At 63.5% G+C, this 55383-nt stretch carries 59 protein-coding genes (1 of these 59 only partly in view); 30 read left to right on the top strand and 29 right to left on the bottom strand.

The window, feature by feature from the left end; translation table 11 throughout:
* Positions 1-601, top strand: the 3' portion of a protein-coding gene (locus ACL9RJ_RS27440; protein ID WP_017124467.1) for an amino acid aminotransferase. The gene continues 596 nt to the left of window position 1, outside the view; 601 of the gene's 1197 nt are visible here — the last part of the coding sequence; the start codon falls outside the window, past its left edge; it ends in the stop codon at positions 599-601.
* 167 nt (positions 602-768) lie between these two features.
* Here ACL9RJ_RS27440 and ACL9RJ_RS27435 read toward each other — a convergent pair whose 3' ends face one another.
* Together ACL9RJ_RS27435 and ACL9RJ_RS27430 are read right to left on the bottom strand one after the other, a co-directional pair.
* A complete protein-coding gene (locus ACL9RJ_RS27435; protein ID WP_017124468.1) occupies positions 769-1536 on the bottom strand; it encodes an anti-sigma factor family protein in 768 nt (255 codons plus the stop codon).
* Positions 1529-2041: a sigma-70 family RNA polymerase sigma factor gene (locus ACL9RJ_RS27430; RefSeq protein ID WP_017124469.1), complete on the bottom strand. Its 513-nt coding sequence runs from the start codon at positions 2039-2041 to the stop codon at positions 1529-1531. Before ACL9RJ_RS27430 ends, ACL9RJ_RS27435 begins: the two co-directional genes overlap by 8 nt.
* A gap of 148 nt (positions 2042-2189) precedes the next feature.
* Between ACL9RJ_RS27430 and ACL9RJ_RS27425 the strand changes: the two genes are divergently transcribed.
* From ACL9RJ_RS27425 to ACL9RJ_RS27405, 5 genes are all read left to right on the top strand, one after another.
* Positions 2190-3161 (top strand): metallophosphoesterase family protein, encoded by a 972-nt coding sequence (locus ACL9RJ_RS27425; RefSeq protein WP_017124470.1) that lies wholly within the window; start codon positions 2190-2192, stop codon positions 3159-3161.
* Between the two features lie 13 nt (positions 3162-3174).
* Positions 3175-3489, top strand: a complete 315-nt coding sequence (locus tag ACL9RJ_RS27420; RefSeq protein WP_042934633.1) for a cupredoxin domain-containing protein — start codon at positions 3175-3177, stop codon at positions 3487-3489.
* Between the two features lie 170 nt (positions 3490-3659).
* Entirely contained in the window at positions 3660-3791 is a 132-nt protein-coding gene (locus ACL9RJ_RS27415; protein ID WP_017124472.1) for a hypothetical protein, read from the top strand.
* Positions 3792-3876: 85 nt separating this feature from the next.
* Entirely contained in the window at positions 3877-4059 is a 183-nt protein-coding gene (locus ACL9RJ_RS27410; RefSeq protein ID WP_017124473.1) for a hypothetical protein, read from the top strand.
* A 103-nt stretch (positions 4060-4162) separates the two neighbouring features.
* Positions 4163-5368, top strand: a complete 1206-nt coding sequence (locus ACL9RJ_RS27405; RefSeq protein ID WP_177119694.1) for an MFS transporter — start codon at positions 4163-4165, stop codon at positions 5366-5368.
* A 130-nt stretch (positions 5369-5498) separates the two neighbouring features.
* Here ACL9RJ_RS27405 and arfB read toward each other — a convergent pair whose 3' ends face one another.
* The 7 genes from arfB to ACL9RJ_RS27370 all read right to left on the bottom strand — a co-directional run bounded on the left by arfB (position 5499) and on the right by ACL9RJ_RS27370 (position 12837).
* A complete protein-coding gene (gene arfB, locus ACL9RJ_RS27400; RefSeq protein WP_017124475.1) occupies positions 5499-5912 on the bottom strand; it encodes an alternative ribosome rescue aminoacyl-tRNA hydrolase ArfB in 414 nt (137 codons plus the stop codon).
* 86 nt (positions 5913-5998) lie between these two features.
* Positions 5999-7420: an amino acid permease gene (locus ACL9RJ_RS27395; RefSeq protein ID WP_017124476.1), complete on the bottom strand. Its 1422-nt coding sequence runs from the start codon at positions 7418-7420 to the stop codon at positions 5999-6001.
* A 690-nt stretch (positions 7421-8110) separates the two neighbouring features.
* Positions 8111-9319 (bottom strand): 23S rRNA pseudouridine(2605) synthase RluB, encoded by a 1209-nt coding sequence (rluB, locus tag ACL9RJ_RS27390; protein WP_103032648.1) that lies wholly within the window; start codon positions 9317-9319, stop codon positions 8111-8113.
* Between the two features lie 155 nt (positions 9320-9474).
* Positions 9475-10497, bottom strand: a complete 1023-nt coding sequence (gene scpB, locus ACL9RJ_RS27385; RefSeq protein WP_017124478.1) for an SMC-Scp complex subunit ScpB — start codon at positions 10495-10497, stop codon at positions 9475-9477.
* 11 nt (positions 10498-10508) lie between these two features.
* A complete protein-coding gene (locus ACL9RJ_RS27380; RefSeq protein ID WP_177060501.1) occupies positions 10509-11207 on the bottom strand; it encodes a segregation and condensation protein A in 699 nt (232 codons plus the stop codon).
* 120 nt (positions 11208-11327) lie between these two features.
* Positions 11328-11957, bottom strand: coding sequence for an L-threonylcarbamoyladenylate synthase (locus ACL9RJ_RS27375; RefSeq protein ID WP_017124480.1), 630 nt, complete (start codon positions 11955-11957; stop codon positions 11328-11330).
* A 13-nt stretch (positions 11958-11970) separates the two neighbouring features.
* Complete coding sequence (locus ACL9RJ_RS27370; protein WP_017124481.1) at positions 11971-12837, bottom strand: PHP domain-containing protein; 867 nt, start codon at positions 12835-12837, stop codon at positions 11971-11973.
* An 84-nt stretch (positions 12838-12921) separates the two neighbouring features.
* Here ACL9RJ_RS27370 and ACL9RJ_RS27365 point away from each other — a divergent pair, with 84 nt between their 5' ends.
* From ACL9RJ_RS27365 to ACL9RJ_RS27340, 6 genes are all read left to right on the top strand, one after another.
* Positions 12922-13518 (top strand): septation protein A, encoded by a 597-nt coding sequence (locus ACL9RJ_RS27365; protein ID WP_177088537.1) that lies wholly within the window; start codon positions 12922-12924, stop codon positions 13516-13518.
* 1 nt (position 13519) lies between these two features.
* Positions 13520-13819, top strand: a complete 300-nt coding sequence (locus ACL9RJ_RS27360) for a YciI family protein (RefSeq protein ID WP_017124483.1) — start codon at positions 13520-13522, stop codon at positions 13817-13819.
* 110 nt (positions 13820-13929) lie between these two features.
* A complete protein-coding gene (locus tag ACL9RJ_RS27355; protein WP_017124484.1) occupies positions 13930-14337 on the top strand; it encodes a translation initiation factor 2 in 408 nt (135 codons plus the stop codon).
* Positions 14338-14371: 34 nt separating this feature from the next.
* Complete coding sequence (locus ACL9RJ_RS27350) at positions 14372-15049, top strand: response regulator transcription factor (RefSeq protein WP_017124485.1); 678 nt, start codon at positions 14372-14374, stop codon at positions 15047-15049.
* Positions 15050-15304: 255 nt separating this feature from the next.
* Positions 15305-15733: a Spy/CpxP family protein refolding chaperone gene (locus ACL9RJ_RS27345; RefSeq protein WP_103032647.1), complete on the top strand. Its 429-nt coding sequence runs from the start codon at positions 15305-15307 to the stop codon at positions 15731-15733.
* Positions 15734-15803: 70 nt separating this feature from the next.
* The gene (locus ACL9RJ_RS27340; protein ID WP_212809975.1) at positions 15804-17138 is read left to right on the top strand and encodes a sensor histidine kinase; all 1335 of its coding nucleotides are present in this window, start codon (positions 15804-15806) and stop codon (positions 17136-17138) included.
* Positions 17139-17202: 64 nt separating this feature from the next.
* Here the strand turns inward: ACL9RJ_RS27340 and ACL9RJ_RS27335 are convergent, their stop codons facing one another.
* Positions 17203-17763, bottom strand: coding sequence for an NAD(P)H nitroreductase (locus ACL9RJ_RS27335; RefSeq protein WP_212809976.1), 561 nt, complete (start codon positions 17761-17763; stop codon positions 17203-17205).
* Positions 17764-17881: 118 nt separating this feature from the next.
* Between ACL9RJ_RS27335 and ACL9RJ_RS27330 the strand changes: the two genes are divergently transcribed.
* Positions 17882-19336 carry a TrkH family potassium uptake protein gene (locus ACL9RJ_RS27330; protein WP_177088544.1) on the top strand — a complete coding sequence of 485 codons (1455 nt, stop codon included), beginning with the start codon at positions 17882-17884 and terminating at the stop codon, positions 19334-19336.
* On the opposite strand, the gene ACL9RJ_RS27325 is transcribed toward ACL9RJ_RS27330, so the two are convergent.
* A complete protein-coding gene (locus ACL9RJ_RS27325; RefSeq protein ID WP_083875275.1) occupies positions 19293-20354 on the bottom strand; it encodes an AraC family transcriptional regulator in 1062 nt (353 codons plus the stop codon). The two genes, ACL9RJ_RS27330 and ACL9RJ_RS27325, sit on opposite strands and share 44 nt — an antisense overlap.
* A gap of 159 nt (positions 20355-20513) precedes the next feature.
* Between ACL9RJ_RS27325 and ACL9RJ_RS27320 the strand changes: the two genes are divergently transcribed.
* Positions 20514-20825, top strand: a complete 312-nt coding sequence (locus ACL9RJ_RS27320) for a DUF962 domain-containing protein (protein WP_017124489.1) — start codon at positions 20514-20516, stop codon at positions 20823-20825.
* 110 nt (positions 20826-20935) lie between these two features.
* Positions 20936-21523 (top strand): HD domain-containing protein, encoded by a 588-nt coding sequence (locus ACL9RJ_RS27315; protein WP_017124490.1) that lies wholly within the window; start codon positions 20936-20938, stop codon positions 21521-21523.
* Between the two features lie 7 nt (positions 21524-21530).
* Here ACL9RJ_RS27315 and ACL9RJ_RS27310 read toward each other — a convergent pair whose 3' ends face one another.
* The gene (locus tag ACL9RJ_RS27310; RefSeq protein WP_017124491.1) at positions 21531-22352 is read right to left on the bottom strand and encodes a UDP-2,3-diacylglucosamine diphosphatase; all 822 of its coding nucleotides are present in this window, start codon (positions 22350-22352) and stop codon (positions 21531-21533) included.
* Between the two features lie 146 nt (positions 22353-22498).
* Here ACL9RJ_RS27310 and ACL9RJ_RS27305 point away from each other — a divergent pair, with 146 nt between their 5' ends.
* The 3 genes from ACL9RJ_RS27305 (at position 22499) to ACL9RJ_RS27295 (ending at position 24666) form a co-directional block, all read left to right on the top strand.
* A complete protein-coding gene (locus ACL9RJ_RS27305) occupies positions 22499-23257 on the top strand; it encodes a helix-turn-helix transcriptional regulator (protein WP_017124492.1) in 759 nt (252 codons plus the stop codon).
* Positions 23258-23335: 78 nt separating this feature from the next.
* Positions 23336-24226, top strand: coding sequence for a DMT family transporter (locus ACL9RJ_RS27300; protein ID WP_017124493.1), 891 nt, complete (start codon positions 23336-23338; stop codon positions 24224-24226).
* Between the two features lie 146 nt (positions 24227-24372).
* Positions 24373-24666, top strand: a complete 294-nt coding sequence (locus ACL9RJ_RS27295) for a hypothetical protein (protein ID WP_017124494.1) — start codon at positions 24373-24375, stop codon at positions 24664-24666.
* 68 nt (positions 24667-24734) lie between these two features.
* Here the strand turns inward: ACL9RJ_RS27295 and ACL9RJ_RS27290 are convergent, their stop codons facing one another.
* Positions 24735-25019: a SelT/SelW/SelH family protein gene (locus ACL9RJ_RS27290; protein ID WP_017124495.1), complete on the bottom strand. Its 285-nt coding sequence runs from the start codon at positions 25017-25019 to the stop codon at positions 24735-24737.
* Between the two features lie 72 nt (positions 25020-25091).
* Between ACL9RJ_RS27290 and ACL9RJ_RS27285 the strand changes: the two genes are divergently transcribed.
* The gene (locus ACL9RJ_RS27285) at positions 25092-27281 is read left to right on the top strand and encodes a patatin-like phospholipase family protein (RefSeq protein WP_177109448.1); all 2190 of its coding nucleotides are present in this window, start codon (positions 25092-25094) and stop codon (positions 27279-27281) included.
* Between the two features lie 66 nt (positions 27282-27347).
* On the opposite strand, the gene ACL9RJ_RS27280 is transcribed toward ACL9RJ_RS27285, so the two are convergent.
* From ACL9RJ_RS27280 to recQ, 3 genes are all read right to left on the bottom strand, one after another.
* Positions 27348-29552 carry a FimV/HubP family polar landmark protein gene (locus tag ACL9RJ_RS27280; protein ID WP_212809977.1) on the bottom strand — a complete coding sequence of 735 codons (2205 nt, stop codon included), beginning with the start codon at positions 29550-29552 and terminating at the stop codon, positions 27348-27350.
* A 130-nt stretch (positions 29553-29682) separates the two neighbouring features.
* The gene (locus ACL9RJ_RS27275) at positions 29683-30117 is read right to left on the bottom strand and encodes a MarR family transcriptional regulator (RefSeq protein ID WP_017124498.1); all 435 of its coding nucleotides are present in this window, start codon (positions 30115-30117) and stop codon (positions 29683-29685) included.
* A 152-nt stretch (positions 30118-30269) separates the two neighbouring features.
* Complete coding sequence (gene recQ, locus ACL9RJ_RS27270; protein WP_017124499.1) at positions 30270-32399, bottom strand: DNA helicase RecQ; 2130 nt, start codon at positions 32397-32399, stop codon at positions 30270-30272.
* Between the two features lie 284 nt (positions 32400-32683).
* Here recQ and ACL9RJ_RS27265 point away from each other — a divergent pair, with 284 nt between their 5' ends.
* Together ACL9RJ_RS27265 and ACL9RJ_RS27260 are read left to right on the top strand one after the other, a co-directional pair.
* The gene (locus tag ACL9RJ_RS27265; RefSeq protein WP_017124500.1) at positions 32684-33271 is read left to right on the top strand and encodes a YecA family protein; all 588 of its coding nucleotides are present in this window, start codon (positions 32684-32686) and stop codon (positions 33269-33271) included.
* Between the two features lie 10 nt (positions 33272-33281).
* A complete protein-coding gene (locus tag ACL9RJ_RS27260) occupies positions 33282-33683 on the top strand; it encodes a YbaN family protein (RefSeq protein WP_212809978.1) in 402 nt (133 codons plus the stop codon).
* Here ACL9RJ_RS27260 and ACL9RJ_RS27255 read toward each other — a convergent pair.
* Together ACL9RJ_RS27255 and ACL9RJ_RS27250 are read right to left on the bottom strand one after the other, a co-directional pair.
* Positions 33680-34279, bottom strand: coding sequence for a tRNA-uridine aminocarboxypropyltransferase (locus tag ACL9RJ_RS27255; protein ID WP_212809979.1), 600 nt, complete (start codon positions 34277-34279; stop codon positions 33680-33682). The two genes, ACL9RJ_RS27260 and ACL9RJ_RS27255, sit on opposite strands and share 4 nt — an antisense overlap.
* 14 nt (positions 34280-34293) lie before the next feature.
* Positions 34294-35187: a LysR family transcriptional regulator gene (locus ACL9RJ_RS27250; protein ID WP_017124503.1), complete on the bottom strand. Its 894-nt coding sequence runs from the start codon at positions 35185-35187 to the stop codon at positions 34294-34296.
* Between the two features lie 201 nt (positions 35188-35388).
* Between ACL9RJ_RS27250 and speB the strand changes: the two genes are divergently transcribed.
* The 5 genes from speB (at position 35389) to ACL9RJ_RS27225 (ending at position 40367) form a co-directional block, all read left to right on the top strand.
* On the top strand, positions 35389-36339 hold the full coding sequence (gene speB / locus ACL9RJ_RS27245; protein ID WP_103032476.1) for an agmatinase: 951 nt from the start codon (positions 35389-35391) through the stop codon (positions 36337-36339).
* Between the two features lie 9 nt (positions 36340-36348).
* Positions 36349-36759, top strand: coding sequence for a nuclear transport factor 2 family protein (locus ACL9RJ_RS27240; RefSeq protein ID WP_017124504.1), 411 nt, complete (start codon positions 36349-36351; stop codon positions 36757-36759).
* Between the two features lie 54 nt (positions 36760-36813).
* Complete coding sequence (locus ACL9RJ_RS27235) at positions 36814-38325, top strand: purine-cytosine permease family protein (protein ID WP_422765854.1); 1512 nt, start codon at positions 36814-36816, stop codon at positions 38323-38325.
* Positions 38326-38476: 151 nt separating this feature from the next.
* The gene (locus ACL9RJ_RS27230) at positions 38477-39856 is read left to right on the top strand and encodes a sodium:solute symporter (RefSeq protein ID WP_017124506.1); all 1380 of its coding nucleotides are present in this window, start codon (positions 38477-38479) and stop codon (positions 39854-39856) included.
* 268 nt (positions 39857-40124) lie between these two features.
* Positions 40125-40367 carry an acyl carrier protein gene (locus ACL9RJ_RS27225; protein WP_017124507.1) on the top strand — a complete coding sequence of 81 codons (243 nt, stop codon included), beginning with the start codon at positions 40125-40127 and terminating at the stop codon, positions 40365-40367.
* Between the two features lie 89 nt (positions 40368-40456).
* Here the strand turns inward: ACL9RJ_RS27225 and ACL9RJ_RS27220 are convergent, their stop codons facing one another.
* Complete coding sequence (locus ACL9RJ_RS27220; protein WP_017124508.1) at positions 40457-40582, bottom strand: PA1414 family protein; 126 nt, start codon at positions 40580-40582, stop codon at positions 40457-40459.
* Between the two features lie 125 nt (positions 40583-40707).
* Positions 40708-41610: a putrescine utilization regulator PtrR gene (gene ptrR / locus ACL9RJ_RS27215; RefSeq protein ID WP_042934666.1), complete on the bottom strand. Its 903-nt coding sequence runs from the start codon at positions 41608-41610 to the stop codon at positions 40708-40710.
* A 105-nt stretch (positions 41611-41715) separates the two neighbouring features.
* Here ptrR and ACL9RJ_RS27210 point away from each other — a divergent pair, with 105 nt between their 5' ends.
* Positions 41716-42897 (top strand): MFS transporter, encoded by a 1182-nt coding sequence (locus ACL9RJ_RS27210; RefSeq protein ID WP_017124510.1) that lies wholly within the window; start codon positions 41716-41718, stop codon positions 42895-42897.
* Here ACL9RJ_RS27210 and ACL9RJ_RS27205 read toward each other — a convergent pair.
* The 3 genes from ACL9RJ_RS27205 to ACL9RJ_RS27195 form a co-directional block, all read right to left on the bottom strand.
* Positions 42845-43774: a DMT family transporter gene (locus ACL9RJ_RS27205; protein WP_017124511.1), complete on the bottom strand. Its 930-nt coding sequence runs from the start codon at positions 43772-43774 to the stop codon at positions 42845-42847. The genes ACL9RJ_RS27210 and ACL9RJ_RS27205 overlap by 53 nt on opposite strands.
* A 193-nt stretch (positions 43775-43967) precedes the next feature.
* Positions 43968-44372 (bottom strand): DUF2177 family protein, encoded by a 405-nt coding sequence (locus ACL9RJ_RS27200; protein ID WP_377652638.1) that lies wholly within the window; start codon positions 44370-44372, stop codon positions 43968-43970.
* Positions 44373-44395: 23 nt separating this feature from the next.
* Positions 44396-45232: a CvfB family protein gene (locus ACL9RJ_RS27195; protein ID WP_017124513.1), complete on the bottom strand. Its 837-nt coding sequence runs from the start codon at positions 45230-45232 to the stop codon at positions 44396-44398.
* Between the two features lie 348 nt (positions 45233-45580).
* Between ACL9RJ_RS27195 and ACL9RJ_RS27190 the strand changes: the two genes are divergently transcribed.
* Together ACL9RJ_RS27190 and ACL9RJ_RS27185 are read left to right on the top strand one after the other, a co-directional pair.
* On the top strand, positions 45581-45769 hold the full coding sequence (locus ACL9RJ_RS27190; protein ID WP_176987101.1) for a hypothetical protein: 189 nt from the start codon (positions 45581-45583) through the stop codon (positions 45767-45769).
* 166 nt (positions 45770-45935) lie between these two features.
* Positions 45936-46796 (top strand): DUF6279 family lipoprotein, encoded by an 861-nt coding sequence (locus ACL9RJ_RS27185; RefSeq protein ID WP_422765853.1) that lies wholly within the window; start codon positions 45936-45938, stop codon positions 46794-46796.
* 45 nt (positions 46797-46841) lie between these two features.
* Here ACL9RJ_RS27185 and ACL9RJ_RS27180 read toward each other — a convergent pair whose 3' ends face one another.
* The 5 genes from ACL9RJ_RS27180 to ACL9RJ_RS27160 form a co-directional block, all read right to left on the bottom strand.
* Positions 46842-47234 (bottom strand): transcriptional regulator, encoded by a 393-nt coding sequence (locus ACL9RJ_RS27180; RefSeq protein ID WP_422765852.1) that lies wholly within the window; start codon positions 47232-47234, stop codon positions 46842-46844.
* A gap of 178 nt (positions 47235-47412) precedes the next feature.
* A complete protein-coding gene (locus tag ACL9RJ_RS27175) occupies positions 47413-48768 on the bottom strand; it encodes a hypothetical protein (RefSeq protein ID WP_422765851.1) in 1356 nt (451 codons plus the stop codon).
* The gene (locus ACL9RJ_RS27170; RefSeq protein WP_017124518.1) at positions 48765-50009 is read right to left on the bottom strand and encodes a DUF6384 family protein; all 1245 of its coding nucleotides are present in this window, start codon (positions 50007-50009) and stop codon (positions 48765-48767) included. Before ACL9RJ_RS27170 ends, ACL9RJ_RS27175 begins: the two co-directional genes overlap by 4 nt.
* Before the next feature lies 1 nt (position 50010).
* Positions 50011-51138 (bottom strand): hypothetical protein, encoded by a 1128-nt coding sequence (locus ACL9RJ_RS27165; protein WP_017124519.1) that lies wholly within the window; start codon positions 51136-51138, stop codon positions 50011-50013.
* Positions 51139-51357: 219 nt separating this feature from the next.
* Positions 51358-52704, bottom strand: a complete 1347-nt coding sequence (locus ACL9RJ_RS27160; protein WP_042934668.1) for a DEAD/DEAH box helicase — start codon at positions 52702-52704, stop codon at positions 51358-51360.
* 194 nt (positions 52705-52898) lie between these two features.
* Between ACL9RJ_RS27160 and ACL9RJ_RS27155 the strand changes: the two genes are divergently transcribed.
* Positions 52899-54197: a mechanosensitive ion channel family protein gene (locus ACL9RJ_RS27155; RefSeq protein ID WP_103033110.1), complete on the top strand. Its 1299-nt coding sequence runs from the start codon at positions 52899-52901 to the stop codon at positions 54195-54197.
* A gap of 168 nt (positions 54198-54365) precedes the next feature.
* Here ACL9RJ_RS27155 and ACL9RJ_RS27150 read toward each other — a convergent pair whose 3' ends face one another.
* Positions 54366-55235 (bottom strand): carboxylate/amino acid/amine transporter, encoded by an 870-nt coding sequence (locus ACL9RJ_RS27150; RefSeq protein ID WP_042934669.1) that lies wholly within the window; start codon positions 55233-55235, stop codon positions 54366-54368.
* Between the last annotated feature and the right edge of the window lie 148 nt (positions 55236-55383).

The following is a 55383-nucleotide window of genomic DNA, read 5'->3' as shown; positions in this document are numbered from 1 at the left end:
TATCGTCCGCCGCCGCGAACTGCTGCCGCTGATCGACTTCGCCTACCAGGGCTTTGGCGATGGCGTGGAGCAGGATGCCTGGGCCGTGCGCCTGTTCGCCCGGGAACTGCCCGAAGTGCTGATCACCAGTTCCTGCTCGAAGAACTTCGGCCTGTACCGCGAGCGCACCGGCGCCCTGATCGTCTGCACCGCCGACGCCGACAAGCTGCTGGATGTCCGTAGCCAACTGGCCGCCGTGGCGCGCAACCTGTGGTCCAACCCGCCGGATCACGGCGCGGCGGTGGTCATGACCATCCTTGCCGATCCCCAGCTGAGAAGCCTGTGGGCCGACGAAGTGGAAGCCATGCGCCTGCGGATCGCGCAGTTGCGCAGCGGCCTGGTCGAAGCCCTCCAGCCCCATGGCCTGGCGGAACGCTTCGCGCATATCGGCGTGCAGCGCGGAATGTTCTCCTACACCGGTCTGTCGCCTGCCCAGGTCAAGCGCCTGCGCGACGAGTACAGCATCTACATGGTCAGCTCCGGACGCGCCAACGTCGCCGGTATCGACGCGACGCGTCTGGATGCATTGGCACAGGCGATTGCGGCGGTGTGCAAGGACTGACACAACGACAGGCTCTGGCCGGACCCGGTCCTGCGGGAGCCGGCTTGCTGGCGATGAACGATAACGCGATCTGTCTGAAGGACCGCAGTGTCTGCATCGCCAGCAAGCCGGCTCCTACCGGTTCAATCGTGCCCTCGCGATCAGACCAGGCTTGATGCCCAACGGAGTCACGACCCCTTTTCGATCAGCTTCCCGAAGGCCTCCAGCTCGCCCTTCTCCAGATCCGAGACGAGGATGAAGCGCAGATGATCGCGTCGCCACGCCACCACGTTGTATCCCCGCAAAGACAGGCTCTCCAGCGCCCGATCAGACTCGGTTGTCGGCAGGACAAACAGGTTGATGGTGTGCCTGGCATGCCGATACGCCAGCGCAGCGGCGGTCTGGTGTTGCAGGTAATCCAGTCGCCCGCCCAGCAGCGGATACCCCTGGGCCGCATAGTCGAAGACCGGTGGCGCGAAATCGAGCTTGCCAGTGAACCAGGGTTTCACCGTATGCCGGTCGGAAGACACCACATCGTTCAAATGCTCGGCCATCAGCGAACGCACATGACTGGACACCGCTTCATCCAGCCAGGGTTGCTCGGCGGACGGCGTCACCACGTAGAGCATGACCGCGAGACTCAACGCCAGGGTCGAAAACGCCGGCGCCCACCAGCGCCCCGATAACGCCCGCAGTCCCTGCATGAAACCCGCTGCCGCCGAAGGGCGCGTCGGGGCAGCGCCCAGCAGGCTCAGGTTCAAGGCCTCGGGAGCACGGTAATAAGGCGCCCGCTTCCTGACATCGTCGATCAATTGACGAGCCTGCTCATGCCGTCGCGCGCACTGCTCGCAGCCCGCCAGATGCCCGTCCACCCGCGTCGTGGTCGCCGCATCCAGTTCATGGTCGAGGTAGCCATGGATCAACACCTCACAGGTCTTGCAGTCGAGGTCATTCATAAGGGTGCAACTTCAGCAGTTCGCGCTTGAGCATCGCGCGGGCCCGGGCCAGCCGTGACATGACGGTGCCCAAGGGGATATCGACGATTCTCGCTATGTCCTTGTAGGGCATGTCTTCCAACTCCTTGAGGACGATCACTTCGCGAAACACCGGTGCCAGCGCCAGCAGCGCCTGGCGGACCTGCTCGGTCGCCTGGGCCTGGACGATCCTGGATTCGGGGCCGTGCACATCGGCCAGCGCCGGATCGTCCTGCAGCCACTCCTCGTCGATGGCTACCCAGCGCGCGCCCATCGAAGTCCTCAGCCAGTTGTAGCTTTCATTACGCACGATGGTCAGGAACCAGGCCCTGGCATTGCCGTCGACAAAGCGGTGCTGGAACTTGAAGGCTCTGAAGGCACTTTCCTGGACCACATCCTGCGCAGCGCTGTCACTGTCGGTGAGCCAGCGCGCGAGGTTATAGGCCGCATCCAGATGCGGTGCGAACAGCGCCTCGAATCGCGTCATAGTGGCTCCGATACCTTTGTTCCTGTAACGGTGAAAGGTTGTGTTTTATTCCCGAAAGAATTTTCTTTTTTTCTGGAATAAAGCCCCGCGCCGCCCGGTTTTACAGATGTGAGCTCAATCACTGTAGACCGCCAGCGAGGGCGTTCCCATGGACCTGCACCCGATACCCCACGACAAACGTACCGACGGCCCGCTCGACCCCGCCCGCCGGAGCCTGCTCAAATGCTCGGCCTGGGCCGGCGCCGGCGTTCTCTGGGCGCTGAGCGGCGGGATTCCGCGCGCCTTTGCCCTGGACCAGAACGGCCAACCCACGGACCCAGCCGCGCTGGCCGTGAGTTTTCACTTCGTGCAAATCAGCGATTCGCATATCGGTTTCAACAAGGAAGCCAATCCCGAGCCGGTGAAAACCCTGCAGGTGGCCATAGACAAGGTCATCGCATTGCCCAGGCGGCCATCACTGATCCTCCACACCGGGGATATCACCCACCTCAGCAAGCCCGAGGAGTTCGACACCGCCGCGCAACTGCTCAAGGCGCTGCCCGCGACCGTGCACTATGTACCGGGCGAACACGATACCCTCGACGAGGGTGGCGGCCAGCTCTACCTGCAGCGCTACGGCAAGGGCACCAGGGGCAATGGCTGGTACAGCTTCGATGACCATGGCGTGCACTTCATCGCGCTGGTCAACGTGTTCAACTTCCAGGCCGGCCACGAGGCCAACCTCGGCGCCGACCAGCTCGCCTGGCTGGCCGATGACCTGCGCGCGGTGGCGACCAGCACGCCGATCGTGGTGTTCACCCATATTCCGTTGTGGACCATCTACCAGCCCTGGGGCTGGGGGACCGAGGACGGCGACCAGGCCATTGCCCTGCTGCGCAAATATGGCTCGGTGACCGTGCTCAACGGCCATATCCACCAGGTGATCCAGAAGGTCGAAGGCAATATCACCTTTCACACCGCGCGCGGTACCGCCTACCCGCAACCGGCGCCGGGAGCCGCGCCGTCACCGGGACCGATGACAGTCGCCGCCGACCAGTTGCGCAATTATCTTGGGATCACCGATATCCGCGCGACACAAGGCGCCCACCCGTTGGCGCTGATTGACTCGACACTGATCTGAGGAGAAAAGGCGAATGAAAAGACTTTTGCAGGGGCTGGTCCTGGCGTGCCTGGCGCTCTCGATCCCGGTGTGGGCACAGGAAGTGAAAATCGATATCAAGGAATTCATGTTCGGGCCCAAGGACCTGACCGTCGCGCCCGGCACCAGGGTGACCTGGGTCAACGACGACCAGGTCCCCCATACGGTGGCCGAAACCCACAAGCTGTTCCGCTCGGGCGCTCTGGACACCAACGACAGTTTTTCCTATGAGTTCAAGACGGCGGGCACCTATGAGTACTTCTGTGCCCTGCATCCGCAGATGATTGGCAGGATAATCGTCAGCCCCTGAGGGGGGGAGCCGACGTACTGGCCTGCGCCGTTCGGGGGCTGACGAATGGGCGTCAAACGGGGGCGAAAAAAATCTTTCTGTCATTTGTACTGCTGTATCCTGCCCAGGCTTTTTAAAAGCGCGGATCTACCCAGCGATTTAAAAAACAGACCTTGCGAGGAGCGACGACGATGCACGAGATACCCAACTTCCCCTTCCCAAGCCTGCACGAGACTGAGCAGAAAACCCCGCAACAAGCCAGTGCCCAACAGCCTGAAAAGACCGAGGCCGCAGAAAGCCTCAAGGCCGACAGCAAAGACTGAAACGCCTGGAACGCTGGCCGTGTGAAAAACCGCCCTCGGTGTTTTTCACACAGCCAGACACAGCCATCGCTCCCCGGACCACGACGTGACCGACACTTTCGACGAAACCCAAGCCAGCGTACTGATCGGCACCGCCGAAAAAATGATCGAGCTGTGGAACAACCTCAGCCCGGAAAAACAGGCCGTCCTGCTCGCCCGTTTCGGCAACCAGGAGAATGCCCTGGCCGCCCTGGTCACCACCCGGCTGTTGGCACCCGCCCAATCCTGAGCGCTCACCGCCCGGTATTTTTTTCGATTAGACGCCCTGCAAGCCGCCTCCCGCCGCTATCATAAGCAACCTATCTTTCTTCTTCGCTGTCAGGGTGCCCGTTTTGCCTTCGCCAGAAACCCAGCGTCCCCTCGCGGTCACGCTGCAAGTTGTCTCCATCGTCCTGTTTACCTTTATCGGCTACCTGAACATCGGCATCCCGCTGGCCGTGCTGCCGGGCTATGTCCACAGCGAACTGGGCTTCGGCGCGGTCATCGCCGGGCTGGTGATCAGCGTGCAGTACCTCGCCACCCTGCTCAGTCGCCCTTATGCCAGTCGGGTCATCGATAACCTGGGCAGCAAGCCCGCGGTGATGTACGGCCTGGCCGGTTGCGGCCTGAGCGGAATCTTCATGCTGCTGCCGAGCTTTCTCCACGACTGGCCGACCCTGAGCCTGATCAGCCTGCTTATCGGCCGGCTGATCCTGGGCAGCGCCGAAAGCCTGGTGGGCTCCGGCGCGATTGGTTGGGGCATCGGCCGGGTCGGGGCGCAGAACACCGCCAAGGTGATCTCCTGGAACGGTATCGCCAGCTATGGCGCCCTGGCCGTCGGCGCGCCACTGGGGGTACTGATGGTCAACCAGCTGGGATTGTGGAGCATGGGGGTCAGCATCCTGCTGCTGGCCAGCCTCGGATTGCTGCTGGCATGGCCAAAACAGGCCGCGCCGATCGTTGCCGGCGAACGCCTGCCGTTCCTGCATGTGCTTGGCCGCGTCCTGCCCCACGGCACCGGGCTGGCGCTGGGCTCCATCGGCTTCGGCACCATCGCAACCTTTATCACCCTGTATTACGCCACCCAGCACTGGAGCAACGCCGTCCTCTGCCTGAGCCTGTTCGGCGCCAGCTTTATCGGCGCGCGGCTGCTGTTCGGCAACCTGATCAACCGTCTCGGCGGCTTTCGGGTGGCGATTGCCTGCCTGTCGGTGGAAACCCTCGGCCTGTTGCTGCTATGGCTGGCTCCGGATGCCCATTGGGCCCTGGCCGGTGCGGCGCTGAGCGGCTTCGGCTTCTCGCTGGTCTTCCCGGCGCTGGGGGTCGAGGCGGTCAACCTGGTGCCGGCTTCCAGCCGGGGCGCGGCGGTGGGGGCCTATTCGCTGTTTATCGACCTGTCCCTGGGCATCACCGGGCCGCTGGTGGGCGCGATCGCGTCCGGCTTCGGCTTCGCCTCGATCTTCCTGTTCGCCGCGCTGGCCGCGCTTTGCGGGTTGCTGCTGAGCGTTTATCTCTACCACCAGACACCCAAACAGCGCGCGTTGCGGGACAAGACCTGAATCTGGCCGCCGCTCTCAAGAGCCCCCTGAACCCTGTGGGAGCCGGCTTGCCGGCGATGGCGGTCGGATGATCACTACCTGCCTCAGGGGCCTCTTCGCTGGCAAGCCAGCTCCCACAGGCTGGCCGAATCTAGAAATCGACCTTGCCGCGCCCGGCCTTGATCGCGCCGCGCTGGTTCTTGGTCTCCAGCCGGCGCTTCTTCGAACCCAGTGTCGGCTTGGTCGGACGACGCTTCTTCTCGACCCTGGTCGCCGCCAGGATCAACTCCACCAGGCGCTCCAGGGCGTCCGCGCGGTTCTGCTCCTGGGTCCGGTACTGCTGGGCCTTGATCACGATCACCCCGTCACCGGTGATGCGACTGTCACGCAAGGCCAGCAGGCGCTCCTTGTAGAACGGCGGCAGGGACGAGGCCGGAATATCGAAGCGCAGGTGCACTGCGCTGGACACCTTGTTGACGTTCTGCCCGCCGGCGCCCTGGGCACGGATGGCCGTCAGCTCGATCTCGGCATCCGGCAGGTGCACGTTGTTGGAAATCACCAGCATGGGAAAATGCGTCCGACGTCAGGGCGTTCAGGATACCGAAATAACAAACCCGGCACAGGGCCGGGTTCGCTGGATACGACAATGACCTACTTCAGCGACGGTTCTGCCGCCAGCAAGGCCTGCCGGGCGCTACGCTTGTTCTTGATGCCGTAGCAGACCCACATGAACGCCACCCACACCGGAATCGCGTACACCGAGATCTGGATACCCGGGATCATCAGCATGATGCCGAGGATGAACACCACGAACGCCAGGCAGACATAGTTGCCGTAGGGATACCAGAGCGCCTTGAACAACGGCGTCTGCCGCGTGCGGTTCATGTGCTGGCGGAACTTGAAGTGCGAGTAGCTGATCATCGCCCAGTTGATCACCAGGGTCGCGACCACCAGCGACATCAGCAACTCCAGGGCATGCTGCGGGATCAGGTAGTTCATCACCACAGCCACGAAGGTCACCAGCGCCGAAGCGAGGATCGAACGCACCGGCACGCCGCGCTTGTCGATCCGTGCCAGCATCTTCGGCGCATCGCCCTGCTCGGCCATGCCCAGCAGCATGCGGCTGTTGCAGTAGGTGCCGCTGTTGTACACCGAGAGCGCCGCGGTCAGGACCACGAAGTTGAGGATATGCGCGGCGGTGTTGCTGCCCAGCATCGAGAACACCTGGACGAACGGGCTGCCGCTGTAGGCATCGCCGGAAGCGTTCAGGGTGGTCAGCAGGCTGTCCCACGGCGTCAGCGACAACAGCACGACCAGTGCGCCGATATAGAAAATCAGGATCCGGTAGATCACCTGGTTGATGGCCTTGGGAATCACGGTTTTCGGCTTGTCGGCCTCTGCCGCGGTAAAGCCGAGCATCTCCAGGCCGCCAAAGGAAAACATGATGATCGCCATGGCCATGACCAGGCCACTGACGCCATTGGGGAAGAACCCGCCGTGCTCCCACAGGTTGCTCACCGAGGCTTGCGGGCCGCCGTGGCCACTGACCAGCAGATAGCTGCCGAGGGCGATCATGCCGACGATGGCCACCACCTTGATGATTGCGAACCAGAACTCCGCTTCACCGAAGACCTTGACGTTGGCCAGGTTGATCAGGTTGATCAACACGAAGAAAGCCGCCGCCGAGACCCAGGTCGGGACGTCCGGCCACCAGTAGTGGATGTACTTGCCGACCGCGGTCAGCTCCGACATGCCCACCAGGATGTACAGGATCCAGCAGTTCCAGCCCGACAGGAAGCCGGCGAAGCCGCCCCAGTACTTGTGGGCGAAGTGGCTGAAGGAACCGGCCACCGGCTCCTCGACGATCATCTCGCCCAGTTGGCGCATGATCATGAAGGCAATGAAGCCACAGATGGCGTAGCCGAGGATCATCGACGGGCCGGCGGATTTCAGCACCCCGGCGGAACCGAGGAACAGGCCCGTGCCGATGGCACCGCCGAGGGCGATCAATTGGATATGGCGATTTTTCAGGCCGCGTTTCAGCTCGCCCGAAGGGGGGATGGATCCACTCATTACAAAGGGTCTCACGCAAGGTTTGATGAGGTTCGTGGGGCGTCGAGGTATCAGCGATAGGTGATAGACGAAACCGGAGAGACACACACCAGGCCACGGCATGGACGCCAGGCATTCGGAGGGCAGCAGTTGCGGGAAATAGTACGGGTCATGCGTCACCTGTTTGTTTTTATCTGTGACGAAATCGAACCCATCACGCTTGTGGCGCGATGGAGTGAACAAGGCGGATAGCCTTGAGTGTATTGGCCTTCGGGGCATCGCAAGGCAGCCACCGGACAGCACAAAATGCGTGGATACGCAGTTGGGTCACAGTTAAAACGCCGCGCATTGTACACCGCCAGGCCAGCACCGGCAGGCATGGGCGCATCACACCGCGACCGGTGTCGGGGAACAAGGGGGCAGACCGGAGGAAAAAGCCCGGTCGCCCGGACGCTCGGCAACTATTCCTTACGGGGCGCCGGAACGGCTGATTCCAGGGGGTTCGACTGACAAATGCGTCAGTATTGCCTGACACGCCGTAACGAAATTTTTCCACCCAGGCCCGCCAGGAAAGTTGCCGGCAAATTGACGAATGGTGGCTCCCGCCGTCGCTGATTCCTCGTTTGCCCCCTCCAGAGGCGCAAGCGTCCAGGCAAAAAAAAACGCCAATCCGATGATTGGCGTTTTTTATTCCAGCGAGGCGCCGGGCGCTTATTCAGGCTTGCGCCGCCCGAACCCTGGACGCTGACCGGAACCGGCCGGGGCGCCACGGCGCTTGCCCGACGGGGCGTCCTTGTCCACCAGGCTGATGCCAGGACGCTTGGACTTCGGTGCCGGCTTGGCCGGACGCTTGCTGTCCACCGGACGATCCGCCACCGGTGTCCCGCGCGACTCGCCACGGCCTGCCGAACGCGGAGCACGGGGTGCACGCTCACCATCCTGGCGAGGGGCCGGCTTGCGGGCCGGACGTTCGCCTTCGATCTGCGGCTCGCGCGAAGTGCGCTCGGCGCCAGCCGCCGCACCGTTGGCCGGACGCAAGGTGCGCACACGCTCGGTCTTGCCCATCGGACGCGAGGATTTGCGCTGCATCCGCTCCAGCTTGTCCTTGCTCTTGGCGTTCAGTTGCGGCATCGCCACCGGTGTCAGGCCGACCTCGGCACTGAGGATATCGACCTCGTACTGGGTCATTTCACGCCAGCGGCCCATCGGCAGGTCGGAATTCAGGAACACCGGGCCGAAACGCACACGCTTGAGGCGGCTGACCACCAGGCCCTGGGATTCCCACAGACGACGGACTTCGCGGTTGCGACCTTCCATCACCACGCAGTGGTACCAGTGGTTGAAGCCTTCGCCACCCGGCGCCTGCTGGATGTCGGTGAACTTCGCCGGGCCATCCTCGAGGACCACACCGGCCTTGAGCCGCTCGATCATCTCGTCATCGACTTCGCCACGCACACGCACCGCGTATTCACGGTCCATCTCGTAGGACGGGTGCATCAGGCGGTTGGCCAGTTCACCGTCGGTGGTGAACATCAGCAGGCCGGTGGTATTGATGTCCAGGCGACCGATATTGATCCAGCGGCCTTCTTTCGGACGCGGCAGCTTGTCGAACACGGTCGGGCGCCCTTCCGGGTCGTCACGGGTGCAGATTTCGCCGTCGGGCTTGTTGTACATGATCACGCGGCGAACCGATTCGGCCGCTTCTTCGCGCTTGATGACCTTGCCATCAATGGTGATGGCGTCGTGCAGGTCGACACGCTGGCCAAGGGTGGCATCTTTGCCATTGACCTTGATCCGGCCTTTGCTGATCCAGCCTTCCACGTCGCGGCGCGAGCCGACGCCGATACGGGCGAGGACCTTCTGCAGTTTTTCGCCTGCTGGGCCGATTTCCTGGCTGTCTTTCTGATCGTTGTCACTCATCTGGGCACCTCCCGGTGTGTCGATTCAGGCCTGGCCTGAAGAGATAAAAAACCTGTTCTGGACGATGGGATCGTCGAAGGGTCGCGAATCATACGCGGATCCGCGGCTTCGCGCATCACAGAGTAGCAGTTTGTCGGCGCACCCCGTCGCGGCAATCAGTCTTCCCACTGGCGCCGTTCGTTCTCGATGGCTTCGGCCAGGGCCTGGGCTTCCGCCTCCTCGTCACTCAACCCGGGCCGGGCGGCGGCGTCCAGTGCGGCGACGGCGGCCAGCAGGCGCTCGCGGGCTTCGGCGGCACCGACCAGATCCTCCTCCGGCTCATCGGGCAGTTCGTCGGAATCCTGCTCGGGCTGCGGTTCATCGAGCGTCTCGACGGCCTGCGCTTCCTCGCCCTCGCCAGGCAGCTCCAGGCCGGGTTCTTCCTGGAACTCCCCGCTCGGCAGCGGGCTATCGCCATCCCTGAGCAAGTCGTCGAAGTCGGTCTTGATGCCTTCCTCCATCGAGTCCAGTTCCAGCAGCAGGGTATGGAAGCTGGTTTCTTCCTTCGGCTCCTCCACCGCCTCCGGATCGGCGCTGGCGTCGGCCAGGGCCTGCAGGCTTTCGGGCACCGGCGCATCCTCGAAGTCGAGCACCGGGTCCGGCTCCAGTTCGCGCAGTTCCGCCAGTGGCGGCAGGTCGTCGAGATTCTTCAGGTTGAAGTGGTCGAGAAAGGCCTTGGTGGTCGCGAACATCGCCGGTTTGCCCGGCACCTCGCGATAACCGACCACCCGGATCCATTCGCGCTCCAGCAGGGTCTTGACGATCTGGCTGTTGACCGCCACCCCGCGCACGTCCTCGATCTCGCCCCGGGTAATCGGCTGGCGATAGGCGATCAGCGCCAGGGTTTCCAGCATCGCCCGGGAATAACGCTGCGGGCGTTCTTCCCACAGCCGGCCGACCCAGGGCGAGAACTTCTCGCGAATCTGCAGGCGATAGCCGGAAGCCACCTCCTTGAGTTCGAAGGCGCGGCCATCGCAGGACTTGGCGAGCAGCGTCAGGGCTTTCTTGAAGACCGGCGGCTCGGGACGCTCGGCTTCCTCGAACAGCTCGTACAGACGCTCCAGGGATTGCGGCTTTCCCGAGGCCAGCAGAAAGGCTTCGAGCAGCGGAGCCAGCTCGCGGGGTTCAGTCAGGTTCATTGATTCGCTCGTTATTCGGCTCGGGCCCGCACATGGATCGCCCCGAAGGGCTCATTCTGCACCAGTTCGACCAGGGATTCCTTGACCAGCTCGAGGATCGCCATGAAGGTCACCACCACGCCGAGCTTGCCTTCCTCGGCGGTGAACAGCTCGACAAACGGCACAAAACCGCCGCCCTTGAGCCGGTCGAGCACATCGCTCATGCGCTCGCGGGTCGACAGTTGCTCACGGCTGACCTGATGGCTTTCGAACATGTCGCCACGACGCAGCACCTCGGCCATGGACAGCAGGACCTCTTCCAGACTGACGTCCGGCAGCAATTTGCGCGCCCGCGCTTCCGGGGCGTCCAGCTTGGGCACGACGACGTCGCGGCCCACCCGGCTCAATTCATCGATGCCTTCGGCCGCCGCCTTGAACCGCTCATATTCCTGCAGGCGACGGATCAGTTCGGCACGCGGGTCGTCCTCTTCCTCCTCGACCTCGGCCGAACGCGGCAGCAGCATGCGCGACTTGATCTCGGCGAGCATGGCCGCCATCACCAGGTATTCGGCCGCCAGTTCCAGGCGCACCGACTGCATCAGCTCGACATAGCCCATGTACTGGCGGGTGATTTCCGCCACCGGGATGTCGAGGATATTGATGTTCTGCTTGCGGATCAGGTACAGCAGCAAGTCCAGCGGGCCTTCGAAGGCCTCGAGGAAGACCTCCAGGGCATCCGGCGGAATATACAGGTCCAGCGGCATTTCCATGACCGCCTGGCCATAGACCATGGCAAAGGGCAGTTCCTGCTGCGCTCCGGCCTGGCTGTCGACCGTTTCAACAGCGGACATTCAGGCCTCGACCATGAAGGGAGCCGGATCGCCGCAACCGACCCGCACCACTTCCGGCTCGCCATCGGCCAGATTGATCACGGTGGACGCCTTGATCCCGCCGAAGCCGCCATCGATGATCAGGTCGACCTGATGTTCGAGCAACTGGCGGATCTCGTAGGGATCGATCATCGGATCGCTGTCGCCGGGCATGATCAGACTCACGCTCATCAGCGGCTCGCCCAGTTCGGCCAACAGCGCCAGGGCAATCGGATGACTGGGGATACGCAGGCCGATGGTGCGTTTTTTCGCGTGCAGCAGCAGCCGCGGCACTTCCCGGGTCGCATTCAGGATAAAGGTGTAGGGCCCTGGCGTATGAGCCTTGAGCAGGCGGAACAGGCCGGTGTCGACCTTGGCGAACAGGCCCAGTTGCGACAGGTCGGCACAGATCAGCGCAAAGTTGTGCTTGTCATCCAGTTGCCGCAACCGCCGCACACGCTCGACCGCATTCTTGTCGCCGATCTGGCAGCCGATGGCATAGGACGAATCGGTCGGATAGATCACGACCCCACCCTTGCGAATGATTTCCACCGCCTGCTTGATCAGGCGCGCCTGCGGGTTTTCCGGATGAATCTGGAAAAATTGACTCACATTTTCTACCTGTTCAGACGCATGCGGTTGTTGGCTGGTCATATTTGAACCGACACCAGAGCGGCGGCAGATCTTCGGGAAGCGGGCGGTACTCACCGATCTCGGACCAGCCTCCAGGGCCATGAAAATCGCTGCCGGCACTGACCAGCAGCCCGAACTCACGGGCCAGGATCGCCAGGCTGCCGACCTGCTCGGCCGGCTGGTGCCCGTTGACCACTTCAAGTGCCTGGCCTCCCGCTTGAATATAGTCGGCAATCAGCTTGCGGCGCTTGCTGCGGGTGAAATCGTAGTGCCAGGGGTGCGCCAGGCTGACCCAGGCGCCGGCCGCGCGCAAGGTGCCGACGGTGTCCTCCAGGGTCGGCCAGTGCAGCTTGACATCCCCCAGCTTGCCGGCCCCCAGCCACTTGCGAAAAGCCTCGGCCCGGTCCTTGACGAAGCCCTCGCGGACCAGGAAGTCGGCGAAATGCGGGCGCGCCGGCGCATTGCCGCTGTCGCCCAGCTCCTGCTGGATCGCCCGCGCGCCGTCCAGCGCACCGGGCATGCCCTTGAGGGCGAGCTTGCGGCTGATTTCCTCGGAGCGCAGCCAGCGTCCCTCGTGCAGCCTGGCGATGGCCTCGACCAGCGCCGGCGCATTGACATCAAAGCCGTACCCCAGCACGTGGATGGTCGCGCCGCCCCAGGTGCAGGACAACTCGACGCCATTGACCAGCCGCATGCCCAGCGCATCCGCCGCGGCCCGGGCCTCGGCAAGGCCCTCCAGGGTGTCATGGTCGGTCAGGGCCAGGACTCGCACGCCTTTCTCGTGCGCACGGGCAACCAGGACCGCGGGCGCGAGGGCGCCGTCGGAAGCCGTGCTATGGCAGTGCAGGTCGATTTCCACGGGAACTGAATAACCTCTAGGTGGCGCTTTCGCTGGCAAGTATGTTTGTTATTATGCCGCTACATCCTGCTTCTGGCTGCCACTGTGAAACAATTCATCGATTTCATCCCGCTGTTCCTGTTTTTCATCGTCTATAAAATCGAACCCCGCATCATCGACATCGCCGGCAACAATGTGACGGTCGGTGGCATCTACAGCGCCACGGCGGTGCTGATCATCAGTTCCCTGGTGGTCTACGGCGCCCTGTTCGTCAAGCAACGCAAGCTGGAGAAAAGCCAGTGGCTGACGCTGGTCGCCTGCCTGGTGTTCGGCAGCCTGACCCTGGCCTTCCACAGTGAAACCTTCCTCAAGTGGAAGGCACCGGTGGTCAACTGGCTGTTCGCCCTGGCCTTTGCCGGCAGCCATTTCATCGGCGACCGCCTGCTGATCAAGCGCATCATGGGGCATGCCCTGAACCTGCCGGACCCGGTCTGGACGCGCCTGAACGTCGCCTGGATCGTGTTCTTCCTGTTCTGTGGCGCGGCCAACCTGTTCGTCGCGTTCACCTTCCAGCAGTACTGGGTGGACTTCAAGGTATTCGGCAGCCTGGGCATGACCCTGCTGTTCCTGATCGGCCAGGGTATCTACCTGTCCCGCCATCTGCACGACGCCGATCCCACCACGCCAAAAACCGAGGACTGACATGCTCTACGCAATCATTGCCACCGACGTCGAGAACTCCCTGGAAAAACGCCTGGCGGCACGTCCGGCGCATATCGAGCGGCTGCAACAGCTCAATGCCGAGGGCCGGGTGATCCTCGCCGGACCGCATCCGGCCATCGACAGCAACGACCCTGGCGCCGCCGGCTTCACCGGCAGCCTGATCGTCGCCGAGTTCGAGTCCCTGGCAGCCGCACAGGCCTGGGCCGAGGCCGATCCGTTCGTCGCCGCCGGCGTCTACGGCCACGTCCTGGTCAAGCCATTCCGCCAATCAATGCCCTGAGCCGGCGCCGGCGCGATGCCCCGCCAGGGATCATCGCGCAGGCAATCGCTCATTATTCTCGTTCGACAGCCGACAACGTTCTGAATACCGATTGGAATCAGGAGTTTCCGATGCGTAAAGGTCCGTTGTGTCTGCTGTGCGTCATGTTATCGATCGGGGCAATCGCCCAGGCTGAAGAAAGCGGCACGGGCAATTCCACGCCCCTGTCCCTGAGCGCCGGAAGCCAGATCACCGATTTGCAGCAACGCCTGAAAGAAAGCGAGCGACAGCGCGAAGAACTGAGCAAGCAGCTGGCCAGCGCCGACGCCGAGCGTGAAAGCGCCCAGCTCAGCCGGTTGCGTCAGGAGAACCAACGCCTCAAGCTGCAACTCAAAGAGGCACAGGCCAACCCTGTTCCCCGCCTGCTGACCGACCAGCAGCAATGGTTTGTCACCGGAGGGGGAGTTGCACTCCTGGCCCTGCTCTGCGGTATCTTCGCCAGTGGCGGGCGCAGACAGCGCCGGCAATGGTTGAATTGAGAGCGCCATCGGGCGATCTGTTATCGAGAACTTCATGAGCGACCTGTTACTGATAGACGATGACCAGGAGCTGTGCGAGCTCCTGACCAGTTGGCTGAGCCAGGAAGGCTTTCAGGTACGTGCCTGCCACGATGGCCTCAGCGCCCGCAAGGCCCTGGCCGACAGCGCCCCGGCGGCGGTGGTGCTGGACGTGATGCTGCCCGACGGCAGCGGCCTCGAGCTGCTCAAGCAGTTGCGCAGCGATCACCCGGAACTGCCGGTGGTGATGCTCTCGGCCCGCGGCGAACCCCTGGACCGTATCCTCGGCCTCGAACTGGGCGCCGACGACTACCTGGCCAAGCCCTGCGACCCTCGGGAACTGACCGCCCGCCTGCGCGCGGTGCTGCGCCGCAGCCACCCGACCGCGACGTCGAGCCAGCTGGAACTGGGCGACCTGTGTTTCAGTCCGGTGCGGGGCGTGGTCACCATCGATCAGCAGGACTTCACCCTCACCGTCTCCGAAAGCCGCCTGCTCGAAGCCCTCCTGCAGCAACCCGGCGAACCGCTGGACAAGCAGGAACTGGCGCAGATCGCCCTGGGTCGCAAGCTGACCCTCTACGATCGCAGCCTGGACATGCACGTCAGCAACCTGCGCAAGAAGATCGGCCCGCATCCCGACGGGCGCCCGCGGATCGTCGCGTTGCGCAGCCGCGGTTATTACTACGCACCGTGAGCCAGCGATGATCCTTGATCGCTTCCACGCTCCAGCGTGGGAATGCCTCGCGAGACGCTCTGCGCCCGCTCCATATGACGCGGAGCGTCAAGGGCTGCATGCCCACGCGGAGCGTGGGAACGATCAAAACGGCTTTGTAAGTTCTGCCCAAGCCCCTCTTTACCCAAGCTTTACCCTCCGCTGACCGCCGCTGACCTTGATCTCCTTAATCTGTACTCACCCGGACTGACCGGAACCGAGACAAGGAGAAACACCATGCGCAAGACCCTTATCGCCCTGATGTTCGCTGCAGCCCTGCCAACCGTCGCCATGGCCATGCCTGGCAGCGGTGGCCCGATGGACGGCCCACACCATGGCGGCGGCAATCACTGGCGGGCGCCCTACAGCCAACTGGACCTGACCCCTGACCAGCGCCACGCCATCGGCAAGCTGATGGGTGAACAGATGCGCGATCGCAAGATGCTCGCCGAGAAGTACCTGGCCAAGCTCTCGCCGGCCGACCAGACGGCGTTCAAGAACGAACGGGACGCCGCTCGCCAGAAAACCCAGGGCGAAATCCGCGCGCTGCTCAAGCCTGACCAGCAGAAGACCTTCGACGAGATCCAGAAGAAACACGCCGAACGTCGTGCCGAATGGGCCGAATTCAAGGCCTGGAAAGCACAGCAGCCACAAAAAGCGCAATAATCCGCTTCTACCCCGAGCCCGACGGCCAATGCCGCCGGGCTTTCCCTGTTTGATTGGTTGAGGAATTGCCGTGCGATCACTGTTCTGGCGCATCCTGGCCAGCTTCTGGCTGGCCATTGCCCTTGTCGCGGGATTGTCGATTCTGCTCGGACACATGCTCAACCAGGACGCCTGGATCCTCAGCCGGCATCCGGGCCTGGCGACCCTGGCCGAAGACTGGACCCAGACCTATGAAAACCAGGGCGAAGACGCCGCCCAGGACATCCTGGAACAGCGCAAGAAGCAGTATCACATCGATGTCCAGGTCCTCAACGAAAGCGGCGACCCGGTGGTACGGGGCACCTTCCCTCGTCGCGCCGCGGCCTTCGAGGCCCGCCAGAACAACGATGATCGCCGGTTGCCGTGGCGGCGCCTGACGGTCGAATACACCAGCCCGAAAAGCGGCGATACCTACCTGCTGATCTACCGTATTCCCCACCCGGAGCTGGATGCCTGGCACCGTGAAAGCCTGCTCTGGCCCCTCAGTGCCCTGGGCATCGCCCTGGTGGTGCTAACGCTGTTCAGCCTGCTGGTGACCCTGTCGATCACCCGGCCGCTGAGTCGCCTGCGCGGTGCCGTGCATGACCTCGGCCAGGCCACCTATCAACAGAACAGCCTGGCGAAACTGGCTGCGCGGCGCGATGAGTTCGGCGTGCTGGCCAAGGATTTCAACCTGATGGGCGCCCGCCTGCAAAGCCTGATCGGCAGCCAGCGGCAATTGTTGCGTGATGTCTCCCACGAGCTGCGCTCGCCACTAGCGCGCCTGCGGATCGCCCTGGCCCTGGCCGAACGTTCGAACCCCGAGGAACGTGAACGACTCTGGCCGCGACTGACCCGCGAATGCGATCGCCTGGAAGCGCTGATCAGCGAAATTCTCGCCCTGGCCCGGGTCGATGCCGACCAGGCCAGCGCCGAAGAGGTCGATCTCAATCAGTTGCTGACGGTCCTGCAAAGAGAGGCCGTGCTCGGCTCAACGGAGCAACCGGTGCAACTGGAGGCCGAACAGGCGCTGAGCCTGAGGGGCTGGCCGACCATGATCGAACGGGCACTGGATAACCTGCTGCGCAATGCCCAGCGCTTCAACCCCGAAGGCCAGGCCATCGAAGTCTCGGCGCGGCGCCAGGGCGAACGGATCGAAATCAGCGTCCGCGACCATGGCCCCGGCGTCGAAGCCGAACACCTGGCACAGTTGGGCGAACCGTTCTTCCGCGCTCCCGGCCAGACCGCGGCGGGCCATGGCCTGGGCCTGGCGATTGCGCGCCGGGCAGCGGAACGGCATGGCGGCAGCCTGATGCTGGCGAATCATCCGCAAGGCGGCTTTATCGCCACCCTGGACTTGCCGCTGGAGCCGGGAACAACCAGTTGAACCTTGTCCCTGCGCAAGCGGAATCGAGCGGGAGCCGGCCGGCTCCCACACAAGCCCCGGGATTTCAGGCCGACCAGGCGCTGACAAACTCCGTCAGGTCGACCTTGGGCGCCGGGCGCAATTCGTTCTGCGGCGTGCCCAGGTAGAGAAACGCGATCACTTCCTCGTCGTCGCTCAGGCCCAGGCCCTTGGCCACATGGCGCGAGTAGGACAGTTCGCCGGTGCGCCAGACCGCACCGATGCCCTGGGCGTGCGCCGCCAGCAGGATCGCGTGGGCCGCACAGCCGGCGGCCAGCAGTTGCTCGGACTTCGGCACCTTGAAATGCTCCTGCAAACGCGCGACCACGACCACCACCAGCGGTGCCCGCAACGGCATGCCATGGGCCTTGTCGAGTGCCGCCTGGGTCACTTCGCCACCTTGCTGCTGCACCGCCTCGGCAAGCAATTGCCCCAACTGTTCGCGAGCCGCGCCTTCTACCGTCAGGAACCGCCAGGGCCGCATCTGCCCATGGTCCGGCGCGCGCATGGCGGCCGCGAACAGGACTTCGCGCTGGGCCGCCGTCGGTGCCGGATCCAGCAGGCGCGGTGCGGAAACACGGTTGAGCAAATTGTCGAGAGCCTCCATCGGCCACCTCCTCGGGAAAATGTGCGGCTATTCTAGCCACATCCGTAGCGGCCCTGGCGGTTTACATGGACAGGCCCGCAGGTAGAATGACGCCCTTCCCCTGCCCCGAGCTTATTTCATGGCGTTGCCGACCCTGCGCATCATCGGTTTCATCATCGGCATCTTCCTGATTACCCTGGCTATCAGCATGGTCGTGCCCATGCTGACCCTGGTGATTTTCGAACGCACCAGCGACCTGCCGTCGTTTCTCTGGGCCAGCACCATCACCTTTATCGCCGGCCTGGCCCTGGTGATCCCGGGTCGCCCGGAACAGGTGCACTTGCGCCCCCGGGATATGTACCTGCTGACCGTCTCCAGCTGGGTGGTGGTGTGCATTTTCGCCGCCCTGCCCTTTCTGCTGACCCTGCACACCAGCTACGCCGACGCCTTCTTCGAAAGCATGTCGGGCATCACCGCCACCGGCTCGACAGTGCTCAGCGGCCTGGACAACATGTCCCCCGGCATCCTGATCTGGCGCTCGCTGCTGCACTGGCTGGGGGGCATCGGCTTTATCGGCATGGCGGTGGCGATCCTGCCGCTGCTGCGAATCGGCGGCATGCGCCTGTTCCAGACCGAGTCCTCGGACCGTTCGGAGAAAGTCATGCCGCGCTCGCACATGGTGGCGCGCCTGATCGTGACCGCCTATGTCGGCATCACCATCCTCGGCAGCCTGGCCTTCTGGTGGGCCGGCATGAACCTGTTCGATGCGATCAACCATTCGATGTCGGCGATTTCCACCGGTGGCTTCTCGACCTCCGACCAGTCCCTGGCCAAGTGGCATCAGCCGGCGGTGCACTGGGTGGCGGTGGTGGTGATGATTCTGGGCAGCCTGCCGTTCACCCTCTACGTCGCGACCCTGCGCGGGCACCGCAAGGCACTGATCAAGGACCAGCAGGTCCAGGGGTTGCTGGGGCTTCTATTGGTGACGTGGCTGGTACTGGGCACCTGGTACTGGTGGACCACCGACCTGCACTGGCTCGATGCCCTGCGCCACGTGGCGCTGAACGTGACCTCGGTGGTCACCACCACCGGCTTTGCCCTGGGCGACTACAGCCTGTGGGGCAATTTCTCGCTGATGCTGTTTTTCTACCTGGGTTTTATCGGCGGGTGTTCAGGTTCGACGGCGGGCGGGATCAAGATCTTCCGTTTCCAGGTCGCCTATATCCTGCTCAAGGCCAACCTCAACCAGTTGATCCATCCGCGGGCGGTGATCAAGCAGAAGTACAACGGTCACCGGCTCGACGAGGAAATCGTCCGCTCGATCCTGACCTTTTCGTTCTTCTTCGCCATCACCATCTGCGCGATTGCCCTGGCCCTGTCGTTGCTCGGCCTGGACTGGATGACCGCCCTGACCGGCGCCGCCAGCACCGTGTCCGGCGTAGGCCCCGGCCTGGGCGAAGTGATCGGCCCCTCGGGCAACTTCGCCAGCCTGCCGGACGGGGCCAAGTGGATCCTGTCCCTGGGCATGCTGCTGGGCCGGCTGGAGATCATCACAGTGTTCGTGCTGTGTATTCCGGCATTCTGGCGTCACTGACCGTCGCCACCGTCCCCAGCAGGCGCGCCCGGTACTCGCCGGGCGTCACTTCGAACCAGCGGCGGAACGCGCGGAAAAAGTTGCTCGGATCGGCAAAGCCCAGCAGATAGGCGATTTCCAGCAGGGTCATGCGCGGCTGCGCCAGGTACTGCTCGGCCAGTTCGCGACGGGTGTCGTCGAGCAGGGTCTGGAAGCTCGTGCCCTCCTCCTGCAAGCGCCGCTGCAGGGTCCGCTGCGACAGGTGCAAAGTCTGCGCGACCATCTCGCGCTTGGGCTCGCCCTGGGGCAGCAACCGACACAAGACCTGGCGCGCCTTGTGGGTCACCCGGCTCTCGGAAAAGCGCGCCAGGTATTCGCCAGCGAAGCGATCATGCAACAGGGCCATCGCCTCATTGGCGGTGGGTAACGGTGCTTCCATATCGGCTTTCTCGAAAATCAGCGCGTCGTAGGGCGCGTTGAACACCAGCGGCGCATGAAACACTTCTTTGTAGGGTCCGATGTCTTCCGGCTGGGAGCCCTGGACCAGGACCTTGCGCGGCTGCAACGTACGCCCGGTCAGCCAGCCGCACAAGGCCAGGGCGCAAGCCAGCGATGCCTCGGCGCTCTGCCGGGTCGGCGGCAGGTGATCGCCATGCACGGTGAGGATCAGCGCATAGCCCTCGGGCAGCAGGCGAAAGCTCAGGTCCGCGCTTTCGGCAATGATCCGCTGGTAGCGCACCAGGCGCATGAAACCTTCGGCCAGGGTCTGGCTGGACATCAACGCATAACCGGCCACATGAAAAGACGCCGGACGCACCACCTTGCCCATGTTCAAGCCGATCGCCGGGTTGCCGGACAGTTCCACCGCACGCTGCCAGAGCCGCGTCATGGAGTCCTGGGGGAAGCGCGCGTCAGGGTCATCCAGCGCGGCATAATCGAGCCCGAGCTGCTTGAAAAGGGCACGGCAATCCAGACCGTCCATCTCCAGCGCTTTGACAATCCCCATCGCCCAGCTTGCAGAAGTCGTTCTTTCGCTCATGGCCTTTTCTTACATGGTAAGCCGCATATTACGACTGATGGCCTAAGGATACTAAAGTGGCGCCTATTGTCACTGGTCGTTACAGCTAATGACTCTAGACTCAAATAAGCTCCCCGGGGAACCGCCCGCGCCCCATCGCTGAAGCACGGAGAGTACGCTTTGGAAAACGCCAGGAAATTCAACAGTTTTGCCGAGTTCTACCCCTACTACCTGAGCGAGCACGGCGACAGCACCTGCCGTCGCCTGCATTTCGTCGGAACCAGCCTGGTCATCTTCATTCTCGCCATGGCGATCGGTCGCTCGGCCTGGTGGTTGCTGTGGGCGCTGCCGGTGGCCGGCTACAGTTTCGCCTGGGTCGGCCATTTCTTCTTCGAGAAGAATCGCCCGGCAACCTTTCAGCATCCTTTCTACAGCCTGCTGGGCGATTTCGTCATGTACCGCGACATGTTGCTGGGCAAGGTGCCGTTCTAGGCCACCCATCGAGGCCCCGCAAGCCAGCGATCCGTCTCGCGCAGCCACTGTCAGACGCGGGGCGCGGCCTAGACTGAAGGCAGGATCCACAGCACAGGAAAGGACCGCCGATGAATGTCCAGGCCCGCTTTACCCATATGCAGGACGGTACCGAGGAAGACTGGGCGATCATCGCCGCCGACTTCAGTGCCTACGCCCGGCAGTTGCCGGCGCGGATCGTGGCCCACCTGAGGCTGCTGGAAGGGGACTTCGGCGGCTTCCCGGTGGATCGCCTGACCCACTCGCTGCAAACCGCCAGCCGCGCCTGGCGCGATGGACGGGACGAGGAATACGTGGTCTGCGCCCTGCTCCACGATATCGGCGACACCCTCGGCTCCTATAATCACCCGGATATCGCCACGGCGATCCTCAAGCCGTTTGTCAGCCCGGAAAACCTGTGGATGGTGGAGAAGCACGGGATCTTCCAGGGCTACTATTTCTTCCATCACCTGGGTATGGATCGACACCTGCGCGAACAGTTCAGCGAGCATCCGCAGTATCAACCGACTATCGAGTTCTGTGCCCGCTATGACGCCGCGGCCTTCGACCCGGCCTACGACACCCTGCCCCTGAGCTTTTTCGAGCCGATGCTGCAACGCCTGTTCGCCCAGCCGAAAAACTCGATCTACAAGGCGGCGATGGAACAGCAGTCGGCCTGAACGATCATCAACCGACCTGCGCGACCTTCTCCAGCTCCAGCTTGAGCTGGGCCTCGCGAGCCTGGGCATCCGCCAGTCGATACAGCTCGATGGTGCCATCCCAGTGCTCGATCAGCGCCGTGCAGGACTCGACCCAGTCACCGCAGTTGAGGTACTCCACTTCACCGACCTGGCGAATCTCGGCGTGGTGGATATGCCCGCAGACCACGCCATCCAGGCCACGCTTCACGCATTCGTGGGCGATGGCCTCCTCGAAGTCGCTGATGAAGCTGACCGCGGTCTTGACCTTGTGCTTGAGGTACGCCGACAGCGACCAGTAGCCATAACCGTAACGCGCCCGCCAGTGGTTCAGCCAGCGGTTGAGGGTCAGGGTGAACTCGTAGGCCGAGTCGCCGAGAAAAGCCAGCCAGCGGTGGTAGCGGGTGATGACGTCGAACTGGTCGCCGTGGATCACCAGCAGCTTGCGACCATCGGCGGTGACATGCACCGCTTCGTCCACCAGCTGGATATTGCCCAGGATCAGCTTCGAATAGCGACGCAGGAACTCATCATGGTTGCCGGTGACATAGATCACCTCGGTGCCGCGCTTGCTCATGGTCAGCAGGCGCCGAATCACGTTGGTGTGGGCCTGGGGCCAATACATGCCGCTGCGCAGCTTCCAGCCGTCGATGATATCCCCGACCAGGTAGACCCGGTCGGCGTGATAGCCCTTGAGGAACTGCGACAGGTGCTCCGCCTGGCAATCGCGGGTGCCGAGGTGCACATCGGAAATCCACAGGGTTCGCACACGTTGCTTACGGCTGGGTTTGGCGAGCTCCGCACGGGTCATGGGCATTCTCCGGATTTTTCCTGAGCTTGCATCGGGGCAGTTAATGCACCATGACACTCCCGCGACAGTCTGATGACAGCCGCCGACCTGACATAACCGCTTCAAGTTCAACCGGTATAGACTGCGGACTTGCCGAGGAGACCGCCATGGGACCGTTCCTGACCCTGCGCCAGTACAGCGACGAGTTGATCGTCCACAGCCACGCCCACGCCCAACTGGTGTTCGGGCTCTCGGGTCGGCTCGACTTCGAAATCGAAGGGCGCGGCAGCCGGGTCGTGCAGCAGAGCGTCGCGGTGATTCCCTATGACGCCCACCACACCTGCGGCAGCCCGGACGGCAGCCGTTGCCTGGTGCTGGACGTGCCCGACGAACACTGGCTGGTGCAATCCCTGGGCGACCACGCCGATGCCAGCCGGCGCCTGCTCGACAACCCCGGCCCGCGGCCGCTGAATGCCAGCCAGGGCCAGTTGGTGAACTGGTTGGCCAACAGCCCGGTGCATGACCCGCTGATCGCCCGGCAAGGCGCCGTGCTGTTGCTCGCCAGCCTGAACAACGACGCCGCCGGTAGCGGCGACGGCAAGCGCCTGCCCCTGGCCGCGCTGGATGCGCATATCGATCGCCATGCCGCACGCCCGTTGCAGGTCGCCGACCTGGGGCGGATCGCCGAACTGTCCAACGCCCGCCTGCATGCGCGGTTCATGGCCGAATGCGGGCAGACGCCCATGGACTACATCCGCGGTCGCCGGCTGCGGCTGGCCCTGGGGATGCTGCGGGAAACCGCGTTGCCGATCGGCGAGATCGCCCTGCGCGTCGGCTACAGTTCGCAGAGCGCCTTTTGCGCCGCGATGTCACGCGAATTCGGCGCCTCGCCCGGTGCCCTGCGCCGCGAGTCTGGCGACAACTAGCGCGAGTCCCGCGACAGACAGCGGTGCGCCCGCCCCTCTAGACTGCAGCCTTGTGAACCCGCGCTTCCAAGGACTGCAATGACTCCCCGTTCCGCCCTCGGCGCCCTGCATATCGGCGCACTGATGTTCGGCCTGACCGGCGTGTTCGGCAAGCTCGCCGCCGCCTCCCCCGCCATCATCGTCTTTGGCCGTGCCGCCTTTGCCGTGCTCGCCCTCGCGCTGTTCGCCGGCCTGGCCCGCAATGGCGGCTGGCAACGCCTGCACGCCCGCGACTGGCAGGGCCTGCTGCTCAGCGGCCTGCTGCTGGCGGGCCACTGGGTGAGTTTCTTCATTTCGGTGAAAGTCGCCGGTGTCGCCATCGCCACCCTGGGTTTTGCCAGTTTCCCGGCCTTTACCGTGATCCTCGAAGGGCTGATCTTCCGCGAGCGCATCCGCCTGAACGAAATCGTCCTGGTATTGCTGGTCAGTATCGGCCTGGTACTGGTCACGCCTGATTTCGACCTCGCCAGCCAGGCCACCAGCGGCCTGCTCTGGGCGGTCCTGTCCGGATTGCTGTTCGCCCTGCTGTCCCTGACCAATCGTGCCGGTTCCGGGCGGATCCCGCCGGTGCAGGCGGCGCTGTGCCAGAACCTGGTGGTCGCCGCCTGCCTGCTGCCCTGGGCCGCCCCCGGACTGGGAGACGTGCGCGCACTGGACTGGCTGTGGATCGGCCTGCTCGGGATCTTCTGCACTGGCGTCGCCCACAGCCTGTTCGTCGCCAGCCTGGCGGTGATCAAGGCCCGTACCGCCGCCGTGGTCTTCGCCATGGAGCCGGTCTACGGCATCACCGCCGCCTGGTTGCTGTTCGGCGAAAACCCGAGCCTGCGCATGCTGCTGGGCGGCGCGCTGATCATTGTCGCCATCGTGCTGTCGAGCGTGCTGGGCCAGGCAGCCGCCCCGAAAACCGCGAAAATCGCCCCGAACCATTGATTTTCGGGGACTGTCCTATACTTCGAGCATCCGCAACAGCCAGCCGTCGTTATCCGGATACAAGGGCTGCTCGGCGCCAGCGGCAGTGTTCCAGGTAGTAGCTCGATGCCAGTTGCCCTCCTACTCAAACTGTGGAGGGTTTATCCATGGATTTCATCAGTCTCCTGATTCAACTGGTCAGTGGCGCGGTGGGTGGCAATCTCGCGGGCGCCGCCAGCGACAAGTACAGCCTGGGCCCCTGGTTCAATTCACTGGCCGGCGGTATCGGCGGGGTGCTGCTGACGCAGGTGCTCTCGGCCATCACCAACGGCAGCCTGGGTGGCAGCGTCGGCGACATGGACCTGACCGCCATTGTCAGCAGTATCGCCGGCGGCGGTGTCGGCGGTGCGGTCTTGAGCCTGATCGCCGGTTTCATCAAGGCCAAGCTGAGTGCCCAGTAAACCGGCGGGGGGAGAACCGGCGTGACAACGTCATTGCCGCCATTGCGCGGCAATGACGTTGCCGTCGATCAGCGCGACTCGTTGTGGCCCAGGTCACGCTCGGGGTCGATCCGGTCGCGCACGCGCTGCTTGAGCACCTTGGCCTCGGGAAAGCCGCCATCGGCCTTGCGCTCCCAGATCTGCACCGCGTCGCAGGTGATGCGGAACACCCCGCCGGTCCCCGGCTCCAGGGAAACCTTGCCGAGATCGTCGGCGAAGGTGCTCAACAGTTCCTGGGCCAGCCAGGCGGCACGCAGCAGCCATTGGCACTGGGTGCAGTAGGTGATGACGATTTCCGGTTTACCTGCGGACATGATTGGCTCGGGCTCCTGGCTGATCGGGCGCCGCTATAATAGCGCTCTTTCATGCTCCCCCCGAGATCCGTGATGCGCCGCTTGTTGTCTTGCCTGTTGCTCTGCCTGCTCCCCCTTCTGTCGCATGCCGCCGAACCTCCCCGGCCCAAGGTCGGCCTGGTGCTCTCCGGCGGCGCGGCTCGTGGCCTGGCGCATATCGGCGTGCTCAAGGCCCTCGAGGAACAGGGTATCGCTATCGATGCCATCGCCGGCACCAGCATGGGGGCGGTAATCGGCGGCCTGTATGCTTCCGGCTACAAGATCGATGAACTGGAAAAACTGGCCCTGGATATCGACTGGAAACGCGCCCTGTCCGACGACCCTCCACGCGAGGACATGCCTTTCCGCCGCAAGCAGGATGATCGCGACTTCCTGGTGAAACAGAAACTCAGCTTCCGCGACGATGGCAGCCTCGGCCTGCCGCTGGGAGTGATCCAGGGGCAGAACCTCGCCCTGCTGCTCGAAAGCATGCTGGCCCACGCCAGCGATACCCGCGATTTCGACAAGCTGCCGATTCCGTTTCGTGCCGTCGCCACCGATATCGCCAGCGGTGAAAAAGTGGTGTTCCGCAAGGGCCACCTGCCCAAGGTGGTCCGCGCCAGCATGTCGATCCCGGCGGTGTTCGCTCCGGTCGAACTGGATGGCCGGTTGCTTGTGGATGGCGGCATGACCGACAACATCCCCGTGGATGTGGTGCGGGAAATGGGCGTCGATATCGCCATCGTGGTCGACATCGGCACCCCGCTGCGCTCGCGCAAGCAACTGGCGACGGTGGTCGATGTACTGAACCAGTCGATCACCCTGATGACCCGGCGCAACTCGGAAGAACAGCTGGCGACCCTGCGCCGCGACGACATCCTGATCCAGCCGGCCCTGGCGAGTTACTCCGGAACCGACTTCGGCCGGGCCCGGGATATCATCGAGGCCGGTTACCGGGCGACGCGCATTCTCGACGCCCGCCTGGCCTCGCTGCGCCCGCTGCAGAAACCCGATCCCGAACTGAATGCCGCCCGCGCACCGGAACAACGCACGCCGATCATCACCGCCATCAAGATCGAGAACGACTCGAAAGTCGGCGACTCGGTGATCCGCTACTACATCCGCCAGAACCTCGGCGAACCGCTGGACCTGGGTCGCCTGCAGACGGACATGGGCACGCTCTACGGCCTGGACTACTTCGAGCAGGTGCAGTACCGGGTGGTACACAAGGGCCAGGACAATACCCTGGTGATCAGCGCCCGGGGCAAACGCAGCGGCACCGATTACCTGCGCCTGGGCCTGAACCTCTCCGACGACCTGCGTGGCGACAGCGCCTTCAACATCGGCGCCAGCTATCGGGTCAATGGCATCAACCGCCTTGGTGGCGAGTGGCTGACACGCGTGCAGATCGGCGACACCCAAGACCTCTACAGCGAGTTCTACCAGCCGCTGGACGAGGGCTCGCGGTACTTTGTCGCGCCTTACCTCAACGCCCAGTCACAGAACGTCGAGGCCACGCTCGACAGCGACCCGATCGCCGAATACCGGCTGGAACGCTACGGTTTCGGCCTCAACCTGGGTCGACAGATCGCCAATAACGGCGAGATCCGCTTCGGCATCGGCGAGGCCTGGGGCAAGGCCGACGTCAAGATCGGCGATCGCGACCTGCCGCGGGTGAGCTTCAGCGAGGGCTTCTACCAGTTGAAGTACTCCTTCGACTCCCTCGACAACGTCTACTTCCCCCATAACGGCGAGGACATCGGCCTGACCCTGCGCCAGTTCGATCCCAGCCTCGGTTCCGACCAGCGCTACCGGCAGTGGGAGTTCAAGCTGGACAAGGCCCTCAGCCAGGGGCCGAACACCTGGATCCTCGGCGGCCGCTACGGACGCACCCTGGACAAGGCCGAAGTCGTGACCTCGAGCTTTCTGCTCGGCGGTGCCCGGCAACTGTCGGGTTTCCGCCAGGACTCGGTCACCGGACAGAACGTCAGCCTGATGCGCGCCGTGTACTACCGGCGGCTGACCCCACGCTCCTACCTGCCACTGGACTTCCCGTTGTACATGGGCGCCTCGCTGGAGCGTGGCCGCGCCTGGAACAACGACAACCAGTTCGACAGCGGCTACATCAATGCCGCCAGCATCTTCCTCGGCTTCGACACACCGCTGGGGCCGTTGAACTTCAGCTATGGGGTCAACGACGACAACCAGCAGGCCCTCTATCTCAACCTCGGGCAGACCTTCTGAAGCCGCAGACGACAACGCCGCACGGGTCAGGTGCGGCGTTGTCGGTGGAGCGCTAGGCAAGTGGCCCTAGCGGATGCTGGCGAGCAGCGTGCGCGCCGTCTGCTTGAGTGGTTCGTCGCCTTCGCGCAGCAGTTCATGGAGCAACTGGCTGGCGTTATCCAGGTCACCGATGTTGATACAGGTCTGCGCCTGCTCCAGCTTGCTCGCGGTGGCCTGCTCACGCTCCAGGCTGTCGAAGTCCACTTCCAGCGGTTCGATATCCAGGGGCTGTTCATCGTCCATGAAGCTGTCGAGAAACTCGTCGTCCAGCGTATCGCCCACCAGCGGCAGGCTCAGTTCGGTTTCGACCGGTGACTCGGGCTCCGGCTCGGCAAAATCGCTGAGGAACTGCTCGTCAGGCATCTCGAGCACTTCAGGGAGTTCATTGAGGTTGCTGGCGAATACCGGTTCGGCAGCGGACACTACCGGCGATTCGGCAGCCGTCTTGCTGCGTTGCTGCGGTGCGTTGTCGAACGGGCTGACCAGATCCCAGTCGGCATCCATCGACAAGTCATCGAGATTGAGCTGGAACTCGTCCTCCAGCGGCTTGGTCTCGGCCTTGGGCACCGTTTCCATCCATTCGGCGGCCAGCACCGGCGCGGCTACCGCGGCGGCCGCCGCGACCGGCACCACCGGGGCGCTGGCAGGCACCGGCGTGGGAGTGGGCGCAGGAGGTACAACAGGCGCGGGTGCGGAAACCGGCGCCGCGGCGGCCTGCAGCTTCGGGTGCTTGGAACGCAGGTCGCGCAAGGTCGACTCGCTGAAGCCGGACGCCAGCAGGCTCTGCTCTTCGACCGCATAGCCGGCACTGTCGCCCTGCTGGGCCAGCACATCCAGCAGGCGCAGGCGCAGGTCCGTACGCTGGGGCTCCTTGAGCATGGCTTCGCGCAGAATACCGGCGGCCTCGCTGAAGCGGCCGTAGGCGATATAGATGCTCACGCCCTCAAGGGCATCCGGGACTTCGTTGCTCTCGCGTCGAGCGGGCGCCAGCGGTTCGACCACCGGCTCGATCCGCCCAGCCGAGGCAGTGGCGGCCACCGGCGCGGCGGCGGGCACGACCCGGCTGACCATCGGCGAATCCTGGACCACTGGCGCGACAGGCACGGGCTCGCCCGCCACTTCGGCCAACTGCCGCCGCCGACGCACGACCAGCGCCGCGACCAGCAGCAGGACCAGCAAGACCAGCGCGGCCAGGAGCAGCAGGTTGAATCCGCCGGACTCTTCGGCCGCCACCGGAGCCGGCACCACCGGCGGGGTCACCGGCGCGGGAGCAACGACGGGGGCGGCAACGGCCTTGGCCTTGAGTTCCGCCAGTTGGGCTTGCAGGTCGCCCAATTGCTTCTGGTCGCTGGCGATCTGCTCATCCTGGGCCTTCAGTCGAGCCTGCAATTCGTCGGCGTTTTTCTGCAACTGCTGGTTTTCCAGGGTCGCCGCGGCCAGTTGTTCGGCATTCTGCGTCGCTTCAGGCAACGGCGCCGCCGGGGCCTGGGCAGCAGCCGGCGCAGGAGCACCCGGCACCACCGCCACATCCGGCAGCAACAGGCTCTGGCCCACTGTCAGCCGCTCGCTGCCGGGATTGAGCGCGCGGATGCCCTGGGACAACTCATTGACACTGGCTTGGCTGCCGGCGTCGCGCAGGCGCTTGGCAATGATCCAGGAACTGTCGCCCTTGACCACCGTATAACGCTTGCCCTGGGTTGCCGGCGGTGGCGCGATACTCACCGGCGGCGCCTGCGGCTCCAGCGCGGCACTGCGGGCCGGCAGGTCATAGGCGCTGGCAGCGCTGCCCGGTGGATCGAGCAAGACCGTGTATTCGCGCAGCAAACGGCCATTGGGCCGGTTGACCTGCACCAGGAAATTCAGGAAAGGCTCGCTGACCGGCTTGTTCGACTGCACCTGGATCACACTGCGGTTGCCCCGCAGGATCGGCGTGAAGCGCAGGTCGTTGAGGAAGAACACCCGCTCGACACCGGCGCGGCTGAACTCTTCGGGTGTCGCCAGGCTGACCGACAGCTCGCCTTCGGCCAGGTCACCCGGATCGACCAGGGCGATTTCCGCATTGAGCGGCTGATTGAGCGCCGAATGCAGGGTGATGTCCCCCAGCCCCATGGCCGAGGCCAATGCCGAATGCAGCAGTGATACCGCTGCCACCGCCATCCAGCGCAGGCGGATCTTGGTCACCGGGGACTTTTCAGTGGAGCACCGCGACGCGGACTGCAAACTCTCGAGCATGAGTTTCCCTTAAGAAGGCAATAACACCTCCGGCGCCAGCCGGACCGGAATGCCGACACAATACACAGAACCAGTAACTCTTATAGTCTGCCGGCCGGAGATTCTCCAAATCCGGCAGAGCGGGAATGCCTCAGGACTTTTCCAGATTGGCCAGGATGCGGCTGTGAACCCGCATGCAGATCCGCAACTCTTCGTCGTCGACGCCTACGAACAGCTCGTGGCGCAAGGCGGTGGCAATGGTTTCGATCTGCTCGATCAAGGGACGGGCCGAAGGGCAGAGCACGATCTTCTTTGCCCGCCGGTCTTCGAGTACCGCCTGGCGCTGCACCAGTCCCTGGGTTTCCAGGCTGTCGAGCAAACGGGCCAGGGTCGGCCCTTCGACGCCGACACTCTGCGCCAGCTCACGCTGGGTAGGCGCCTCGGAGAAGCGCGCCAGGTGCAGCAATACCAGCCAGCGGGCCTGCGACAGGCCCAGGCCGGCCAGGCGACGATCCAGCTCGGCGCGCCAGCCTCGGGACATGTGCGCCAACTGCATGCCAAAACGGTGTTCATCGGTTAACGACATAAAAGACTCATGGTTAGACTGAAAATAGACAAAACTAATTATTAGTCAGCTAAGCATGGAGCCCGGCTGGAGGCAAGGCCTGCACTGTGTGCAAACATGACTTGTCGCAATTAAAACAGCGATGGTGTCGGGAATATTCCATTTCCCTCTCCTTATAGTTCGAATTCGGATTGCAGGGCCGCCCGTACGCAGTACAGGACACCCTCCGGGACACGCCCGGCGAACTGCGCGGCGATCTCGGTCACGGCGGGCAATTCGCCTTCGCCGTCGAGGAACGCATCCTGCACCTCGCCGAGCAGGTCCTCGGGCAGGTCCAGGGCCTGCTCCAGCGACAGCTGCTGACGGCTGATGGCTTCGGCCAGCAGGGTATAGACATTCTTTTCCGAGCATTGCAGCTGACCGGCAATCTGCAGCGGCGTCATGCCGGCACGGGCCAGGCTGATCAGTTCGTGACGAATATCGGCGACCACCTTGGGCGCCTCGGCCTCGCCGCCCAGCACTTCGAGGAAGGCTTCGCCGTAACGCTCCAGCTTGCGCGCGCCGACGCCGCTGACCCGGGCCATTTCCGCCAGGGAGGTCGGCTGGCTGCGCAACATCTCCAGCAAGGTGGAGTCGGGGAAAATGACATACGGCGGTACGCCATGCTCCTCCGCCAGCTTGCGCCGCAGGGCCCGCAGGGCTTCCCACTGCTCGCGCTCTTCGCCGCGCACCAGCTGGCTGGCCGGGCTGGCGGAGACGCTCTTGGCGGTGGTCTGCGGCTTGAGCTCGCGACGCAACTCCAGGGTGACCTCGCCGCGCAGCAGCGGCCGGCAGGTATCGGTCAGGCGCAGGCCGCCGTAGCCTTCCAGGTCGATATCCGCCAGCCCGCGGGCCACCAGTTGCCGGAACAGCGAGCGCCACTCGCCCTCGCTGCGGGCCTTGCCCACGCCGAACACCGCCAGGTGCTGGTGGCCGAAGCTGCGGACCTTGTCGTTCTCCTTGCCCAGCAGCACATCCACCAGGTGGCCGACACCGTAACGCTGTCCCGTGCGGTAGATCGCCGACAATGCCTGCCGCGCCGGCTCGGTGGCGTCCCAGGTCTGCACGCCGTCGACGCAGTTATCGCAATGCCCGCAGGGTTGCGGCAGGTCTTCGTCGAAATAGGCCAGCAGGGTCTGGCGCCGGCAACGGGTTTCCTCGCACAGCGCCAGCATCGCATCGAGCTTGTGATGTTCCAGGCGCTTGTGGCGCTCGTCGCCCTCGGAGTTCTGCAGCATCTGCTTGAGCATCACCACATCCTGCAGGCCGTAGGCCATCCAGGCATCCGCCGGCAGGCCGTCACGGCCGGCACGACCGGTTTCCTGGTAATAGGCTTCCAGGGACTTGGGCAGGTCGAGGTGCGCGACAAAACGCACGTTGGACTTGTCGATGCCCATGCCGAAGGCGATGGTCGCGACCATGATCAGGCCTTCCTCGTTGAGGAAGCGCTTCTGGTTGGCCGCCCGGGTTTCGTTGGGCAGGCCGGCGTGATACGGCAAGGCCGGAAAGCCCTGCTCGCAAAGGAGCGCGGCCACTTCATCGACCTTCTTGCGCGACAGGCAGTAGACGATCCCGGCGTCGCTGCGACGTTGCGAGAGGAACGCCAGCAACTGCTTGCGCGGCTGCTCCTTGGGCACGATCCGGTAGAAGATGTTCGGCCGATCGAAGCTGGAGAGAAAACGCTCGGCATCCTGCAGGTGCAGGCGATTGACGATCTCCTCGCGGGTACGCTTGTCGGCGGTGGCGGTCAGGGCGATACGCGGCACATTGGGGAACATCTCGGCCAGTTGCCCGAGTTGCAGGTATTCCGGCCGGAAGTCGTGGCCCCATTGCGAAACGCAGTGGGCTTCGTCGATGGCGAACAGGGCGATATCGAGGTTCTGCAGGAACGCCAGCATGCGCGGCTGCACCAGGCGCTCGGGAGCGAGGTACAGCATCTTCACCTCGCCCCGGCGGATCCGCGCGGCCAGGTCGCGTTGCTGCTCGGCACTCAGGGTCGAATTCAGCGACGCGGCGGCCACGCCCAGCTCTTCCAGGGTCGCGACCTGGTCGTCCATCAGCGCGATCAGCGGCGAGACCACCACCGCGAGCCCGTCGCGCAACAAGGCCGGAACCTGGAAACACAGCGACTTGCCGCCGCCGGTGGGCATCAGGACCAGGGCGTCGCCACCATTGGCCACGCGCTCAATAATGGCACCCTGGCGACCACGAAAGCTGTCGTAACCGAAGATGTCCTTGAGGACGCGTTGAGCCTGTTCGAGCATAACCACTCCAAAAATCACCGAAACGCCCCTGCCTGAAGGCTGGTCGAAAAACCGCCGTTATCACGGAAAAAACCGTAAGCGGGGATTTCTCCAGCCATCGCCACCCTCGGCAGGGCATCACAAAACGCGGCAGTATACCCGAGCACTCGACGGCAAAGGGCAATGCCGGTCGGTCGACCCGAGGACTTATTCACCGCTAAAACCGCGCAAATCTACGTGCTTGCTGGCCTGCACGCTCAAGAACGCCTAGAATTCAGCATCGTTTATTCCCAAGGTAGCCCCCCATGTCCTTCGCTGAGCAACTCACCCGCCTGCAAGCCTTCCTCGACGCCGACGAGCTGCACGAAGAAGCGCTGGACTATGTGGCCGCCCATGGCTACCTGACCGCGCTGTCGATCTGCTCGGAAGTGGTGCCCGATCGCGAATGGATCGATGCCCTGTTCGCCGAGGAGCCACACTACAGCGATGCCGCCCAGCGTGAAGAAATCGAAGCCACGCTGCTTCAGCTCAAGGCCCACATTGCCCGCCAGCTGGCCTCCGATGAAGAGTTCGAGCTGCCGTGCGACCTCGACCTGGGCGACGACCCGGACGACTCCGACCTGCGCGGCTGGTGCATCGGCTTCATGGAAGGGGTGTTCCTGCGCGAAGCCGCCTGGTTCGAAACCGCCGAGGAAGAAGTCAGCGAAATGCTCCTGCCGATCATGGTCGGTTCGGGCCTGTTCGATGAGCAACCGGAGTTCTCCGACATCGCCGCCGACGCCAACCTGATGGACGACATGATCGTCCAGATCCCGGAAGCCCTGACCGCGTTGTACCTGCTGTGCAACGCTCCCGACGAGAAGCCGGCGATCCTCAAGCCTCGTCACCACTGAGTCGCAACCCGTGGCGGCAAGCCCCAGGGGCAATCGCCCGCCGCTTGTGCGCTACGCGCTGCTGGCCATCGGCTGGCTGAGCGTGGCGCTGGGGGTGATCGGGATTTTCCTGCCGGTCTTGCCGACGACGCCCTTCCTGCTCCTGGCGGCCGCCTGTTTCGCCCGCAGTTCACCCCGCTTCTACCGTTGGCTGGTGGAGCACCCGCGCCTGGGTCCATGGATCCGCGACTATCTGGATGGCAACGGCATCCCGCTCAAGGGCAAGGTCTACGCCATCGGCCTGATGTGGCTGAGCATCGGTTTTTCCTGCTACCTGGTGCCGCTGCCCTGGGCCCGCGGCTTCATGCTGACCAGCGCGGTCCTGGTGACGATCTACATCCTGCGCCAGAAGCCCCTGGAGCCGCGACGCTAGGCGCCGTGGTTGCGCTGGTATGTGTCGCGGCCCATGGCCTGGATCTGTCCCTCGATCAACGCCTCGAACGGCTTCAGCAAGGCGCCGAATGAAGTCGGCCGCTCCAGGGTTTCCAGCGCCTGGACAATCGCTTCCACCGTCGCCAACGCCCCCGGCTCCGGGGCCTTGCGCAAGCGATAGCGGGACACCGCGCCCTGCCCCAGGGTCACTCTCGGCAAGGCCGCCAGCAACGGGTTGAGGTACAGCAGCTTGCGCGCCTTGCGCCAGGTTCCGTCGGGCACCACCAGCAGCAGCGGCTGGCCCTCGCCAGTCGACGGGTAGGCTTGCAGCAACCGTGCATCGTCCGCCGGGAACAGCAGGCACGCCTGATAACCGGGCGGGTTCAGCAACGCCGGCAGGTCCTCGAACACCTCGCCGACCCGCAACTCGGCATTGCTCAGCCCCAGGGTCGCCAACCGCGCCGTATTCAAGGCATGGCCGACCTCACTCGGATGTTGCAGCACCAGCACCCGGGTGCGGCTGTCGAGCTGCGGGATCAGTGCGCACAGGCAATGGGCTTCGGGACGCAGGCAACGCTCGCAGCGAGCTCTGGACATGAACAAGACTCCGATCAGGGCTGGTTGAGCTGCGCTTTGAGCAGATCGCGGAAAGTCTGGATCAACGGCTCGCGGCTGCGGCCCCGGCGCAGGATCATCGAGAACGGCGCCTGGTAACCGAAGGTCGCCGGCAGCAGCACCCGCAGGTCGCCCTTGTCCGCCCAGGGCTGGGCATAATGCTCGGGCAGGTAGCCGATGTAGGCGCCGGACAGCACCAGGATCAGTTGCGCCTCCATGCTCTCGACGGTGGCCGCGCTGTGCTTGAAACCATGACGGGCCAGTTCGGCCTGGCTCCAGTAGCCGCGGCCGACCATGCGCTGCTGGGTAATGACCTGCTCGGGAATCCTGCGCTCGTTGTACAGCGGATGGCGGTTGCTGCAATACAGCCAGTGCTGCTCGCGGTACAGCGGCTGGTAGACCAGCCCGCTCATGCGCGTGGAAAACGCGCCGATGGCCAGGTCCAGGCGGTTGTCCTGCACCCCCAGTTGCAGTTCGTAGGGGCTCATCACCGACAGGTGCAGGTGCACCGCCGGGTGTTCCTGGCTGTAGGCGCCAATGGCTTCGGCCAGGGGCAAGGCCGGCTCGCTGACGGTGGAGTCGATCACCCCGAGGTTGAGGGTCCCGCGCAACTCGCCCTTGAGGGCGGCGGCGTACTGTTCGAACCCTTCGAGTTCGCCGAGCAGCCGCAGGGTTTCCTGATGGAACAGCTCACCCTTGCTGGTCAGGCTGAAACCACCCCGGCCACGATGGCACAGCACCAGTCCCAGCGCGGCCTCGAGCTGGCTCATGTAGGTACTGATGGCCGAGGTCGACAGGTTGAGTTCCTGCTGGGCGTTGGCAAATCCCTGGTGGCGCACCACGCTGACGAAGATGCGCAATAGTTTCAGGTCGGGTAAAGCGTTGGCCATGGAGCACTCCGAAGAGACTGGACGCGGAGCGTCCGCAGATGCGTTCCCACGTGGAGCATGGGAACGCTCAAGAGTCTAACCTCGCCCCGGGCATTAGTTTAGAAAAATCTGAACTAAGTATTTGCCGACAGCGATTCTTCCCGCCCGCCACCTTTCGCAGAATCGCCACCAGATAACCAAAACAAATGATGAGGCTTACCCGTGGACAAGATTCTTCACCAACCACTGGGCGGTAACGAAATGCCGCGTTTCGGCGGCATCGCCACCATGATGCGCCTCCCCCACCTGCAATCGGCCGCCGGCCTCGACGCCGCCTTTATCGGCATCCCGCTGGACATCGGCACCTCGCTGCGCGCCGGGACCCGTTTCGGCCCGCGGGAAATCCGCGCCGAATCGGTGATGATCCGCCCGTACAACATGGCCACCGGCGCCGCGCCGTTCGACTCGCTGTCGGTCGCCGATATCGGTGACGTGGCGATCAACACCTTCAACCTGCTCGACGCCGTGCGCATCATCGAAGAAGCCTACGACGGCATTCTCGAACACGATGTGATCCCGCTGACCCTGGGTGGCGACCACACCATCACCCTGCCGATCCTACGGGCGATCCACAAGAAACACGGCAAGGTCGGCCTGGTGCACATCGACGCCCACGCCGATGTCAACGATCACATGTTCGGCGAGAAGATCGCCCACGGCACCACCTTCCGCCGCGCCGTGGAAGAAGGCCTGCTGGACTGCGACCGGGTGGTACAGATCGGTCTGCGCGCCCAGGGCTACACCGCCGAAGACTTCAACTGGAGCCGCAAGCAGGGCTTCCGCGTGGTCCAGGCCGAAGAGTGCTGGCACCAGTCCCTCGCGCCGCTGATGGCCGAAGTCCGGGAAAAGGTCGGCAACGGTCCGGTCTACCTGAGCTTCGATATCGACGGCATCGACCCGGCCTGGGCGCCCGGCACCGGCACCCCGGAAATCGGCGGCCTGACCACCATCCAGGCGATCGAGATCGTCCGTGGCTGCCAGGGCCTCGACCTGGTCGGCTGCGACCTGGTGGAAGTCTCGCCGCCCTACGACACCACCGGCAACACCTCGCTGCTGGGCGCCAACCTGCTCTACGAAATGCTCTGTGTACTTCCAGGCGTGGCCCACCGCTGAGGCAACCCCATGAACGACCGTGACCAGGTGCTCAAGGCCGCCGCCGAACTGGTGGCCGCCTTTGCCGCCAACGATCGCGAAGCTTACTTCGGCGCGTTCAGCGCCGATGCCAGCTTTGTCTTCTACACCCTCGAACAGCCGCTGCTGTCGCGCGATGCCTACCAGGCCTTGTGGGACCGCTGGCGTTCAGAGGATGGCTTCGAGGTGCTCTCATGCACCTCGAGCAACGCCTTCGTCAGCCTGCAGGGCGACGTGGCGATTTTCATCCATGACGTAGCCACCGAGCTGCGCATGCAAGGGGAGCTTCTCTTCAGCCAGGAGCGCGAGACCATTGTGTTTCGCAAACAACAGGAACAGGGCCCATGGCTGGCCTGCCACGAACATTTGTCTGCGCCACCCCAAGGACTGCCCTCCCCTTAGCCAACGTCGGTAGCCCCCGCGGAAGATGGGGGCGCCGCAGTGATCGGAGCGATCATGAATAAGAATAACAATGAAAAAAGTCTTAGCAGCATTGAAACAAACGGGGTCGAGCAGATTCCGGACCACGAACGCGACGCCCGGCCCAGCGACCTGTTTCGCCTGATCTTCGGTGGCGCCAATACCTTTGCCACCGCCGTACTCGGCAGCTTCCCGGTGCTGTTCGGCCTGTCCTTCCAGGCCGGTGTCTGGGCGATTGTGCTGGGGGTGATTCTCGGCGCGCTGATCCTGGCGCCCATGGGCCTGTTCGGGCCGATCAACGGCACCAACAACGCCGTGTCCTCCGGCGCGCATTTCGGTGTGCACGGACGGATCGTCGGCTCGTTCCTGTCCCTGCTGACCGCCATCGCGTTCTTCTCGCTCTCGGTGTGGAGCTCGGGTGACGCGCTGATCGGCGGCGCCAAGCGCCTGATCGATGTACCGGAAACCGACCTGACCCTGGGCCTGGCCTACGGCCTGTTCGCGATCCTGGTCCTGACGGTGTGCATCTACGGCTTCCGCTTCATGCTGTGGGTCAACCGCATCGCCGTGTGGGCCGCCAGCCTGTTGTTCCTGTTGGGCATCTTCGCCTTCGCACCGGCCTTCGACAGCCACTTCGCCGGCACCGTGGCCCTCGGCCAGGCGGGTTTCTGGGCAGCCTTCATCGGTGCCGCGCTGGTAGCCATGAGCAACCCGATCTCCTTCGGCGCGTTCCTCGGTGACTGGTCGCGCTACATCCCGCGGGAAACGCCGAAAGGTCGCATCATGCTGGCGGTGATCGCCGCACAGGTCGCCACCCTGATCCCGTTCCTGTTCGGTCTTGCCACCGCGACCATCGTGGCGATCAAGGCTCCCGACTACATCGCCGCGAACAACTATGTCGGCGGCCTGCTGGCCGTCTCGCCGAGCTGGTTCTTCCTGCCGGTGTGCCTGATCGCGGTGATCGGCGGCATGTCCACCGGCACCACCTCGCTGTATGGCACCGGGCTGGACATGTCCAGCGTGTTTCCGCGACTGCTGTCGCGGGTCAAGGCGACCCTGCTGATCGGCGTACTGTCGATCGCCTTCATCTTCATCGGGCGCTTCGCGGCCAACCTGGTGCAGAGCGTGTCGACCTTCGCCGTGCTGATCATCACCTGCACCACTCCCTGGATGGTGATCATGCTGATCGGCCTGCTGGTGCGTCGCGGCTACTACTGCCCGGACGACCTGCAGGTCTTCACCCGCGGCGAAACCGGCGGGCGCTACTGGTTCAGCCACGGCTGGAACTGGCGCGGCCTTGGCGCCTGGATCCCCAGCGCGCTGGTCGGCCTGTGCTTCGTCAACCTGCCGGGACAGTTCGTCGGTCCGCTGGGCAACCTGGCCGATGGCATCGACATCAGCCTGCCGATCACCCTCGGGCTGGCCTCGCTGATGTACCTGGCGCTGCTGAGCCTGTTCCCGGAAACGCCGGAGGTCTACGGACCGGATGATGCCCGCAGCCAAGGCCTGAACACAGGGGAGAAACCGGCCTTGCGCCAGCCGGCCTGAACTTGTGGGAGCCGGCTGGCCGGCGATGAGGACCCCGAGCCTTGCACCGTCTGTCTGGCCGCCATCGCCGGCCAGCCAGCTCCCACGACAACCAACGCACTCACACTACTTATTGTTCCATCATAAAAAAGATAATCGGAGACACGCCGTCATGGCCCTGGATTTACTGGTTGTACTCATTTATGCCGCTGGCATGCTCGTGCTCGGTTACTACGGCATGCGCAAGGCCAAGACCCACGAAGACTACCTGGTTGCCGGGCGCAACCTGGGCCCGACCCTGTACATGGGCACCATGGCCGCGACCGTGCTGGGCGGTGCCTCCACCGTCGGCACCGTGCGCCTGGGCTATGTCCACGGAATTTCCGGTTTCTGGCTCTGCGCGGCCCTGGGCTTCGGCATCATCGCGCTGAACCTGTTCCTCGCCAAGCCGCTGCTCAAGCTGAAGATCTTCACCGTCACCCAGGTGCTGGAAAAGCGCTACAACCCCATGGCCCGCCAGGCCAGCGCGGTGATCATGCTGGCCTACGCGCTGATGATCGGCGTGACCTCGATCCTCGCCATCGGCACCGTGCTGCAAGTGCTGTTTGGCCTGCCGTTCTGGCTCTCGGTGCTGCTCGGCGGCGGTGTCGTGGTGGTCTACTCGACCATCGGCGGCATGTGGTCGCTGACCCTGACCGATATCGTCCAGTTCATCATCAAGACCGTTGGCCTGATGTTCATCCTGCTGCCGATCTGCCTGTACCGCGTCGGCGGCTGGGACGAACTGGTGAGCAAGCTGCCGGCGGCGAGCTTCAGCTTCACCACCATCGGCTGGGACACCATCATCACCTACTTCCTGATCTACTTCTTCGGCATCCTGATCGGCCAGGACATCTGGCAACGGGTGTTCACCGCCAAGGACGAGAAAGTCGCGAAGTACGCCGGCAGCGTCGCCGGGATCTACTGCATCGCCTACGGCCTGGCCTGCGCCCTGATCGGCATGGCCGCCCATGTGCTGATCCCGGACCTGGACAACGTCAACAACGCCTTCGCCGCCATCGTCAAGCTGTCGCTGCCCGATGGGATCCGTGGCCTGGTGATCGCCGCGGCCCTGGCCGCCATGATGTCCACCGCCAGCGCCGGCCTGCTGGCCGCCTCCACCGTACTGACCGAAGACCTGTTGCCTAAACTGCGCGGCGGCAAGCAGTCGAGCCTGGCGGTCAACCGCCTGTTCACCTGCCTGACCGGGATCGTGGTGCTGGGTATCGCCCTGGTGGTCAGCGATGTGATCAGTGCACTGACCCTGGCCTATAACCTGCTGGTCGGCGGCATGCTGATCCCGCTGATCGGTGCCATTTTCTGGAAACGCGCCACCACCGCCGGCGCGATCACCAGCATGGCCCTGGGCTTCATCACCGCGCTGGTGTTCATGATCATCGACGGGCTCGACGCGAATACACCGATCTACTACAGCCTGGCTGTCGGCCTGGTCAGCTTCGTGGTGGTCAGCCTGCTGTCCCCTCGTCCGGCGACAGTGGCCAGCGCCATCTGACAATGCAGTTACTTCAGCGGGTGCGACGTCGGTTGTCGCATCCGTTTTTTTTCCCATGGCCGCCGCTTCGGCGCCGACCAATGGTCACCGACACTGAACAAACCTGTGCTGTACTGGCAATCAGCGACTGCCTTGGGGAAGGTATTCTGGAATCAGGTTCCGGATGAGTTCCAAGGTACAAGGATCGCTGGTGTCGTCCTTCCGACAGCCATCGCAATGCCCTGGGAAAGGGTCGAACAAGAAGAAAGTACTTTCCTGCGAGGCATTCATGAACAGGCTCGAGATTCATCAACAGATCTGCCATTCCATAGAACAGCAATTGTCGTTGAAATGGCCCCGGGATCCCTCCCTGGCGGCGGATGACAGTTACTCCCTCGATATCGCCGCGCTGTTCCAGCACCTTGAATGTCAGTTCAATGTGCGGCTGGACCTCAACCGTGACTTGAGGGGCATCAGCACCATCGGCGACCTCAGCCGGTTCATCTACGAAAAGACCCAGCCCTCGCACTGAACCGCGATTGCAGGGTCATTGCCCGGCAGGGTGACGCGCGCGCTCAAGGAAACCACCACGGCTGGAGGGCTTGAGTCGGTATGAAAGCGTTACCGGCGCGGCTGCCGACGGCGGCGTTCGTCGTCCGTGCGAATCGGCACGGGTTGCAGCGGTGGCTCGATCAGGCCGAGGGCGACACCGAGGTCATGGAGCCAGGTTTGCAGTTTGTCTTTCATATAGCCCCCTTCAGGGTAATGCGAGCGACATAGTTCTGTAGCCGCTTCACACAGATCATAGCTCTAAGTCCTACGCAATGCTTCCTTTCCACGGGGTTGATTGCGCCAAATCATGGCAAAAAGCTTCAGGCCGACGCACGGACAGTCACGATCCCGGCACTCAGCTGCGCCTTGCGTTCCTCTTCCATCTCGATCCAGGCCGTCAGGTTCGCGCCCTTCATGCCTTTGCGCCACATCAGCCAGGTAGTGGCGGTGTCGAACGGTGCGGCCATCGGGTGCACCGAGACATTCTCGCGCCCCGGCAGGCTGGCCAGCATCGAGCGGGACATCATCGCCACACCGGAACCGGCGGTCACGCAGGCCAGCATGCCCGGGTAGGACTCGATTTCGATGGCCCGCCCCATCGCCGCCTGATAATGCGCATACCAGGCCTCCAGGCGAACACGGTAGGAACAGCCGGGACGGAAGGTGAATACCGCCCGTCCCTCGATATCCCGTGCCGTGCGTATCGGCGGATGGTCGGCGGCGGCAATCATCACCAGCGATTCCTGGAACAATGCGATGCCCTCCAGCCCGGCCAGTTGCAGCGGGCCGTCGACCAGCGCGGCATCCAGGCGACCGCTGAGCACGCCCTCGAACAGCTCGGAACTGATGCTCGACTGCACCTGCAGGTTCACCGCGGGATAGGCGCGGTGATAACGCGACAGCAGCGGCGGCAGATGGATCGCCGCGGTGCTGTACATGGTCCCCAGCACAAAGTCCCCGCCCGGCTGGCCGCCCTGCACCGCCGCCTGGGCTTCGTCATGCAGCAGGAACAGCTTGGCGCAGTAGTCCAGCAGGACCTTGCCCGCCGGAGACAACTGCAAACGCTGGCGTTCGCGCAGGAACAACTCGACCCCGAGTTGCTCTTCGAGCTGCTTGAGCCGGGTCGACAGGTTCGACGGCACCCGATGCAAACGCTCGGCCGCCCGGGTGATGGAACCCTCCTCGGCCACGGCCTGAAAGATCCGCAGTTGACTGAACTCCATGATCTTCTCCAAAAACGAACAAGTTACTTAATATTATTCATTTTTAAAGAAAGTCAATCAGTCCTAGCCTGACGGTCAATCGTCCCTTCTCCAGGAATTGCCGCCATGTCGCCGCTGATTCGTTTAGTCGCCTGTTTCGTCGCCCTGATGATGGTCATGGGCATCGGCCGTTTTTCCCTGACGCCGCAGTTGCCGCACCTGATCAGCGAAGGCCAGATCGATCTGACCGCCGGTGGCCTGATCGCCGCCGCGAACTACCTGGGCTATCTGCTGGGTGCCGCGGATGCGATGTTTGCCCGGCGGCCGGAACAGATCCGCCAGCGCCTGCTCGGTGGCCTGTGGCTGTGCGTGCTGCTGACCCTGGCGTCGTTCTGGGCCCATGGTTTCTGGTCGCACCTGGCATTGCGCTTCGGCGCCGGGATCGCCAGTGCCTGGGTGGTGGTGATGATTACCAGCCTGAGCCAACCGCTGGCGGCCAGCAGCGGCCGGCATCGCCTGGGGGCGCTGGTGTTCGCCGGGCCCGGCCTGGGCATCGTGCTCACCGGCCTGCTGGCCATGGGCTCCAATCTGCTGGGGCAGACTTCATCCACCTTGTGGCTGGTGTATGCCATCGCCGGCCTGTTGCTGCTGCTGATGATCCTGCCGTTTCTCCCGCACTCGACGGCAACGCCCGCCACGGCGGTGCATATCGCCAATGCCTCGGCGGGCGGCAGCATCGGTCATCTGTGCCTGGTCTACTTCCTGTACGGGCTGGGCTACATCATCCCGGCGACCTTTCTTTCGCAGATGGCCAGCGCCCGTTTCCACGGCGAATGGCAGGCCGACCTGTTCTGGCCCTGCTTCGGCCTTGCCGCCGCCCTGGGGGTCCTGCTGGTCAGTCTGCGCCGGCACAATCCCCGGGTCACCCGTCACTGGCTGATGGCGACGCTGTGGCTGCAAGCCGCCGGTGTCTTCGCCTGCCTGTTGTCCAGCGGACTGGGACTGGTGCTGGGGGTGATTCTCTGCGGTGCGCCGTTCCTCGCCTGCATGCAACTGGTGATGCAGCGCTCGCGGGAACTGGCACCGCACACAACCCAGCGCAATGCCGGCCTGCTGACCGTCTGCTTCTCCGTCGGCCAGCTCAGTGGCCCGCTGCTGGCCGCCCTGAGCAGCCATTGGAGCGGCGGCCTGCAGCCGGCGCTGATGGTCGCTGGCAGCGGCCTGGTGATCGCCGGACTGGTTTCGCTGCGGCCGGTTACTGTCCCAGTGCCTTACGCAAACGACGGCGTATCCACTGCTCGGCACTGACCAGGGTGATTCCCAGCAGCACCAGCACCGCGCCGATGACAAAGTTGAAGCTCAAGGGGTCGCCGAGCAGGACGACCCCGAAGGTCACGCCGAACATCGGCGTCATGAAGGAAAATACCGCCAGGTTCGACGCCAGGTAGCGTTGCAGCAGCCAGAACCACACCAGGTAGCTGAAGAACGACACCACCAGGCCCTGGAACAGCACGCTGCCGACGGCAACGGCGGTGAGGCTGACATGACCGATCTGGCCGGAGACGGCGGCAATCGCCAGCAGCCCGACGAAACCGACGATCAACTGGTAGAACAGCGTCAGTGTCACTGGTGCTTCCGACAACCGTGACGCGCGCACCACCACGGTGGTCGCGCCCCAGGCGGCACCGGCCAGCACCCCCAGGGCATCGCCCAGGAGCATGTTGCTGTCCATGTCGGAGAACGATACCCCGCCGGCAAACGCGAAGACGATACCGACAAAGGCCAGGCCGATCCCCAGCCATTGCAAGGGCTTCAGGCGTTCGCTGGGCAACAGCCAGTTCACCCCCAGGGCGGTAAAGATCGGCGCGGTGTAGAGAAACACCGACATATGCGCGGCCGAGGTCCGTTGCAGGCCTTCGGAGATAAACAGGAATTCCAGGCCGAACAGCGCTCCCGCCAGCAGGCCGCCGCGCCACGTCGCACCGATATGGCTCCAGCCGCCCTTCCAGCACATCAGCAGGCCCACCAGCAGCGCCGAGATCCCGGAGCGCCCGGCCGCCTGCATGACCGGGGCGATATCCGCCGCGGCCCACTTGATCACCACTTGCTGGATGCCCCAGATCAGGCACAGCCCGAGCATCACCTGGATGGCAAAACGATCGGCGTTACGCCGCGAGGTGCTCATGGGCACCCCGGGCAAGAAAACAAAGACATGGCAGTTTCCGCAAAAGAGAAGGCAAGGCCCCCTGGCATACGTGTGCAAGGGTTGATAATCAGGTGAGCGAATCCTACAGGCAGTTTTTACCCATCGGTCAGAAAAAAACCGTGGAAAAAGACTCGAGGATATCCGGGAGCGTCGTCAAGTGCCGGGAAACGGATCAGGCCCCGGACCGCATCCGCCAGTACCCCACCAGGCTGACCAGGCAACTCACCAGAGTCCCCCAGGCCAGGTCCATGAGTGCCAACTGACCCGACCAGGCCTGCAATGTTGCCCAGTTGCTCAAATCGTAGGTCCCGTAGGCCACCAACCCCAGCAGGGCTCCGAGGCCCGCGGCGCGACGGCTGCTGCGCGAAGCCGCCGCCGGTAGCACGACCAACACCAGCATGCCCACGCCATACAGCAGGTAAAACAGGATCGCCGGCACCCAGCGCGGTTGCTCCAGCATCAGTGGACCGAGCAGGCTCCTGTAGGTGGAGCCCATCAGCACCCCGAGCCAGAGCCCGTCGAGCACGAGAAAGGCCAGCAGCATGGCCAGGTAGGCCAGCAAGGCTTTTCTCATGATCGAAGGCGCTCCCGGCATGGGATTCAGCTCAACTCGATGCGGTCGGCGTGAATAACGATCTGGCCCTGTTTGTACAGGGCGCCGATGGCCTTCTTGAAGTTGCCCTTGCTGACTCCGAACAGACCGCTGATCACGGTCGGATCGCTCTTGTCACTAACAGGCAGGACACCGTTGTTCTCGCGCAACCTGGCGAGGATCTTCGAGTTCAGGCTGCCGGCGGCTTCTTCGCCGACCGGTTGCAGGCTCAGGCTGATCTTGCCGTCGGCACGGATCTCCTTGATAAAGCCTTTTTCCTGTTTGCCGGCACGCAGGAACTTGAACACTTCGTTCTTGTGAATCAGGCCCCAGTGCTTGTTGTTGATAATGGCCTTGAAACCCATGTCGGTTGCTTCGGCCACCAGCAGGTCGACTTCCTCGCCAACCTTGTAGTTGGCCGGCGTCTTGTCCAGGTAACGATCCAGGCGCGCGGTGGCGGTGATGCGGCGGGTGTGCTTGTCGAGATAGACATGCACCACGCAGTACTCGCCGGCGCTCAACTGGCGCTTTTCCTCGGAATACGGCAGCAGCAGGTCCTTGGGCAGTCCCCAGTCGAGGAACACGCCGATGCTGTTGACTTCCTTGACTTTGAGACTGGCGAATTCACCGACCTGAACTTTCGGTGTTTCAGTGGTGGCAATTAACTTGTCAGCGCTGTCCAGATAAATGAAAACATTCAGCCAGTCTTCATCTTCACTGGGAATATCCTTGGGGATATAACGGTTGGGCAAAAGAATTTCGCCATCCTGCGCACCGTCCAGGTACAAACCGAAGTTAGTGTGCTTAACCACTTGCAAGCTGTTGTAACGCCCGACTAAAGCCATTTCCAATACCCTCATTGCGTGGGCGCCATTCTACCCGAGTTTGGCGGTGCTGTTTCATGGCCCTCGCCCACCCCGGGAAATTCCCCGGCAATCGCGGTTTTTCAAGGCCTGCGCGGCAGATCATGGCACCGCTCGTCAGGCCGCGACCCGAGCCGGACGGAAAAACCAGGCGCATCGGGAAAATCCGAGGGCCTAGGTTACGAATTAAAACAGCGGCTTAGGGGACAATAATGAGTTCAACTTGAAGATTGCGCGGATAATATCGCCGCGTATTTCAGGAGGATATTTACCAAGCTATTGTCAAGCTTTTCAGGTATGATGGTCGATCCAGTTAATATCTACAGGTTAATGGCCGCCATGCGCGTAAAAGCATCCAACAGCAAAGCAAAGCCAGCCCCAGCCGTTGAGACCAGCGACTCGATCAACGAGCAAATTGCTGCTTTCCTGAAATCCGGCGGCGAGATCCAGCAAATTGCCAAAGGCGTCAGCGGCCAGACTTTCGGCCCGTCGAAACAGATCACCCTCGGCAAGAAGTAAGTCACGCCTCGAAGCTTTTCCCCCTCGCGACACCTTGGCCGCTATGCGCTTTGATCCTCAAGGCGCTAGGGCTGAAGCGACCTCCCCCGACACTGATCGCATCTTTGTATTGAACCGCCAGGCCACAAGGCGTTCTATGGGAAAACGCCCTCGCAAGGATTCGCTCATGTCGCGTCGATCCCTTTTCCTGTTCTGCTGCCTGATACTGGGCCTGGCGCTGGCTGCCTGCACCCGGGTCGGCGTCGCCTATCGCAATCTGGATGTGATCATCCCCTGGACCCTCGGCGACTACGTGGACATGAACCGCGAGCAGAAGGGCTGGTTCAACGAACGCCTGAAGGAACACCTGCAATGGCATTGCACCACGCAATTGCCTGGCTATCTGGAGTGGCTCGACCGCTTGCAGCGCATGGTCGAAAACGGCCAGGTCAACGATAGCGAGCTGCAGGCACGAACCGTTGAGGCCAAGGCGGCGATTGCCCAGGTCGCCCGGGAAATCACGCCGTCAGCGGTCGAACTGCTCCAGGGCCTGGATGATCGGCAAGTCGCCGAGATGAACGATGCGTTCGCCAGGGAACAGCGCGAACGTCAGGCCGAGTATGTCGCCCTGCCCCTGGATGAACAGATGCGCCAGCGCGCGGAGCGGATGAGCAAGCGCCTGAAGGCCTGGCTCGGTCCGCTGAGCCTGGAGCAACAGCAACGGGTGATCGAGTGGTCAACCGAACTCGGCGAGCAGAACCGCCTGTGGATCGCCAACCGCGCGCACTGGCAGGCACAACTGAGCGCCGCGGTCGCCGCCCGGCAGAGCCCCGACTTTCCCCGGCGCATCGAGCAGCTGTTGCAACATCGGGACAGCCTGTGGACCGCCGAATACCGCCAGGCCTACGCACGCACCGAGCAGGCCGCCCGCAGCCTGCTGGTGGACCTGATGGCCGAGAGTACGCCCGCCCAGCGTAATCAGTTGCTGAAAAGAATCGCCGACCTGCGCCGCGACTTCAGCGAACTGAAGTGCCTGAAGGCGGCTTGAGACATGATCGCTCCCACGCGCCGCGCGGGAGCGATCAAAGTGCGATCAGGCAATCTGCGCCCTGGACGCCACTTCGTCGAACACCAGCGGGTCCAGTGCATCCGGCTGTTCATCCAGCACCTGGCGCGGATGGTCATTGCCGGGAATGCTGCTGTCGATCAGGCTGAGCAGGCTGGAGCCACGGGGCGTCAGGACAAAGTTCTCGCCATTGCCACCCTCTTCTTCCGGCCGCGACTCGATAAAGCCGTTCTTCAGCAACAGCCGCTCATAGTCCGCCGCCAGGGCTTTCAGGGTATCCAGGTTACCCGGATGCTCGCCTTCGGCGGCCTGGGTGGCGGCATGCTCCTCGGCATAGGCCCGTGGCGCGAAGCTTTGGCCCGCACCGTTTTGCACTTCGTGGAGCAGACGTTCGATCAGCTCCCAGTTATAAGTCGTCATCCTGATGCAACCTCCAACCGTTGAAAGGAAAAATCTCCCTTATCAGTAGTGACCGGCCGCAGCGGCCGCCGTTCAGCCCGATTGCACACCGACACCGACCGTTGGGCGGAACAACACCAATTGCCGCAAACGACACGGGGCAGCCTGCGCTGCCCCGTGATTCGTCGTCCTGGCCCCGCTAGAGGCTGTCGCTGGTGGAGAAACCACTTCCGGTGGACCGGGAGGAACTGAACGAGATGCTGGAACTGGATTTGCTCGACGAGCCCTCCGAACTGCTGCTCCAACTGAAACTCGCATGGGTACTGCTCGATGAACTGGAGACCACCTTGGCCGCCTTGCGCAAGCTGTCCACCTGATCCGCCACCTGCCCCATGGACAAGCCACCGCCCATGAAACCGACCATCAACGCTTGCAGATCGATCTTGTCGGAATACTCGTAGCGGGCACTGATATGTTCGCCCGACTGCAACTCGCGCTCCAGTTGCTTGGCGCGCTCATAGTCGCTGGTGGCGTCGCGGCACTTCATCTCCAGCAACGGTACGCGCAGTCGCAGCTCATCCAGCTCGGTGCGCAGATCGCGTATCCGCAGCACCAGCTCGTCATCTTCCAGGCCGGTGGTCTGCCCGGCCAGGCGCTCCAGGGTCACGTGGCTCATATCGGCCAGTTGCTGCGCCAGCAACTCGGAGGCCTTGACGAAATAGCTGTCCTGGCGAGTGACAAAGGGTTGCAGGCGCTCATGAATCGCGTTGGCCTGCGCCTTGCCCGCGTCCACGGCCTGTTGCGCCTGCTGCCGCCGTACCTGCATCGCCGACATATCGCTGCCGGAGACAACCGCATGACGCAGCCGCTCGACCTCGGCTTCATGGATGCCGCGATTGGCGTCACGCTGCCAGCTGGCCGCTTCATTGGCCTCCTGCATGGCCAGCAGCGTCCGCTCGGACGCCTGGTTCTCGGTGAAATTGCACAGGCGCGCCAGCCAGCGGTCCAGGCTGCGCCAGGGCGCCCGGCCAGAATAATGATCGGTGCCGAAGCCGCGGCCCTTGAGATAGAGGTAAAACGGATCTACCTGGAAGGCTGGCAGCTTGGCCCGGCATTCGGCCCGCAGTTCCTTGTAGGACGTGTCCGCCTCGGCACAGCGGGCGAGGGACTCATTCAGCAGGGCAGCCTGCTGCCGGTACAGCGGATCCTGCTCAAGCTGTTGTTCGAGACCTGCGGCCAGACCTTCGAGCTCATCGACAACACCTGCTACCGCCTGCACTTGCAGGGCAATCGCCGCTTCCGTCCGGGCCAGGCTCTGGCGCAACTCCGCCTCGGCCTGGGTGCGCTGCTCCAGCAGGCGCTGGACCTCGACGGACACGGTGGCACCACCGCTCAACTGATGACTGGCCAACTGCGGAAAGACGGTGCTCATCGTCTGTTGCAGGCGCAGCTCCTGCTCGTGGGCATTGGACAGTTCCAGCTGGAGCTTGCGCAGTTCGTATTCGTATCGCCGGGAGTTCTCACTCAGCGATGCCATCATGCTGCTCGCGTTCATTGCCACTCCAGGATGTAGTCAGCCTTGCCCTTGACGGGTCCCTTGAGGAACTTGAAGGACAGCGAGTTGGCCGCCTTCCTGCCCACCAGCCGATCATCGACATGACCGTCCTGTTCCTTGTCTTTGCGGACCGCCTGGTAGGTGGCCTGATTGACCCGCACGCCAAAAACCGCCGCATAACGCCGTTCGCCGCTCTCGACACTGGTGATCGGCACCGCAACCACGTTGCCGGCCGCATCCGTCGCCTCGGTCAGCAGGTACCAGGTCTTACTGCCGTTGGGATCATAGTTGCGTTCGACCAGCGATTTTTCACCGGCCCGGCTCACCACCTCCAGGGTCAATGGCGTCGCCGCCACGTCCCGCAGTTGCCCGGCGTCCGCCAACGCCTGCTCGGCGGCTGGCGCATCCAGCACCCTGATGGCCTGCTCGGCCCTGGCGAACAACGGCTGGAACTGCTCGCTGTCCGCGCTGTTCAAGCCCATCCCGCGCACGCTGTCGCGGGCATCCTGCAATTGCTTGAGCAACGGCCGGGTGGCGATCGCCTGGGCGGTCAGTGTATCCAGCTTCCCCGTCAGCGCCTGCAGGTCGGCGTTATCCTTGTCGAGAAGCTCGGTCACCGTGTTCTTGAGCTTGTATTCGGCATCGCGGGTCTCGTTGCTGAAATGCTCGGGTAACGCGGGCAGCTTCAGTGAACGGGACTTGTCCAGTGCCAACCGTGCCTGCTCAAGCAGCCGCTGCGCAGCCGGAGCGTTGGCCAGCAACGGGTCGGCTTTCAGCGTGGCGACACGTTTATCCAGTTGCTCAACCTGGCCGGCATGGCTCACGACCTGCTCGCGAGCCTTGTCCAGGCCCATCTGGGAGCCCTCGCGTGAGATCCTGCCGAAGAAATTCGAAACCGGATTGCCAATGACCAGCACGACCATGAACGCCGCCAGGACAAAAATCGTCGGTCGCAGCCAGCGATCACGGCCAATATAGACCCGCGCCAGCCGCCGGCTTACCGGACCGATCGTCGGCGCCTGATAGATCAGACGACTGGCGAAAAAGTTGCGGACACCTTCCTCGACCAGGGCATCGTCGACCTCCACTCCTTTCGAGCGGTAGAACTCGCGGATACGCTCGGCCACCTGCCGGCGATGGCCGGGAAGATCCAGGTGCTTCTGGATCTCGGCCTGGCTGTAGCGCAACTCGTCGACCAGGGCCATGGCCCCCATCTGGTCGGTGAGAGAGACGTTGCTCACCTCAGACTCCTTTTTGCAGGAGTGCGGTGAAGCGACGCTTGCTGTCCTCGGTGATCGACTCGATCTCGGCCGCCGCCGCTGAGGACTCCTTGCGCAGTTCCTGGATCAGGTTCAGGCTGCTGGCCTGGAACTCCACCACGGCATCGGCCAGGGCCTTGACCGAACTGGCTTTCAAGGTCCCGCCGTAACCGGCCTTGAGTGCCGCGTTCAACTGGTCGCCACCGACCCTGGCCTGGATTTCGAGGCTGGAGTTGATGCCGTCGTTCATCGCATTCAGGGTGCTGGTGACTTCCGCCAGCCCACCGGACGAGGTAAAGCCCGCCGCCAGGCCGGTCAGCACGATCTCGTTGGTGGCGAAGAAACTGACGGCACGCTGGTACAGCCGTTCCTTCACCGAGTGGTACTGGCTCAGGCGCGCGAACACCAGTTCCGCCGCGTTGTAGGCAGTCTTGAGCTGCTCGGCGATGTCGGTGATTATCTGAAAGCGCTTGTCCTCGTCCTGCAGGTCACGCAGGGCGACATCCCGGGCCAGCTCCAGCTTGACCCGCTCCGACGCCTCAATCTCGGCGGGCTCCAGGGCCGCACCGGCATCGGCGAGGGCCTTGCGCCCGGCGTCCATCTTCGCCTGGGCGATCTTCTGCACCTCGCTGGCGTCGACCTCGGCAGTCTTCATGGCCAGGCGATAATCCTGATAGGCCTCCAGGATCAGGGTTTCCAGGCGGATCTGCTCGTTCGCCGACTTGGCGACGTCCAGGTAGTTCTTGCGGATATCCTCGAACCGGTCCGGGATCGACCCCCGGCGCATGTTCATCCAGCCCAGGCGGATGCGCTCGGAAAATTGCAGCTTGCCATCGGCCATCCACTCCATCATCTGCTTGGCATCGGACTGGATCGAATCGAAGCTGGTGGCGATATCGGCGTAACGGGTACTGATGTCCATGCCCTGCAGCTTGTCGCGGACCGCGGCGTTGAACACCGTGGATTGTTGCAGGGTGGCGGCGATATTGGTGACACGGTTGGCGTCATACACCGACACCTTGTCCAGCAGCGCCAGCACCGGAGCGTTCTGGTCAGGGAAAGTGATGCCGATGGAGCGCAGCGCGGACATGGAGCGTTCGAGGTAGTTCATGAGCCTGTTCCCTATGCGGCGCCCTGAGGCAAGACGCCTTTATCCCTAGCCCTGACGAGCTGACGTGAGCGCGAAATGGTAACAGAGCACTGTAGGAAAAGTGCCTACCGAGCCAGTGGATTTTTATCAGAATGCCAGCACTGAAATCGCCACGCGGGCAACAGGCGGCAATAAAAAACCCGGACGGGGTCCGGGTTCTGCTGACAACGCGACGGCGGGTTATTCCGCGTCGGGAGCGGCCGGCTTGCGGCGCTTGAGCGGCGCCATGCCGTCCTTGCTGACCAGCGACAGGGCGTCGGTCTTCGGCCGGTTGGCGATCTTGCGCTTGGTCGGTGCCTTGGCCGACGACTTCTTCTTGTCGCCCTTGGCGTCGGTCTTTTTCTTCTTCACGCCCACGGCCTTGCCCGAAGCCTTGACCTTCTTCGGTCCGCTGTAGGTGCCTTTGACTTCCTTGATGGTGCGGCGCTCGAAGCTCTGCTTGAGGTAGCGCTCGATGCTCGACATCAGGTTCCAGTCACCGTGGCAGATCAGCGAGATCGCCAGGCCGTCGTTACCGGCACGCCCGGTGCGGCCGATGCGGTGGACATATTCGTCGCCGCTGCGCGGCATATCGAAGTTGATCACCAGGTCCAGGCCTTCCACATCCAGGCCACGGGCGGCGACGTCGGTGGCCACGAGGATCTTCACCCCGCCCTGCTTCAGGCGGTCGATGGCCAGCTTGCGGTCCTTCTGGTCCTTCTCGCCGTGCAGGACGAACGCCTTGTATTCCTGGGCGACCAGGCGACCGTAGATACGGTCGGCCATGGCCCGGGTGTTGGTGAAGACAATGGCCTTCTGGTAGGTCTCGTTGGCCAGCAACCAGTTGACGATCTGTTCTTTGTGCTGGTTGTGGTCGGCGGTGATGATCTGCTGGCGAGTGGTGTCGTTCAGCTGGCTGACCGCGTTGAGCTGCAGGTGCTCGGGGTTGTTCAGGACCTTGGCGATCATCTCGCGCAGGCCGGAACCGCCGGTGGTCGCGGAGAACAGCATGGTCTGCTGGCGGTTCGGGCATTCGTCCACCAGGCGCTGCACATCTTCGGCAAAGCCCATGTCGAGCATGCGGTCGGCTTCGTCGAGCACCAGCACTTCGACTTCCTTGAGGTCGAGGTTGCCGGCGTTCAGTTGCTCGATCATCCGCCCCGGGGTACCGATCAGGATATCCGGGACCTTGCGCAGCATGGCGGCCTGGACCTTGAAATCCTCGCCGCCGGTGATCAGGCCGGACTTGATGAAGGTGAACTGGGAGAAGCGCTCGACTTCCTTGAGGGTCTGCTGGGCCAGCTCGCGGGTCGGCAGCAGGATCAGGGTCTTGATGCTGACACGCACCTTGGCCGGGCCGATCAGGCGGTTGAGGATCGGCAGGACGAAGGCGGCGGTCTTGCCGCTGCCGGTTTGCGCCGTCACCCGCAGGTCACGCCCTTCGAGCGCGAGCGGAATGGCCGCTGCCTGCACGGGCGTTGGCTCGACAAATTTAAGCTCGGCCACGGCTTTGAGCAGGCGTTCGTGCAGGGCGAATTGGGAAAACACGGGTGCTACCTCGAAGAAATGCAAAATATTCAGCTGCATAGGGTAACGGTTTCGAGCGCCGAGGCCGAGTTTCTTTGCACTTTGAGCCACAAACAGTGACGTTTTTGTGAGCAGGTTTGTCTTCAACCGTCACATCCGCAGGCTTAAATGCTCTAATCGATTCGTTATTTCCTTCAGAAGATTCCTCTTTTCCCATGGATATGAAACAGCTCTGGCTCAATGCCCAGGACCTCTGGGGCGCCCTCGACCGACATCCCCTGCTGCACACCGGCCTGGGCCTGGTGTTCCTGCTGGTGGTGGCGCTGCTGCTCGGACGAGTGGCACGCTACCTGATCCTGCACGCGACCAAACTGCTCGGGCGCCAGCCGGCGATGCACTGGCTCAATGACCTGCACCAGAACAAGGTGTTCCATCGCCTGGCCCAGATGACGCCGTCGCTGGTGATCCAGTTCGGCCTGTACCTGGTGCCGGAACTGAGCAAGACCGCCCTGCTGTTCCTCGGCAACGCGGCGCTGGCCGTCACCCTGCTGTTCCTGGTCCTGGCCCTGAGCGCCCTGCTCAACGCCCTGCTGGATATCTATGCACGGACCGAACACGCGCGGACCCGCTCGATCAAGGGCTACGTGCAACTGGCGAAAATGGGGCTGTTCGTGCTCGGCGCCATCGTCATCGTCGCCACCCTGATCGACCGCTCGCCGCTGTTGCTGCTGTCGGGTCTTGGCGCCATGTCGGCGGTGATCCTGTTGGTCTACAAGGACACCCTGCTGTCGTTCGTCGCCAGCGTGCAACTGACCAGCAACGACATGCTGCGGGTCGGCGACTGGATCGAGATGCCCCAGGTCGGCGCCGACGGCGATGTGGTGGACATCACCCTGCACACGGTCAAGGTGCAGAATTTCGACAAGACCATCGTCTCGATCCCGACCTGGCGCTTGATGTCCGAATCCTTCCGCAACTGGCGCGGCATGCAGCAGTCCGGCGGACGGCGGATCAAGCGCAGCCTGTTCATCGATGCCAGCGGCGTGCGCTTTTTGCATGACGAGGAAGAACAGCGCCTGAGCCAGGTCCGCCTGCTGACCGACTACATCGGCCGCAAGCAGGCCGAGCTGAAAAGCTGGAACGAGGCCCAGGGCAATGTCGCGGCGATGTCGGCCAACCGCCGGCGCATGACCAACCTCGGCACCTTCCGCGCCTATGCCCTGGCCTACCTGAAAAGCCATCCGGAGATCCAGGCCAACATGACCTGCATGGTCCGCCAGATGCAGACCACGGCCCAGGGCGTGCCCCTGGAAATCTACTGCTTCACCCGCACCACCGCCTGGGCCGACTACGAACGGATCCAGGGCGATATCTTCGATTATCTGCTGGCGGTGCTGCCGGAGTTTGGCTTGAGCCTGTACCAGCAGCCGAGCGGCGGCGACTTGCGCTCAGGGATGTTGCCGGCCTTGCTGGGCGCCAGCCATATTCCAGGCCCGGAACACCGTGCCCTGTAGGAGCCGGCTTGCTGGCGATAGCGTTCCTTGCGCCGGCATCGCGACACTTATGGATGAGGGCTGACCGGTTCAACCCTCTCAAGCAGCCCGGCTCCCACAGGAATGCGGTCGGGCACATGCCTTGTGTGCATCGGAAAACTCGTGGCTTCCGACAATCCGGCGCCACGGTTATCCGCGATAAACGCCAGTACGGCGAACACCCAGCCGACTGATCCACACCGCCGCCAGAATCACCCCACCGCCCAGGAACAACCGCCCCAGGTCCTCATGCTGGTTCCAGATCAGCAGGTTGATCAGCAGCCCCACCGGCACATGCAGGTTGTTCATCACCGCCAGGGTGCCGCCGTTGACCAGGCAGGCGCCCTTGTTCCACCAGTACAGGCCCAGCGCGGTGCTGACCAGTCCGAGGAACACCAGCACAGCCCATTGCAGCGGTGCTTCCGGCAGGTAGTTGGCCTTGCCGAACAGCAGGAAGGCCGGCAACGCCACCGCCAGCGCACCCAGGTAGAAATAGCCGAAACGGCGGTAGTGCGGCAGGTCGCTGGGATGACGCGCCACCAGGTGTTTGTAGAGCACCTGGCCGGCGGCATAGGTGAAGTTGGCCAGTTGCAACAGCAAAAAGCCCATGAAGAAGTCCGGGTTGATCCGGTCATAGCGGATCACCGCCGCGCCGCCCACGGCCACCAGCGCCGCGACCAGGGCCCAGGGGTTGAAGCGCCGGTTCAGGGCATCTTCGATCAGGGTCACGTGCAAGGGCGTGAGGATGGTGAACAGCAACACCTCCGGCACCGTCAGCACGCGGAAGCTCAGGTACAGGCAGACGTAGGTCACGCCGAACTGCAAGGCGCCGATCAGCAGCATGCCGCGCATGAACGCCGGCTCTACCTGGCGCCAGCGGGTCAGCGGGATGAACACCAGGCCGGCCAGCAACACCCGCACCAGCACGGCGAAGTAGCTGTCGACGTGACCGGCGAGGTATTCGCCGATCAGGCTGAAGGAAAACGCCTGGATCAGCGTGACGAAAAGCAGATAACCCATGAATGCCTCACCCATGTTGTGCGGTATGCCGACATCCTGTGTGGGAGCGGGGGGGGGGGGGGAGAGGGGAAGGGGGGGGGTGACAAACTCCCGTGAAGACCCACCCCCACCAAGCAAAAAAAAACGAAACAGAAAAAGGGAAGAAAAA

This window comes from Pseudomonas sp. Mn2068, assembly GCF_049319725.1.
Taxonomy (GTDB): domain Bacteria; phylum Pseudomonadota; class Gammaproteobacteria; order Pseudomonadales; family Pseudomonadaceae; genus Aquipseudomonas; species Aquipseudomonas gingeri.
This window is presented reverse-complemented; position numbering and strand designations above follow the sequence as displayed.

Bases quoted from the DNA above. Each gene is read 5' to 3' on its own strand.
- ACL9RJ_RS27435 (WP_017124468.1), bottom strand. From the start codon at position 1,536: ATGAATGACCTCGACTGCAAGACCTGTGAGGTGTTGATCCATGGCTAC.
- rluB (WP_103032648.1), bottom strand. From the start codon at position 9,319: ATGAGTGACAACGATCAGAAAGACAGCCAGGAAATCGGCCCAGCAGGC.
- ACL9RJ_RS27180 (WP_422765852.1), bottom strand. From the start codon at position 47,234: ATGACGACTTATAACTGGGAGCTGATCGAACGTCTGCTCCACGAAGTG.
- ACL9RJ_RS27360 (WP_017124483.1), top strand. From the start codon at position 13,520: ATGCTCTACGCAATCATTGCCACCGACGTCGAGAACTCCCTGGAAAAA.
- ACL9RJ_RS27205 (WP_017124511.1), bottom strand. From the start codon at position 43,774: ATGAGCACCTCGCGGCGTAACGCCGATCGTTTTGCCATCCAGGTGATG.
- ACL9RJ_RS27295 (WP_017124494.1), top strand. From the start codon at position 24,373: ATGGATTTCATCAGTCTCCTGATTCAACTGGTCAGTGGCGCGGTGGGT.
- ACL9RJ_RS27255 (WP_212809979.1), bottom strand. From the start codon at position 34,279: ATGTCCAGAGCTCGCTGCGAGCGTTGCCTGCGTCCCGAAGCCCATTGC.
- ACL9RJ_RS27185 (WP_422765853.1), top strand. From the start codon at position 45,936: ATGTCGCGTCGATCCCTTTTCCTGTTCTGCTGCCTGATACTGGGCCTG.
- ACL9RJ_RS27155 (WP_103033110.1), top strand. From the start codon at position 52,899: ATGGATATGAAACAGCTCTGGCTCAATGCCCAGGACCTCTGGGGCGCC.
- ACL9RJ_RS27425 (WP_017124470.1), top strand. From the start codon at position 2,190: ATGGACCTGCACCCGATACCCCACGACAAACGTACCGACGGCCCGCTC.
- ACL9RJ_RS27235 (WP_422765854.1), top strand. From the start codon at position 36,814: ATGAATAAGAATAACAATGAAAAAAGTCTTAGCAGCATTGAAACAAAC.
- arfB (WP_017124475.1), bottom strand. From the start codon at position 5,912: ATGCTGGTGATTTCCAACAACGTGCACCTGCCGGATGCCGAGATCGAG.
- ACL9RJ_RS27150 (WP_042934669.1), bottom strand. From the start codon at position 55,235: ATGGGTTATCTGCTTTTCGTCACGCTGATCCAGGCGTTTTCCTTCAGC.
- ACL9RJ_RS27420 (WP_042934633.1), top strand. From the start codon at position 3,175: ATGAAAAGACTTTTGCAGGGGCTGGTCCTGGCGTGCCTGGCGCTCTCG.
- ACL9RJ_RS27250 (WP_017124503.1), bottom strand. From the start codon at position 35,187: ATGGCCAACGCTTTACCCGACCTGAAACTATTGCGCATCTTCGTCAGC.
- ACL9RJ_RS27325 (WP_083875275.1), bottom strand. From the start codon at position 20,354: ATGAGCGAAAGAACGACTTCTGCAAGCTGGGCGATGGGGATTGTCAAA.
- ACL9RJ_RS27345 (WP_103032647.1), top strand. From the start codon at position 15,305: ATGCGCAAGACCCTTATCGCCCTGATGTTCGCTGCAGCCCTGCCAACC.
- ACL9RJ_RS27285 (WP_177109448.1), top strand. From the start codon at position 25,092: ATGCGCCGCTTGTTGTCTTGCCTGTTGCTCTGCCTGCTCCCCCTTCTG.
- ACL9RJ_RS27330 (WP_177088544.1), top strand. From the start codon at position 17,882: ATGGCGTTGCCGACCCTGCGCATCATCGGTTTCATCATCGGCATCTTC.
- ACL9RJ_RS27175 (WP_422765851.1), bottom strand. From the start codon at position 48,768: ATGAACGCGAGCAGCATGATGGCATCGCTGAGTGAGAACTCCCGGCGA.
- ACL9RJ_RS27265 (WP_017124500.1), top strand. From the start codon at position 32,684: ATGTCCTTCGCTGAGCAACTCACCCGCCTGCAAGCCTTCCTCGACGCC.
- scpB (WP_017124478.1), bottom strand. From the start codon at position 10,497: ATGAACCTGACTGAACCCCGCGAGCTGGCTCCGCTGCTCGAAGCCTTT.
- ACL9RJ_RS27430 (WP_017124469.1), bottom strand. From the start codon at position 2,041: ATGACGCGATTCGAGGCGCTGTTCGCACCGCATCTGGATGCGGCCTAT.
- ACL9RJ_RS27230 (WP_017124506.1), top strand. From the start codon at position 38,477: ATGGCCCTGGATTTACTGGTTGTACTCATTTATGCCGCTGGCATGCTC.
- ACL9RJ_RS27210 (WP_017124510.1), top strand. From the start codon at position 41,716: ATGTCGCCGCTGATTCGTTTAGTCGCCTGTTTCGTCGCCCTGATGATG.
- ACL9RJ_RS27415 (WP_017124472.1), top strand. From the start codon at position 3,660: ATGCACGAGATACCCAACTTCCCCTTCCCAAGCCTGCACGAGACTGAG.
- ACL9RJ_RS27225 (WP_017124507.1), top strand. From the start codon at position 40,125: ATGAACAGGCTCGAGATTCATCAACAGATCTGCCATTCCATAGAACAG.
- ACL9RJ_RS27315 (WP_017124490.1), top strand. From the start codon at position 20,936: ATGAATGTCCAGGCCCGCTTTACCCATATGCAGGACGGTACCGAGGAA.
- ACL9RJ_RS27280 (WP_212809977.1), bottom strand. From the start codon at position 29,552: ATGCTCGAGAGTTTGCAGTCCGCGTCGCGGTGCTCCACTGAAAAGTCC.
- ptrR (WP_042934666.1), bottom strand. From the start codon at position 41,610: ATGGAGTTCAGTCAACTGCGGATCTTTCAGGCCGTGGCCGAGGAGGGT.
- ACL9RJ_RS27355 (WP_017124484.1), top strand. From the start codon at position 13,930: ATGCGTAAAGGTCCGTTGTGTCTGCTGTGCGTCATGTTATCGATCGGG.
- ACL9RJ_RS27310 (WP_017124491.1), bottom strand. From the start codon at position 22,352: ATGACCCGTGCGGAGCTCGCCAAACCCAGCCGTAAGCAACGTGTGCGA.
- ACL9RJ_RS27240 (WP_017124504.1), top strand. From the start codon at position 36,349: ATGAACGACCGTGACCAGGTGCTCAAGGCCGCCGCCGAACTGGTGGCC.
- ACL9RJ_RS27305 (WP_017124492.1), top strand. From the start codon at position 22,499: ATGGGACCGTTCCTGACCCTGCGCCAGTACAGCGACGAGTTGATCGTC.
- ACL9RJ_RS27220 (WP_017124508.1), bottom strand. From the start codon at position 40,582: ATGAAAGACAAACTGCAAACCTGGCTCCATGACCTCGGTGTCGCCCTC.
- ACL9RJ_RS27190 (WP_176987101.1), top strand. From the start codon at position 45,581: ATGGCCGCCATGCGCGTAAAAGCATCCAACAGCAAAGCAAAGCCAGCC.
- ACL9RJ_RS27395 (WP_017124476.1), bottom strand. From the start codon at position 7,420: ATGAGTGGATCCATCCCCCCTTCGGGCGAGCTGAAACGCGGCCTGAAA.
- ACL9RJ_RS27275 (WP_017124498.1), bottom strand. From the start codon at position 30,117: ATGTCGTTAACCGATGAACACCGTTTTGGCATGCAGTTGGCGCACATG.
- ACL9RJ_RS27195 (WP_017124513.1), bottom strand. From the start codon at position 45,232: ATGGCTTTAGTCGGGCGTTACAACAGCTTGCAAGTGGTTAAGCACACT.
- ACL9RJ_RS27350 (WP_017124485.1), top strand. From the start codon at position 14,372: ATGAGCGACCTGTTACTGATAGACGATGACCAGGAGCTGTGCGAGCTC.
- ACL9RJ_RS27335 (WP_212809976.1), bottom strand. From the start codon at position 17,763: ATGGAGGCTCTCGACAATTTGCTCAACCGTGTTTCCGCACCGCGCCTG.
- recQ (WP_017124499.1), bottom strand. From the start codon at position 32,399: ATGCTCGAACAGGCTCAACGCGTCCTCAAGGACATCTTCGGTTACGAC.
- ACL9RJ_RS27290 (WP_017124495.1), bottom strand. From the start codon at position 25,019: ATGTCCGCAGGTAAACCGGAAATCGTCATCACCTACTGCACCCAGTGC.
- ACL9RJ_RS27300 (WP_017124493.1), top strand. From the start codon at position 23,336: ATGACTCCCCGTTCCGCCCTCGGCGCCCTGCATATCGGCGCACTGATG.
- ACL9RJ_RS27165 (WP_017124519.1), bottom strand. From the start codon at position 51,138: ATGAACTACCTCGAACGCTCCATGTCCGCGCTGCGCTCCATCGGCATC.